Raw genomic sequence first — 57,671 nt, forward strand, 5'->3', positions numbered from 1 at the left:
CCTCTAAGAATTTGAACATATGCACTTGATATTAGTTTTAATATCTTAACTTTAGACATTTTCATTAGACAAATCAATAAACCAAGAATAAAACCTATGATCAATGAGACCATAGATACTAATATAGTATACTCTGCCCCTTTGACTATTAATCCATAGTATCCACTTAATTTACTAAAATCCATATAACCATCTCCTAATTACTGTCTATTATTTTGCTAATTCTAAAGCTTGTTGCATATATTTATCCGTTTTTCCTTCTTTATCTAATCTTGCTATTGTATCATTTACAGATTTTAAAAATGCACTATTATCAAGTTTATCATCTGACCTTTTAATAGCTGCTGCTGCAGTTTCTGCAACTTCATCACCTACAGTTGAATTTCCTATAGCTATATTCTTATAATTTTTAACATTTATTTCAGCTACTGCTTTACCTGTAACTATAACATCTATTTTTCCATTTTGAAGATCCATCATTAAATCTGGCATTTTCTTTAATTGTGTGGCATCTGTTATTCCTAAATCACCAGTAACATAGTCTGCTTGAGTTGTTCCTTTTTGAACTCCAACCTTTAATTTTTTTAAATCATTTGAATTTTTTATAGAGTCTTCTTTTCCTTTTGATACTATACATACATTGCTATTTGTATAATATATTTCTGAAAAATCAACACTTTTCTTTCTAGTTTCATCTGGAGTCATTCCTGCTAAGACTATATCAACTTTATCAGCTTGTAAAGCTCCTAATAATCCATCAAAATCCATATCTGTATATTCAACTTTTACTCCCATATCTTTCGCCATTTCTTGAACCATAAAATCATCGAATCCAACTATTTTATCTTCTCCATCGACAACTTTATGGAATTCATAAGGTGAGTATTCAGCACTTGTTCCTACTTTTAATACTCCTGCATCCTTAATTTGTTGAAGTTTATCCGCTACTTCAGTTTTATCTCCTTTATCTCCACCACTTGAACAGCCTACTAATGATATCGTCATCATCGCAGCTAACGTTAATCCTAATATTTTCTTTAATCCTTTCATTTCAATATTCTCCTTTATATTTTTATATAATTAATTTCAATTTTCCAAAATAAAAAATTCGCTTCGCTTAAGCCACTGCATGGGCGCTATACTTCATGTCGCCAACGAGATACCTTCGCTACCGCTGAGTCAACGACCTTGCTAAAGCTAATAGATTATAAATTATATGTTATCCACAGGTCAGATAACACATAATTTCCTTACAATAAAAAAAGTCCCTTAGTCATAATGACTAAGAGACGAATTAACCGCGTTACCACTCTTGTTGATAGGTAGTGCACTTACCTATCCACTCAAACCCTTAAGGCAGGCGCTACCTATTATCATACTTAAGTTCTGATAATCTTCTCCAAAGCTCTCTTCACTCTAAACTTTATTATTAGGCTCACACCATACCCTAACTCGCTATAACTCCATTTAGGCTACTCTCTTTTTCATAGAATTTTCTTTTTTCAAATTATTAATAAAATTATAGTCAGATAATTTACCTTTGTCAATAGTAAATTTCAGAATTTTTTAATTTTTGTTTATGTTTTTATTTATAGCTTTTTCATAATATTATTTCTCATACATAGTTTGTAATCTAAAGTTTTTTCTTCATTTTTAAATTTAACTTGTACCATATCCCCATCTTTACCCACAATTCTACCATTTCCAAAACTTTTGTGATAAAGTTTATCCCCAATTTTAACACTTTTCATATCTTCTTTTGTGGGGTTTTTTATATCATTCAAAAATCTTGACTCATATGCTTTTTTGCCATATTTATTTATGGGAGAACTTAAGGTTAAACTTTCTTCTGCACGAGTCATACCTACATACATAAGTCTTCTTTCTTCTTCTATTTGGTCAGCTTTTTTCTCATTATCATCAACATCGTAAGACTTTTCATGAGGAATTGCTCCTTCATTAATACCTATAATATAAACATATCTGAATTCCAATCCCTTAGCGCTATGCATGGTAGTAAATACTACTCCATCTAATTCCTTTTTATACTGATTTTGCTCCAATTCTGCCTTAACTTTTTCTATATGATCTAAATATTCTTCAATAGTTTCAAAGTTAGATGCAGAACTTTCTATCTCATTCAAAATTTCTATTAATCCATTTGTCTTTATTTTTCTATTCACACAATAATCTAAAATATATTTATCATAATCTAAAGTTGTTCTTATATATGATATGGCATCTTGTGGACATTGGTGTTTTAAATAACTTATATCGATATCCAAATCATTTATAGTTTTTACTTGCTTTGGATGAAGATTGCACTTTGTTATTAAAGCATTTACAAAGTCTTTGTCTTCCTTAATTTGATTTAAATTATCTCTAGATATATATCTAAAAGGTTTATTAATAATCCTTAACCAATCCTCATTACTATGTTTTTTTACAGCAATTTTTAAGTAAGACAATATATCTCTTGCTGCCCAGTGGTCGTATATTGTCACTATAGAGTCTTTTATGGTGAAAGGTATTCTCATATCCATGAATACATCTACAAGGGCTCTAGATTGAATATTCGTCCTGTAAATCACTGCAAAATCACTATATTCTACATAATCCTTTTTAATTTCTTCTAAAATTTCTTTTCCAATTTGAATTGCCTCATCTTCTGAATCCTTTGGTTTAATATAATTTACTATTGCACCTTCACCTTGATTACATTTTATAGTTTTATCGTATCTACTCACATTTTTTTCTATTAATTTATTAGATACGTCAATTATTTCTTTTTTAGATCTGTAATTAATATCTAATAAAATCTTTTCTGTTCCTTTGAAATACTCTTCAAACTGTAATAAAAAATCCGGTCTAGATCCTCTAAATCCATATATACTTTGGTCTTCATCTCCTACAACGAATATATTGTTATTTGGATTTACCATTAGTTTTAGTACTTCAAATTGTACTCTATTTATATCCTGAAACTCATCTACTAAAATATGTTTATAAACTTGTCTAACCATATCTAAAGCCTGTTTATTTTGGCTCAGCAAATAATATGTTCTCAGCAACATATCATCAAAATCTATTTTTTTAACTTGTTCCTTATATTCTTCGTACATATTGTAGGTATTTATAAATTCATCTTTTGTTAAAATCTCTGATTCAAAATCTTGCTTATCCATTAGCTCATTTTTAACATAAGAAATCTCATTTATAACTTGTCCAACTGTTTCATCATCTTCGCCATTTTCTACTTTTAAATTTTTAAGTATGCCTTTAATAGTATTTCTTTTTGTTTTTTCATCAAGAATACTATTCATCTCGTATTTTCCAAAATACCTTAAAATTTTATAAAAAACAGCATGAAATGTTCCAAAAGTAACTTTATTTATTCTACTATCCTTGCAAATTTGAATAGCTCTATTTCTCATTTCCATGGAAGAGTTCTTTGTGAAACTTATTGCCAATATTCTTGTTGGAGGAATATTATTATTCATTATCATATTTGCGATTCTATAAGTTATAACTCTTGTTTTACCTGACCCAGGCCCAGCTAACACCATGCATGGTCCATCAACATGCTCCACTGCTTTTCTTTGATTTTCGTTTAATTTATCTTTATCAATCATCTTTTCCCACCTTGAAGTATTTGTTTATTTATAAAATTACATTTACTATCATTTCTATTTAATATATGATTAAATTAATTTATTCAACGTCTATTATAGTACAAAATTGAAAAAAGGAGAAATACCATGAAAATTATAGAAAAAGTTCTTAACGAAAACTTAAACATAGGTAGTAACACCTTTATATTCGACATTGAAACTGGTGGACTAAGTCCAAAATTTTGCAAAGTTATTTTAATCGGTATTCTATATAATTGCCAAAATAAGACTGTTATTAAACAATTTTTTGCAGAAAATGAAGACGAAGAAAAAGAATTGCTTATGGCTTTTGTTGATAGTATTAAATGTTTCAAAAGGCATGTAACTTATAATGGCCTAAGTTTTGATATAGGATTTGTAAATTATAGATTAAAAAAACACCATATTGATTTCAGTTTAGATAAAGAAGATGACTTTGATATCTTTAGATTTATTAAATTATTTAAATCACCTCTAGGTTTGGAGGATTGTAGTTTAAGTTCAGTTGAAACATACTTTGATATTCATAGAAATGATGTTATAGATGGTTGCGAAAGCGTAAGATTATATAAAGAATTCGTTAAAAACAAAGATTATAAGCTAATGGATACTATTCTTTTACATAATTACGAAGATATTTATAATTTAAGTAAACTTGTAAATATTAAAGATTTAGTAGGAGAAAAGTTAGATTTAATAGAGCTAAGCGGTAGTAATTATAATCTTAAAATTTTTCCTTTAAACTACAAAATAAATGCAAGAAAGTTGTGTATGAATTATTTTATTTTTACTGGAGATCACAATAATATTTCAATTTACAACGACAATTATTCTATAATATGCCAAAATAATAATATTTCTCTGGAAATAAATATAAATAAAGGTATAGATAGGGATAAAAATACCATATTATTTTATAATTTATCGAAAATTATTCCTCTTAAGTTTAACGATAATATTCTGGACGCGAATATTTATTCTTTATGTAATTTTATAATGAAAAAAGAGCTTTGTAATATTTAAATTGTTTAACATAAAAAGCTATATAACTAGATTACTTTAAACTAGATATATAGCTTTTTTAATTTAACTAAGAAGGCTAATTTTTATACTTCTATAAAAATCTATAATACTGGTTGGGTATTCCCTTATCATATAATATATCCTGCTAGACAAGCTACTTGTCGAACATAGACCTTCATTATCCATTCCCAGAATACTAGCTATAAATCTTCCCCTAAACAAATGATAATCGCTAGTCACAATCAAAGCTTTATTCCCTAAGTTTAAATCTTTCATTATCTCTTTACTAAACATTATATTTTCTAAAGTTGTAGTTGCTTTATTTTCTAATATTATATTGTCTTCATCTACTCCATTTTTGACAAGATAATTTTTCATTGCTGATGCTTCAGTCATTACCTCATCTTCGCCTTTCCCACCAGATACAATTATATTTATATCTTTATTTTGATTGTAGTACTCAATTGCTTTGTCTAATCTTTGTTTTAGAGTCTTAGATACACCATCTTTATTTACTTTAGCGCCTAAAATTATCATAGTATCCATGTGATTTATAGAATTTGCATCATTAGTTTTGTACATATTTATAATAATTGCACCTTGCAATAAAATAAACGATGTTATAAATAGTATCATTACTGATTTATAAATTTTGTATATTAATTTTGTATGTTTATTTTTATAAGCAATATTTTTAGAACTTACTAGTAAATATATAAGCGCTATTGATACAATAATAAATACTGTAGAAAAACTTAATGCCCATTGAGATAATGCTAATATTATTGGAATACTTAGTACTATAAGTAATTTTATATTTTTATTCACAACTATTCTCCCTTGCAATTGACTATTATCCTTTATTCGCAATCAATTATAGCATACTCTATTACAACTTAAAAAGGAGTTCTCTAATGAAGATCAAATTATTCACTAAATAACTCCTTAAACTCTAATTTTTAATTATTTATTAAACTGTAGATGCCATTTCAGATATATCTTCTAACATGCATGAAGCACTATCTTCATTAGTCATTACTACTAATAAGTCGCCTGCATAAATTTTTGTATCTCCCCTAGGTAAAATTTCTTTTTCTCCTCTGTGTATTGATACAACTAAACAATTTTCAGGCCAATCTATATTTTTTATTTTCTTATTATCTAATTCGCTATATACTTGTACTACTATTTCTATTAATGTTTTCTTTCCTGCTCTACCTTCATATTTATTAGTACCTTTAGCTAAAATTCTACTTAATAAACTTTCATAAATTGGTGCAGAATTTAAAATATCCGAAGTTAACTGAGAAACTATTACAACTACTGCTAAAGCTAACAAATGGTTTAATGAACCTGTCATTTCAGAAATCAGTAATATAGCTGTGATAGGCGCTTTTACTATTGATGCAAAATGACCTGCCATTGCAAGAACAATAAAGTTAACTAAATAAACATCTGGTATTCCCAAATATTTAACATATACAAGCCCAACAAAATTACCCACTAAAGCTCCTAGAACTAATAATGGGAAAAATATTCCACCTGGAACTCCAGATCCAAAACTAATAAAGGTAAATAAGAATTTTATAATTATTAATGAAAATAAAAATATTAAAGTAAATTGACTTTCTTTTAAGGTCATTATTAAATCATGGCCTCCACCTAAAACTATAGGACATATCATTCCTATTATTCCTGTCATTACAAAAGGAATAATACATTTCATCTCTACAGATGTGTTTAATTTTTTATATAAATCCTGAGTTTTTAAAAGACCACTACTGAATATAACTCCACTAACACCTATAACTATACCAAGGATTATAAGACCCCAGTAATATTTTAAAGGTAAAGAATTTAATTTTGAAAAATGTAAAGACGGTGCCATACCAAAGAAATTTTTTGAAATAAAATCAGCAGTTAAAGATGCTATCATTGCTGATACTAGCACTAAGGGTGAAAAGTTTTTATGAGTTTCCTCCAAGGAAAACATTACACCTGATATAGGTGCATTGAATGCTGCAGAAAGACCTGCACTTGCTCCACTTGTGATTAAATACTTCTTTTCATTTTCTAACTTGTTGCTTTTCTCAGAAATTCCCTCACCAATACAAGCTCCCATTTGTACCGATGGGCCTTCCCTTCCAAGAGAAAGTCCTGCTCCTAAACAAATTAATCCGCCCATAAACTTATAAATTAGTACCTTAAACCAATTTTGTTTTAAGTTTCTAGTTAATATTCCCTCAACTTGAGGAATACCACTACCGCTTATCATAGGCTCTTTTTTTACCATTTTACCAACTATAAATCCTAGAAAAATTAAAAATAAAAATACAATAGGTATTAATATAATATTTTCTGTAGCTTTATTGTATAAATTTATAAACATGGGACTTACTTTCAATAATAGCATTCTGTGTATTACAATTACTAAGCCTACTACAATACCTATTAATAAAGAATCCATAATTAATCTGTATTTTAAATTTTCAAGTCGTTTTAACATATTATATACTCTGTCTTTCTTTGTATCCATAATATCTCCTTTCAAATCTAATTTTAAACATATTTTATTAAAATTACAACTAATTGATAAGAATCTTATATACGTTAATTTAATATAGCATAATAGAATATAAGTTTTTGCAAATAATAAATTTAACAAAATCATCTCAGAAAGGAAAATCATCATGACCGAGAATATTTCTGCAATTAGCTCTAATGAACTATTACTCGTTATGGCATCAATATCTGTATTAGGTATAATTGGTGCTTATATAGGAGAAAAATTAAAAATTCCCGATGTGGTTATATACTTATTATTTGGAGTTGCTTTTGGACCAACTTTTTTTAATTTGGTAAATATTAATTCATTCCCTGTAGCAAATGAGTTGATATTAACATTTGGCTCTGCTTTTATACTATATGAAGGTGGTAGCGAAATTAAACTTAAGATTTTAAATAAAGTAAAAATAACCGTTTTGTTATTATCTTCTCTCGGTGTATTTTTAACTGCTGCAATAATTGGAGTAAGTTCAAATGCAATCTTAAATCTGCCTATTCAAACTAGTATTTTGCTAGGCGCTATAGTAGCTTCAACAGACCCAGCTAGTTTGATACCAGTGTTTAAGCAAGTAAAAATCCAAAATACTCTAAAGCAAACTATTATTAGTGAATCTGCATTTAACGATGCATTTGGTGCTATACTTTTCACTTCAGTGTTAGCAAGTATAACACTATCTCAAAAATCTAGCTTGCTAGAAACTAGTATGCAACTAGTATTTATGATTTTAATTGGATTACTTGTAGGCACTGGCGTAGCTCTTATTGGGACAGCATTAGCATCTACAAAAATTTACGGTATTTTTGGTAAATATGAAGCCATAATGTCATTAGCCGTAGTAATTTTTTCCTATGAAATATCTGAAAGATTAGGTGGTAGTGGTTATATGTCTGTTTTTATAGCAGGTTTAGTAACAGGCAATAAAAAACTTTTCAATTTATGGATAGAAGATGATATATATATAGAAGGCGTCCACTTCAGAGAAACCATCGCAACAATTGCAAGAATGTCTATATTTATAGTGCTTGGTACTCATTTAGACTTGAATTCATTAGTTAAATACGGTTGGAAAGCTTTTTTAATAGCATTAATTTTAATTTTTATAGCTCGTCCTATTGTTGTTATAATTTGTACATCACTTGATATAAAAGCTAAATGGAGCAAAAATGAAAAGCTATTTATGATGTGGGTTAGAGAAACTGGTGTCATACCGGCTGCACTGTCAGGAATTGTAGTATCGAATAAAATTCCTGGTTATGAAATTATTTCATCTACAGTATTTATGTGTATAGTTATAACTTTATTAGTTCAAGCTAGCACAACAGGTATCGTTGCTAAAAAATTGAACGTGTTAGAAGATTAATTTTATACAAATATTATCGTTATTTTTCATAAACATACTTAATTTTAGTACCTTTTACATATTTTTAATATATTAATATAAGAGTATTAATTGATGTATATTTATGAAAAAAAATATCTAACTCAATAATTTTATTAAATAAAAAAGACTATGGAATAACTTCCATAGTCTTTTGATTGGCGGAGAAGGAGGGATTCGAACCCTCGCACCGGTTTAATCCAGCCTAATCCCTTAGCAGGGGATCCTCTTGAGCCACTTGAGTACTTCTCCAATACTATTTCATTATATTATATAAAAACCTTTTTGTCAACTATTAGTCTCTATTAAATATTATTTGTTTTTAATATTTAATTTTATTATTAACAAAAGCAAAGAAAATTTTCATATTCTTTGCTTTTTATCTTAAATAACTACATATTTTTTTTAGCTTCTAATAACATTTCATTAGCTTGTTGCATACATGCTATTGCTTTTTCTATACACTCAGCAGTTTCTTCTTTACCCATTTCTTTTGCTTTGTTTACCCATTCTCTGAAACCTTCTTCATGAGATTGGTTATGATTAACCCAGTGTACTAATAAAATGTTTAAAGTTTTTTCATCCTTGCTTACTTCTTCTTCTTCGTGATTATGGCAGTTTCCTCCACACCCACATTCAGTATGTACGTAATCGTGATCATGATGATGACCTTCATGATATAAAGCTACATTTTTATTAAACATTTTATACTCCCCCTTATTTTATATTAAATTCTCTTTTTATTATCTTGATTGTATCCTTAATTAATAATGATAATGGTTTACCTTCTATACCTATTACTTCAAAATTTTCTGGCATTATTGGTAATAATATTTTAAATGCTTCGCTATCACATACGGCCTCACTTATGATGCTTGTTACTTCTCCCATCATAGTATTTGGCATTACAATTGAAATAGGCGAAACAATTATATTGGCTTTTTTTGAAGATACTACTATGGCATTTTCTCCAGTTGCACCTTTGTTAGCATGAGCCTTCATCATAGCACTCGTAGCTATTGAATTGGTACCTAATGCATATATTTCCATATATGATGGTAATTCTTCTCTTAGTGCACTAACCACTTGAGCTCCTATACCGCCACCCATTCCGTCTATTACTGCAATTATCATATTTGACCTACCTCTAATTTAATTTTTATTTTTCTTCTAAAATTATTTTGTGGTCCATTAATCTTATCTCTTTAATAAAACCATCAACTATTTTTTGTTCTCCTAACAAGTCTGTTAAATAAACCTTTCCTTCAGTTGGGTCCACATTTACCACATTTTCCATTACTTTTTCCAATTTATTATCTTTTCCTAATACAAATGCAGATGATTCACACATATAAAAATCCCCCTTAATTCTATAAATCTAATCAAAAAAAAGATTTCTAAAGGCATTACAATACCATAAGAAACCTTCATGATTTCACTTACAAGTTTTTCTATTAATATAAGTATATACTCATATTATTTGCAAGTCAAACACTTAAGTACAATTTATTTCTTACAATGAAAAGTATTGCAAAAAAACCTTATTTTTGTATTGTATTTTCCTAAATTAGACATATATTTGATTATCCTTATGAGAATGTAATCCTGTAAATCCATCCTCATGTATATGGTTATCACCTACTCCATTTACATGTTCATGGGTATGCATAAAAGATACTTGTAGTTTTTGATTAATTGGGTTTCTACCTACATAAGCATTTACCCCAAATATTTCTTTTAAAGTTTCTGATGTTATTACTTCTTCAACGTTTCCAAATTTCTTTATTTGTCCATCTTTCATAACTATTAAATAATCACAATACATAGATGCTATATTCATATCATGTATTGCAGACAATGTTGTTATATTCATACTCTTTACCAAATCCATTAACTGTATTTGATACCCAATATCTAAATGATTTGTTGGCTCATCTAATATTAAAAAATCTGTATTTTGTACTAATGCTCTTGCAATTAAAGCTCTCTGTTTTTCTCCTCCTGATAAGTTGGAAAAACTTCTATGACTATAATCATCTAAACCTACTTTTTTTAACATTTCTGACACCATTTTTAAGTCGTCTTTAGAATAATCTTCGAAAACAGATTTATAAGGGTATCTTCCCATTTTTACTATTTGTTCCACAGTAAAGTCAAACTGAGAATTACTTTCTTGAGCCAATACAGCTATTTCTTTCGCACAGTCTTTATCTTTCATTTTGAATAAGTCTTTATTGTCCAAAGTTATCTTACCACTTGAAGGCTTATGTAGCCTGTATATATTTTTTAATAAAGTAGACTTTCCTGAACCATTTGGTCCTATAATACCTACAAAGCTTCCTTTAGGAACATCAAAAGATATATCTTTCAATATTTCCTTATTATCTATACTAAATTTTAAATTTTTAACCTGAATTTTGTGCATTATTCTTTTCCTCCAAAATCATAATTTCTATTGGAAATTAAATATAAGAAGAATGGACCACCAACTAGTGATGTTATTATTCCTATCGGTATTTCTATTGGAGGGAAAAGCCCTCTTGCAAATACATCTGATATTATTAAAAATATGGCCCCTACTAAGGAAGAAAGTACTATTAGCTTTTTATGATCATTACCTCCAATAGCTCTACATACATGAGGTACTACAAGACCGATAAATCCAATTGCGCCTGTTATTGCAACTAAAGAAGATGTTAATAATGTAGCTAAAATTAATATCATAGACTTTATAAATTTCACATTTATACCCAAAACTATGGCATTATCATCTCCTAGAAGCAGTATATCTAAAGATTTAGACATTATAAATACTATTATCATTACTATGACTAATACAATAAAAGGAAGTAGTAATATATCCCATTTTGCTCCACCTAAACTACCTACCGTCCAAAACAATGCATTTTTAGCCTGATTTGAATTTTCTGCTGAATATATAAGTAAATTAGTTAATGCTGAAAATATGGTTGATATGGCCATTCCTGTAAGCACAAGCCTTGTTGTAGATGTTGTCTTTCCCATTTTAGTTCCTATTGCAAATACTAATACTCCTGATATTATAGAACCGACAAATGCACCTGCGCTAATACTATTAATTCCGATTGCTGACATTCCTCCAAGAACAATTACTGCAACTGCTCCACAAGATGCCCCTGACGATATTCCTAATATATATGGCTCTGCTATTGGGTTTTTTGTCACACATTGCATCATAACCCCACAAAGCGCCAATCCAGCTCCACATATAGCTCCTAATAAAACTCTAGGAAATCTAATTTCCCATATTATATTTTGTGTCATTACAGTTCCCACATCGCCAAGTAAACTTCCTTTTGTTAACTTATTAAGTAGCACTTTATACACTTCTCCAGGTTCTATGTATGTGCTACCTACTGCAATAGCAATAACTACTGTTGCTGCTAATATGACTGTTAACAGTAGTATCCAAAACAAGAAACCTTTCTTATTAGAAAGGCTTCTCTTTTGTTTTATTGATATTTCCATTATTTATTTTCTCCATAAAAATATCCATACATTTCTTCTATTAGTTTAGGATTTCTAACACCTGGAGATAAATCTGCTAATCCTACAACATATATCTTATTATTTTTTATAGCTGATACATCTTTTAATGCTGGATGAGATTTTAAAAACTCAATTTTTTCTTTCACTGGCTGTCCAGCCATAAAGTCAGTTACTAATATTACTTCTGGGTTTTGTGCTACTATACTTTCAAAAGAAGCATTTACATATGGTTTTTCTGCATCTTTTCCAAATATGTTCTTCCCACCTGCTAACTCAATTAAATTATTTGCAAGACCTGAACCAACTACCATGGCATCCTTTTCTCCAGAATCATATACCATCATTTTTACTCTATCTTCATCTTTTATATTTCCTAATTTATCAGTTACTGATTTTATATCACTTTTCATTTTATTTATTACTTCTGTTGATTTATCTTGAACTCCAAATATTTTCCCAAGTAGTTCAAAGTCTTCATAAACAGTATCTATTGTAGCATCTGCTGAATAAGATTTAGCCATAAATGGTGCTATATCCTTTTCAATAAGTTCCTGTGGAGATCCTGTTGTTTGCTCACTTATTGATGAATCCCAACCACTAACAAAATCTGATCCTGTAGACATAAATCCTTCTTTTGATACAGAATGTCCCTCACCTATTTTAAGCTGTGGTATTTTCTCATAAGCTTCTTTAAACTCTGGAAGTATTGGGTTATCTAAAAGTGCTGTTCCTACCATTCTATCCCCTAAATCCAATGCTAATAACATCTCTGTCATAAATTGAGATAATGTCACAGCTTTTTGTCTTGGAGTTTCTACTTTCACATTGTAATCTTTTGCCCCATCAGAATATGTATACTCCACCTTTTCAAAATTACTTGATTCAACTTTAGTTTCTGGTGTTTCAGTCTTATTATTATTAGATGAACAACCAACTGTACCTAGTGTTAAACCTATTACTGATATTACTGCTAAAACTCTTTTTAAACTTTTACTTTTTACCATAAAACTTCCCCCTAAAATTACTATTTTTATATTTATTACTTTTAATGTTTATTAAATATAAAAGACCATGAGGTTATATATATCAATAAAGATATATAAAACCTTCATGGTCTTAATTATCATGTTTATGTTGTTATGATGTAACATTAAATCTTCTATTAACTTATTTACTTAATTATTCTTCTGATAAATATTTGCACTTCTTGTGCTTGATTACCTAAATAATATAACATCTATTACTATCTATGTAAATAAAGTTAAATATTTGCAGAATATTAAGTATTATACATAATACTACATATTTTTATTTTTATACAAAATACGACACATATAATTTATTTTCAACATAATAAAAAACTATGAATTATTCAGTTTTACCTGGCTTCATAGCTTTTTATTATTTGTTGTAAATTTTTATTTTTATTCTAAAATTTCTTTTACTGTTGGAAATTGATCTATATTAGTATGTGGTAAGAAGCATGCTGACACAAACTCATCCATATATGTAGGATATACACTTAACTCTACATATGTCATTTGAGATGCTATTTCTTCTAATTTATGTCTAGCATCTGAACTTATTAGGCTTAAGTATGATCCAACTAATGAACTATTTCCTATATACTTAAACTTACTTCTCTCTACATCTGGAAGTAAACCTATTAAGATTGAGTTCTCAATATCAAGATTATTTCCTATTCCTCCTGCTATATAAACATTATCAATCACTTCAAAGTCCATACCTAAGCTTTCTACAAGCACTGATGCACCTGAATATATAGCACCTTTTGTTCTAATGAAATTATCAATATCCACTTCATTTATAAACAAGTCATTTTCTAGACCTTCGTAGTCTTCTTTAAATGCCAAGATATATTCACCTATATCATGTTCATTAAATCTAACTCTTTTATTATTTAATTCTCTTTTTATTTTTCCTCTTCTATCTATTATACCTTTAAGTAGCATTTGGCATATTAGGTCTATTATACCAGAACCACAAATTCCTATAGGCGCAAATTCACCTATTATTGTTAATTCAGGTTCCAAAGTATTTTCATCTATACTAACTTTCTCTATTGCTCCATCTGATGCTCTCATACCACAACTAATTCCCCCGCCTTCAAAGGCTGGTCCTGCTGAGCATGCACAACACATCATAAAGTATTTATTTCCAAATACAATTTCTCCATTAGTCCCTAAGTCTATAAATAATGTATTTTCTTCACTAGCCCATATCCCTGCTGATAATACACCTGCAGTTATATCTCCACCTACATAACTTGCCACGTTTGGAGCTAGGTATATTAAAGCACTTTTATTAACATTTAGTCCTACATCTTCACCCATTAAATTTGGTGATTTTAAATATGGAGGAATATATGGTTCTAATCTTAAATAATCAGGATATATGCCTAGGAAAAGCGTAGACATTGTTGTATTAGCAGATAATACAACTCTTACTACGTTATTTTTATTTATATCTGTACTTGTATATAGAGATTCAATTAATGGATTTAGAGTGTCATCTATAATTGCTTTTCTCATAATTTCTAAATTATTTTTTCTAACAGCAAATACGATTCTATTAATTACATCCGCACCATATTTTATTTGTGCATTTCCTGAAGATGCCTTTTCTACAACTTCATTAGTAACTAAATTTACTAAACAAACCACTACAGATGTTGTGCCTATATCTACAGCTAATCCATATAGCTCTCCCTCTTTATTACCTGGTTCTACATTCAATATTGTAATTTTATTTTTCTTTTTAACATAAGTTAAAGTTATTTTAAAATTCTCTTCTCTTAATACTAATGGCAGTTTTTTTAATATATCTAATCTAAAATCTATTCCATCAATACCTAAATCTTGTCTTACTTGTCTATCTAATCTATCTACATCGCTTATATTATCATCTAATGATGGTTCATCTAATTCAATATATTTCTTCTCAACATTAGTGCTATAAGAGAATTCATGTTCCTCTATTATACATCTAGCTCTATCAAATAATTTTTTATCTACTTTCTTCCCCGTACCCTCTATTTTCATTCCATGCATTGAAGATGAAAGTTTAGATGGAACATCTATAACAATATCTCCTGTTACTTCAGTTGCACAAGCTAAAATATATCCTTTTTCATATTCCTCATCACTAATATGTACTGTCTTTTCTGCATCACATTTTCCCTCTAATAACTTTACTTTACATTTTCCGCATGATTTAGTTCCATTACAAGGTGCATCTATAAAAATATCTGCTTTTCTTGCTACATCTAGTAACTTTTCTCCACTTTCACATTCTACTTCCTTGTTATGTGATTTAAAAAAAACTTTAGCCATTCTATCTCACCCCAATAAATTAATTTTTATAATCACTCAACCTTATATATTACTAAAATATGTATAAAATACCCTTTGTTATTATTTTAATTCAATATACTAAAAAAAGCATAGTAAACTTAATTCTATTAAATTTACTATGCTTTCTTTTTAGTTCAAATTATCTTCCTACTTCTTATTCTAAACCTTTTTCGTATTCTTCTCCACTTAACAAAGTATCTAATTCAGATGTATCTGACATTTTTACTTTACATATCCAAGCATCGTAAGGAGCTTCGTTTACATACTCAGGTTCATCTTCTAATTTATCTTCGTTTATTTCAACTACTACTCCTGAAACTGGAGCTACTAAATCAGAAGCTACTTTAGATGATTCTATAACACCAAAAGACTCATCTTTTGTTAATTCATCATCTATTTCTGGCATTTCAACGAATAAAACTTCTCCTAATTGTTCTTGAGCAAAGTCACTTACTCCAACAAATGCAAATTCTCCTTCAACTTTTACCCAAGTATGTTTTGGAGAATATTTTAATCCTGCTACTGTACTCATATATTTTTTCTCCCCTAATATCTTTATTTAAATTACATTATTGGATCCATAGATAATGCTGGATGTCCTTTTTCCTCAAGGAATGCACAAACTCCTTCAGAATCATCAGCTATTGTTTCATCACAAATCATTTCGCTGAAGTTTTCTATTCCAGCCATTTCTTTAACTGTTTGATCTAATTTATCAGCTACGAATTCTTTTAATTCTTTTGGCATCCAAACTATTCTTTCTGGTCCACCTTCAGTATAAGCAAATTTCTTAGAAGATATGAAATGTCTACCATGACCCATGAATCCTGGAGTTTGAACTCCACCACCAGTCATAGAAGCAAGTTCACCGAAAGTCATACCAACAGGAGTTATTCCTGGGAACTCTCTATTTACTATAACTAATCCATTAGCCTCTGGCATAATACCACATATACATTCGAAGCATCCACAAGAAGTCATAGGATCTTCCATTATAGAGTAAAGAGTAACTTTTTCAACTGCACCTTGAGATATTTCATTTACAGTTTCATTAACTGATTCCCAAATACCTTTCTTATCATCTATACAATCACCTTTAGCTATTGGTTGACAAGGTCCTGTTGGGTTAAGCTCTTTAGTAGCTTTAGCATCTAACCAAGAAACTGCTCCACAAAGTCCTAATCTTTCAGGAGTAACTACACAAACGTGAGCTGGAGCGAATGATTGGCACATGTTACAAGAATAGAAATCTTCAACACTTTCATCAATAAGTGATGCTAATCTATCATCTCTAGATTCATATTTAGCTAAAGCTTCAGCTTTTCTTTCATTAACTATTGCTTCATCAGTTATTATAGTAACTTCACATTTATCAACAACAGCTTCGAATTCATCTTTCATCATAGCATACATAACTTCGCCTATATGCTCAAGAGTGAATCCTTTTTCAACAGCGTCTTTAGATATTCTCACCCAAGACATATCTCTTTGACCTACATGCATTAATCCTTCTATGTAGTTCATGAAGTAGTGGAATCTTCTTTCAAGAACTGGTTCGAAGTCTTCTTGCATTGCTTTACCAGCAACATTAACTACTATAGCAAGTGGCAATCTAGTAATACCCTCTGCTAATTTAGCTTGATCTATATTTTCACCTATAACTTCTATTTTGTGGTCTTCTATTTCTGCCATAGATTTAGCTATAACTAATTCCCAAGCAGGAGTTTTATTTCCACCGAATTCGTAAGCCATTTCAGCTTTTCTTATTCTTTCACCTTCGAAAGCTGCAGCGAATCCAACTGGTATAGGTATTTCAGTAACTTTTATTTTTATATTTCTAGCTTCTAATGAAGTAGCAACAAATTTATCATAATCTCTTTGAGTTAATAAGTTGCAAGGAACTTCAGTAACAACTTGGTCAGTTATAACTGGGAATCCTAGAGCTATAGCTCCTGCACCACAAGCAACTATTAATTCACTAAGTGGTCCAAATGCATTAACAAATGCAGGAACTCTCTTAGCTGTATATTCTAATAATTGGTTTAAATCACCTGGAGGAACAGCACCGAATATTAATGCAGCTCTTATAGCAACAGAAACAACGTGGATAACTGATGTTACATCATATCCTAGAGGTATAACACGAAGTTCTACACTCATTTTTACTCCAGCTTCTATAGCCTGATCTATAACTTTTCCAACTAGGAAAGTTAATAAACCTTTAGATTGGTAATCTTTAACTACTTTTGCTAATGTTTCAGCATCTGGGCATTCACCAAGAACAACTGCAACACCAGGTATATCTCCAGTAACTAGTGGTACACCTAGAGATCTTATTATAGGGTCAACTACGTGTCCTGCACATGGAGCTTCATATGGAGTTGGGCTTAAAGCATATTTAACTGCTTCAACTATCTCAGCAGCTAAAGCTGTAGCTAAACCAGCATTTAAAGCTGTTTCTAGTAATGGTTTTTCTACTATTAAAGATTTTACTATTGCTAAAGCACCTTCTAAATCTGCCAAAGTAGCCATTTTTTGGCCTGTTGCAGCATATATACATGGAAGAGAATATGCTGTATCTGGGAATGCCACCGGACATTCTTTACCTTTTTCTGCTATTGCAGCTGTAAGTGCTCCGTTTGCTGCATCATATGCTTGGTTTGCACCTGTGTAGATTATGTTATATAAATTCACTTTTTACTTCCCCCTTTTATGAATTATATGTTTATATTTAGGCTAAACATTAGTTTTTAATGCCTAGCCATTTAAACCTAATTCTAATTTAAAATTCTAATTTTTATTATCCTTTATAATCAAAAGCTAAATCTTTTACTTCTAAGAAAGAATCTGCATATAAGTTTGAGTTTCTGATTATATCACAAGATTTTATAGTTTGTATTAATATCTCATCTAATGGGTTAACTATTGCAGAAGAGAATCCATTAGCCATAGCCATTGCTAACCAGTTACTATCTAATATTGGTCTTATGTGTTTTGGACAACCATTAGAAACGTTTGATAATCCACCAGTAGTTTTTAATCCCATTTCAGTCATTTGTCTTATAGCTTCTAGTACATCCATTTGTTTATCTTGCATTCCTTTTATAACTAGGCAAAGTGGGTCGAAGTATACATCTGTTTCTGGATCTATTCCAGCCATAGCAGCTGCTTCTATTAGCTCAGTACAATATCCCATACGTTGCTCATTATCAGATGGTATACCTTCTTTAGCACATAATGCTATTATAGCTGCATCATATTCTCCAGCTACTTCCATTAAATGCATTCTATCTCCAGCATCTGCAGAGTTTATGATTGGTTTTCCATGAGTTCTATCATATACTTTTAATCCAGCTTCTAAAGCTGCAACATTAGCTGTATCTAAAGCTAATGGAACGTTATTTAATTCACTTTGAAGTAATTTAACTCCCCACTCCATTATTTCAGCTCCATCTCTTTCAGCTGGTCCTATGTTAAAATCTATAACGTGAGCTCCTGCATCTAATTGCTCTATAGCTCTTTTTATTATTGGCTCTGGATTTCTTTCAGCTATAGCTTTTCTTATTGGTGGTGCTATACAGTGAATTCTTTCACCTATAATCATAAATTTTTCCATATTAATTTATCCCCCTTAGATTTTATATGTTTATATGATTTTATTAATAAAATAAAACTTTATCTATTTTCCATATTTCTCTTTTAAAAATTTTGGAAGTTCCATAGCTTCTGGAGTACCAACTATAACATTCCAACCTGGTAAGTTATCTTGTACATCTGCTTGTATAACAGCAACTTTACCTGGTATGATTAAATCTCTACTCTTAGTCATATCAGCTATACCACATTCTTTAACAAAGTTACCTATTACACTACCGCCAAATTTACCAGCAGCCCAAGAAGTAAGAACTGAATATCCACCAGCATCTGGTATTACTAACCAACAAGGAACTTTAGATCTTTCAAGTTCACCAGTTACAACGAAGTAAGTTAAGGCAAAGTCAACAGTTACTAAAACTGGAGAGTTTTCATCTGGGTTATTTATTGGATAAACTTTAGTTTCAACTCTCATTGGTTTTTGAGGGTCAGTGAATAAGTTTTGTCTTAAAGCATATAGTGGTAATGCTTTTGCATAATTTATGTCATCTATTACTATTATAGAACCATATTTAACTGTAAATGCAGATGATAATGCAACTTCCATCATTTCATCTCCATTAGCTAATTTACTTACGAATACTATAGATGGGTATCCAAAAGTTCTATCTTGTTCTTTTAATGCTATTCTTCTTACTTGAACTGCATTAACATAAGTATCTTTTACAGTTTCACCTGTTACATCAAGTATTAATTCCTTATATCCAGCTTTTTGAACTAATTCAGTTGTTTCATATAGTTCTTCTAGGTTAGCAGCTTTTAAACCAAGTGCTAAATTTTCACCTTTGACTACATCTATCATAGATTGGTAGTTATCTTTAGTTGCCCCAACTACTACTGGTTTTAATCCAGCAAGTGCTGCAACAGCTTCTTTAGCTACTTCAGCATCATCTACATTTAAGATGAATGCTACACTAGTTTCTGATTTCAATTTATTTATTACATTTAAGAAGTTTTCTTTATTATCACTGTAAGTAACACATGCAAATTCAGCTTTCATTATTTCGCTGATTCTTTCATATTCTACAGCTTTTATATTAGCTATTTTAGCATCTACTTGTTCTTCAGTCATACAATCGCAGAATGCTATAGCATATCTATTTTTACTTACTAAAGTTTTTTCATGTCTAAATAATACAGTTTCTCCACCTAGAGTATATTCGCTTTCTCCAGCTCCAACTTTTAATGTTTTCATTGGAGGTGCAGTCGCCTCTGATAATTTTTGTATTGATTCATCAGACATGTGTGGACATTTCTCAACTTCCACTGCTCCTGAAGCAACCTTCATAGAGAAAGCCATACAAGTTGGAAATCCACATTCTTTACAGTTTTTCTTTGGTGTTAATTTAAATATATCTAAAGCTTTAAGTGCCATTATTTTATCCCCCTAACCTTACAAATATTATTAAGCTAACTCGCTTATAAGTGATTTTATAGTTTTTACTGATTCTGGATGACGAAGTATTACAGCATCAGATCCGCCTACTAAAACAGCTGTTGCAGTAGAAACTTCCATTGCTATACTTCTCTTTTCACTGCATCCCCATTCTGGTTGATCTGTTTCATCAGCTATAGCTTCTTTAACATGACCAACTTCAAAAGAAACTGGTGTAATTATTGGTATTTGCAATTGCTTATCGTTTTGATTGAAAGCAGCAAGTCTTATTCTATCCATTGTAGATGCAACATACTCATATCCATATCCAACAGCTGAGCATCCAATATTCATAACTATATTTTCAGGTTTAACACCTAATTGAGTTAGCAAAACATTCATTTGTTTAGCTAAGTTTATATCAACAGATGATTCTGCTCCAACTTTTTGATTATATGCTAATCCTGCAGCAGCTCCTACTTCTTTGTAGTTATCTTCAACTGCAGATAATATTAAAACATTTTTACCTTCTAAAGCTTCTGCAACTTTAGCAAATAATTTGCCATCTTTGTCAGCAACTCCACATCCTGCAACTACTAAAGGTAAGTCTATTGCATCAGCAACTTTTTTAGCTACTTCTGCACATTCTTCAGAAGACTTATCATCAGCGTTAGGATCTGCTCCAACAAATCTTAAGCATACAAAATCTGCTTCTGTATTATCTTGAACATATTTTGCCCAAGCAGCAGGGTCATTTGCTACATCTTTGTACATTTCTTTGTAACTATCTATCCAAGTATCTGGATATACATCATTTATTTCCATACCTACTTTTTGAACATTACCTGTATCACCATCAAAACCATAGAATGGTAATACATTCTCTCCACCTAGTTTTATAGCTTTTTCTCCTGTTCCTATTACTACTTCACTTACTTTTCCAGAACTCTTTTGAACAGACATTTTAAATGCCATATCTTTTTCCCCCTTAAGCCTATTTTAATTCTAATTTTGCCACTACTTCTTCCATGGCTAATCTAGATTTTGATTCTTTTGGTAATTTCACTAATGGAATTCCATCTGAATCATATTTATATATTAATTCATCTAAAGGTATAACACCTAGAAGGTTTAAATTATGCTTATTAATTTCTTCTTTTACACCATCATTTAATATGCCCTCTGGTGCTTTATTTACTATAAGATAAACCTTTCCAACACTTAAATTTAATTCAATAGCTAAGTCTCTAATTCTTGCAACAGCTTGGATACTTCTTCTTGAACAGTCACTAACTAATAATAAAGTGTCTATATGTTTAGTTGTTTTCCTACTTAGATGCTCCATACCTGCTTCATTATCAGTGATAACATAATTGTACTGTCCAGAAATCTGCTTAACTTGTTCTCTTAGTATTCCATTTACGAAGCAATAGCAACCTTCGCCTTCAGATCTACCCATTACTAACAAGTCATATCCGTTTCCTTCTACTAATATAGAATTCAACTTCCATTGTAAAAACTGAGCTTTTGTCATACCTCCAGGAAATGAATCTCCTTTTTTTTCTGTCATATTAGCTTCTTCTCTAATTTGACCTATAGTTTCTTCAACTTCAACGCCTAATACTTCATTAATATTAGCATTGGCATCAGCATCAACTACTAGAATTGGTTTTTTATTTTCTTTTAATAATATATCTATTAAAAGCCCTGTAAGACTTGTTTTACCAGTTCCACCTTTTCCTGCTACTGCTATGTTATAACTCATTTTAGGATTTCCCCCTTAATATGCCTAAACAGAGCTTTTTTCTTACTCTGTTACTTAACTTATAAAGATGATGGTACTGAGTGAACGCATTCTCCATGGACATCATGTAATGCTTCCATAATACCTTCTGATAAGCTTGGATGTGCATGTATTACTCTTCCTACATCCTTAGCTTTTAGCCCTAAACCTACTGCTAGAGATAATTCAGTTAATAAGTCTGTACAGTGAGGTCCTACTAAAGTTGCCCCTATTATTGCATCGTCTTTATCAACTAATATTTTGATAAATCCTTGTATTTTGCCTATAGCTTTAGCTTTACCTAAACCTCTAAAATCAAATTTACCAACATGATATTCTAAACCTTCAGCTTTTAATTCATCTTCAGTTTTTCCTACACCTGCTACTTCAGGCTCTGTATATACACAACTTGGGATAGATTTATAATTAACTGTTTCGCCATTTCCTTTTACTGCATTTTCTGCAGCTACCATACCTTCAGCAGATGCAACATGTGCAAGCATTGCCCCTGGTATAATATCACCTATAGCGTAAACACCTTCAAGATTTGTTTCCATATATTCATTTACTTCAATGAATCCTCTGTCAGTCATTTTAACGCCAGCTTCAGCTACACCAGAGTTAGCTAAGTTTGGTTTTCTTCCTGTACAAAGTAATACTACTTCTGCTTCTAAAGATTTGCCGTTATTTAAGTTAAGTTTAACTATGTCATCGCTAACTTCAAAGCTGTCAGTTGCAACGTTACACATAACTTTTATTTTGTCTTTCTTGAATTGTCTTGCAAGAGCTTTAGCACCATCAGAATCCATTCTTCCTAATATTTGTGGAAGAACTTCTACTATAGTAACTTTCGTTCCTAGTGAAGAATAGAATTGACCTATTTCAGATCCTATAACTCCACCGCCTATGATAACCATAGATTTTGGTAATTTTTCTAAACTTAATACTTCATCAGAAGTTATAACATTCTTACCATTGTATGGCATGAATGGGAATACTGTAGGTATAGATCCATTAGCTAATATTATTTTATCAGCTTTAACTTCTTCTACGCTTCCATCATCTTTAGTAACTTCTATAGTATTTTTATCAATTAGTTTTCCATATCCATCTATTTTTTTTACTCCTCTTTTATCGAAAAGGAATTGGATTCCTGCAACTAATTCATCTGTTATTTTTTGTTTTCTAGCTACTATAGCTTGAAAATCAGGTTTAACTTCACCTTCAATATTTATTCCAAAAGATTTTGCTTCTTGAACTGTTCTTAATACATCACTAGAAGCTAATAATGCTTTAGTAGGTATGCATCCTACATTTAAGCAAGTTCCGCCTAGTCTATTTTTCTCTATTACTGTTACTTCAGCTCCAAGCATAGCTGCTTTTAAAGCTGCTACATATCCTCCTGGGCCACCACCAATTACTGCAACTTTCATGTTCAATCCCCCATTTACCTAAAACAAAATTTTTATAACCCTGCTTCGTCTAATATTTTTGGAACATTTTCTTCTGCACCAATTGCCATTATATGTACACCATCACATAAGTTTTCTTCTTTAAGTTGTCTAATGAATTCACCAGCCATCTTAATACCTTCTTGTACATAATTACCTTTACCCGCTGCTTTTAGTCTTTCTATTTGATCATCTGGAACAAATATGCCAGGAACATTTGCTGTCATAAACTTAGCCATTCCAGGTGATTTTAATGGAACTATACCAGCTAGGATCTTACAATCCATATCCTTAGTAAGCTCTCTAAATTTTCTCATGTGTTCTATATCATAAACTGCTTGAGTTTGGAAAAATTTAGCTCCAGCATTTATTTTCTTCTGCATTTTTAATAATTGTACTTCTATTGGATCATATTCAGGTGTAACACAAGCCCCTAAATAGAAGTCTGTTTTTCCTTGTAATTCAAGTCCCACACTATCTGTCCCTTCATTTAAAGTAGAAGCTGTTTTTAATATACTTACAGAATCTAAGTCAAATACTGGTTTAGCCTGTGGATGGTCACCTACACTTGTATGGTCACCTGTTAAAGCTAATAAGTTATTTATACCGAATACACCAGCAGAAAGCATTTCACCTTCTATTGCGATTCTATTTCTATCTCTACCAGTCATTTGTATTACTGGCTCTAATCCTATATCTTTTAATAATTTACATGTAGCTAGAGAAGTTGCCCTCATTACAGCAGATTGGAAATCTGTTACGTTTGCAGCATGAACTCTTCCTACACATAATTTAGCACATTCTATTAAGTGAGAAAGGTCTGTACCTTTTGGTGGTGCCATTTCTGCAGTTACAGCGAATTCTCCTCTTTCAAATGCTTCTTGTAACTTACTCATGAAAATAATCCCCCTTTATTTACCTAACTTTTAAGCTTCAGCTTCAGCTTTTCTATTTGCGTTGTGTCTTCTTGGATTTAATTGTTTAGAATAATCTTTTGGAGCTCTTACTTCTAATAAGTTGTCTAGTTGATTTAAATCGTTAAGTCTTTCATAGATTTTTACCCATGCACAATCATTGTCTGGATCAACTTCACATTTACCATTTTTAGCTCCACCACATGCACCATTTATTAATCCTTTAGCACACATAGTAACTGGACAAATTCCTCCAGTCCAACCAAGTTCACATTCTCCACATGCCTTACATGCTTCTTCAAATTGACCAACTCTTTCAACTTCACCTATAAATAAAGTATTATTAGCTGGGTAAACAGGAATATTTTGTTTTTTAGTATTTTTTACAATAGTTTGAGTTCCATCTCCACATGCTAATGATAGTATTGCATCAGCATCTTTTAACTCATCTTTTAGTGATTTAAATTCTTTCTTACCTAATAACAAGTTACAAGCCGTATCTGGAAGAAGACATCCTAATACTTCTTTTCCTTCAGCTTCTAATAAAGCTTTCATTTCTTGTATTTCAGGTTCACCACCAGTTTTACTAGCAGCTGCACATTGGTTACATCCTACTAATATAACCTTTTTAGCGTCTTTTAAAAATCCTAGTATTTCAGCCATTGGTTTTCTATCAGATATTACCATAGATATTTTCCCCCCAAAGTTTTCTATTTCAAATACATTTATGTATAATTACTTGTTGTTTTGTTGCTTACATGCTTTTATTACATGTTTAGCAAGTATAGAAGTTGTTACTGAACCAACACCCGCTGGAACTGGAGTTACCATTGATGCTTTTCCTACAACATCATCAGTATCGACATCTCCACAAATTCCTCCACCTTCTGGTTTAGCATTTATACCAACATCTATTACAACTGCACCTTCTTTAACATAATCAGCTGTAACCATTCTTGCTCTACCAACACCTGCAACCAATACATCTGCATTAGCACAAACCTTTGGTAAATCTTGAGTTTTTGAATGGCAAATTGTAACTGTAGCATTTTCGCCTAGTAATAACATTGATACTGGTTTACCAACTACCATTGATCTACCTAATACAACCACATTAGCCCCTTTTAGTGGCACATTATAATGTTTTAATATTTCAACCACTGCTGTTGGAGTACATGGAGGGAATCCAGTCTTGTCTCCTTCCATAAGTTTTGCAGTATTCATTGGACTAAAGCAATCAACATCTTTTTCTGGTGCTATAACATTTTTTATTACTTCTTCATCTATACCTTCTGGTAATGGTCTAAAAGTTAATATCCCATGTACTGAAGAATCCTTATTTAACTTCTCTAATGTTTCTATATATTGTTCTTGAGTTGTTCCATCTGGTAACTCAGTAACTTCTGCTGTAATCCCTATTATTTCACATTTTTTAAGAGCACCCTTTTCATATGAAAGGTCATTAGGCTTAGCACCAACTCTTAAAATAGCTAATTTAGGTTGTATACAATCTTTAACTAAGGCTTCACATTCACCTTTTAACACTTCGCTAAGTGCATCTCCAACTGGTTTACCTTTAATTATTTCTCCCACTCTACTTTTCCTCCCACATTTCTAAAGATTATTTTCCGTATTGTCATTAATTAAATTATATACTTGTGTTATTATCCTCGCTTTCATATAAATATTTTTATATTATTAGTTTAACTTCAAAATTCTTATCCTAAAGCAACTAATACTTTTTGATATACTTCATCACAAGTTTTAACTCCATCTTGCACTAATTGATTACATTCTTTTTCTATTTTCTCTGCATATTCTCTGTCCTTCATTGAATTAACATTAATTATTACATTCAATTGGCCTGATAATATGGCAGCTCTTAAGCATTGAACTCCGCATCCAACATCGCTTATAGCAAGTTTAGAACCTTTATCAACAAGTTCCTCATGTAGTTTTATAGAGTCGAAGCATAGTCTTACTATATTCATAGGTACTTCACATGCAACTTTTAAGCATTTTTCCATTGTTTCAGCTTTATATTGCTTTTCTTCTTCAGTAGAAGTTGGAAGACCATAAGCTTTTGATAATGGGTAAAATCCTTCTGCATCTTTATCTATCATAGATAAAAGTTCTTCTTCTAATTTTGCTGCTTTAGCCAGTATTTCTTGAATAGTTTCTTCATACTGAGCATATTTTTTCTTTCCAGTAGTTAAATTACAAACCATACTTCCTAAAGCCATTCCTATTGCTCCAGCAAGTGCAGCAGCTCCTCCGCCTCCTGGCACAGCAGCTTTAGAAGCTAATACTTCAATAAAATCTACACAACTTTTTTGCGCTATTTTTTCCATAAAGATTTATGCCTCCTTAAATTATTCAAGGTTAATTTGAAGGTAGTGCACAAAATAGTATTGTGCACTACTTCTTTGTTTTTATATGTTCAAAGATTAATTTTTAATTTTCAAAGCCTAGAATAATCCTGAAATTACTCCATTTTCATCAACATCTATTCTTTCAGCAGCTGGACGTTTTGGAAGTCCTGGCATCTTCATTATTTCTCCAGTAAGAGCAACAACGAATCCTGCACCAGCAGAAACTGTCACTTGTCTAACTGTAATTTTAAATCCAGTAGGTCTACCTAATACATTAAGATCATCAGTTAAAGAATATTGAGTTTTAGCCATACATACTGGCATATTTCCAAATCCTAAACCTTCTAATCTAGTTAATTCTTTTTTAGCTTGAGGAGTAAAGTTAACTCCATCAGCTCCATATATCTTAGTAGCTATTGCTTCTATTTTTTCTACTAATGTTAAATCGTCTTCGTAGCAGAATTGGAAGTCATTTTCTTCTTCACAAAGTCTTAATACTTCCTCTGCAAGTTCAACTCCACCTTCTCCACCTTTAGCCCATACTTGAGATAGAGCAACGTTAACACCTAGTTCTTTACATTTAGTTCTAACTAATTCAACTTCAGCTTGAGTATCAGTTGGGAATTCATTTATAGCAACAACTGCTGGTAATTTATAAACTTGAGTTATATTTTCAACGTGTTTTAATAAGTTTGGAATACCAGCTTCTAGTGCTTCTAAGTTTTCATTATTTAATTGGTCTTTTGGAACTCCACCATTATATTTAAGTGCTCTAACTGTAGCAACTATTATAACAGCACTTGGTTTTAAGTTAGCCATTCTACATTTTATATCTAAGAATTTTTCAGCCCCAAGGTCAGCACCGAATCCACCCTCAGTAACAACGTAGTCCGCAAAGTGCATAGCCATTCTAGTAGCTATAACAGAGTTACATCCATGAGCTATATTAGCAAATGGCCCACCATGTACGAAAGCAGGTGTTCCTTCTAAAGTTTGCACTAAGTTTGGTTTTAAAGCATCTTTTAATAATGCAGCCATAGCTCCATTAGCTTTTAATTGTTCAGCAGTTACTGGTTGACCTTCAAAGTTATAACCAACAACTATTCTTCCTAATCTAGCTTTTAAGTCCATAATATCGCTTGCTAAACAAAAAGCAGCCATTACTTCTGAAGCAACTGTTATATCAAATCCATCTTCTCTTGCAACACCATCAGCTCTAGATCCTAATCCATCAACTACGTTTCTTAATTGTCTATCGTTCATGTCTACGCATCTTCTCCAAGTAATGCTTCTACTATCAATTCCTAATTCATTTCCTTGATGAATATGGTTATCTAAAATTGCAGCTAATAAGTTGTTAGCAGCACCTATAGCATGGAAATCACCAGTAAAGTGTAAGTTTATGTCTTCCATTGGAACAACTTGAGCATATCCACCACCTGCTGCCCCACCTTTAATACCAAATACTGGTCCTAAAGAAGGTTCTCTTAATGCAACAAGTACATTTTTGCCTAATTTGTTTAATCCATCAGCAACACCTATAGTAGTTGTTGTTTTTCCTTCTCCTGCTGGAGTAGGGTTTATAGCTGTAGTTAATATTAACTTAGCTTTTTTACCACCATTGTCTTTTTTTAATAGATTGTAATCTACTTTAGCTTTATACTTACCATATAACTCTAAGTCATCCTCTGTTAGCCCTAATTTTTTACCTATTTCTCTAATATCTAGAGGTTTTGCCTCTTGAGCAATTTCAATATCTGATTTGAATCCCATAACTATTCCTCCCACAGTTTTTATAATAAGCAGTAAAAGTATTTTTTATGTACTATTACTGTTTTAATCTCACTTTATTAATTTTTAACTGTTCTGATTTTTTATCTCAACTAGTCTATTTTTAATAGCTTTTATCTCATTTCTAGTTGCTTCACTTATATCGTAAGGAGATTGGTTTGCTCTATCTGAATCAATTACTTGTTGGTTATAATGAATAAATCCTAAAGCTTCCCCATCTTCAAGATTGCCCTTTATAAACTCAATATCTTGATTATCTCTCATTTTATTTCCAACTACATATACTTTTTTAACACCTATATCATTACCAAGTTTTTTAACTTTTCTATAGGTTTGTAAGCTTCTTTCACCAGGTTCAACTACTACTATAAATGCATCAACACCTTGAGCAGTACCTCTTCCTAAATGCTCAATTCCTGCCTCCATATCCATTACGACAACATCATTGTTTTGTAATATTAGATGTGAGCATAATCTTTTTAATAGGACATGCTCTGGACATACACATCCAGATCCTCCTGTATCAACAGTACCTAATGTTAAGAGTCCTACTCCATTATGTTCTTTACAATACTTTTCTGGAATATCATCTACTTTTGGATTTAGTTTGAACATTTTATTAAAGGTACCTTCACTAGTAGCAGTTCTTTCTGATACTAAGTTTTTCATTTCAGATATTGGTACAATTGATTCATAAACATCCTTTGGAAAACCTAATGCTAAAGCTAGATTGGCATCTGGATCTGCATCAACAGCTACAACTCTAAAACCTTCATCTGCAAATATTCTTGCTATCATTGAGGAAAAAGTTGTTTTACCTACTCCACCTTTTCCTGTTATTGCTATTTTCATATTCTCCCTCATCTCCCGTCCTTAGTGTATTGTCTTAAATTTAATAAAAAGCTAATTTTTATTTAAATATATATACAGTTAGTTTATTGTTAATTAAATATTAACAATAAACTAACTTTTATTAACTTAATTTTCTAGATTATTTATTATTCAGCAGCTACTTCAGCTAGTCTTTTATTTAAAACTTTTTCTTGATATAATTCTTCGAAGTGTGGACGTTTAGCTTCTATATCATCCATTATCATCTTAGCTAATTCAATTGCATCCTCATTTACATGGAAGCAAGCTCCTACTTTATCTTTTAATTCACCACATAATATTTCAACTGCTCTTGAAGAACCTGTAACAGGAGGCATAACCCCTAAATAAGTATCTATACCATTTGCTACAACATAAGTACCTATAGCTATAGCTTTTTCTGACATCCACTCTGGAGCAGAACCTGCAACTGGAAGATCTGGCACTTCCATTCCTAATGATTGAGCAACTAATGTACATATATTGATTATACGAGAGTTATCAACACAAGAACCTAAGTGAAGTACAGGTGGTATATCAACTAATTCACAAACTGTTGCCAAACCTTTTCCTGCATATTTCTTAGCATTTTCTTTTAACATTAATCCATTTTTAGCTGCTACAGAAGCACCACATCCTGTAGTAACTACTAAGAAGTCATTTTTAATTAATTCTTTTATTAGAGTTAAATGGTTATAGTTAGATGGTGTTTTAGCATTGTTACATCCAACAACTCCAACAACCCCTCTTATTACCCCTGAAGCTAATACATCTATTAATGGTTTTAAAGTATCCATATCATCTATTTGAGTATTAACAACATTGTTTAATTTTCCTACTATAGCATTTTCAGAGAATCCAACAACACCTTCGGATTTTAAGTCTGGAACTAAAACTTTAGAAGCATCTCTGTTTTTAAAGTTCATTATAGCTTCTCTTACTATTGTTTTCGCATCTTCCATAGCTGTATCTTCATGGAATTCCATATATTGAGAACCAGTTATTCTAGCTTTTGGAGATGTTGTTATAAATTTAGTATGATAATGAGTAGATAATTCAGCAAGTGATGGGAATATACATTGAACGTCAACTATCATAGCTTCTACAGAACCAGTTATTATAGCTAATTCTTGTTGATGGAAGTCACCAGCTATTTTTATACCATGTCTCATAGTTAATTCATTACCAGTACAGCATATACCAGATAAAGTTATTCCATCAGCTCCAACTTCTTTAGCTAGTTCTTGCATTTCTGGCAATTCAGAAGCTGCAACTATCATTTCTGATAATGTTGGCTCATGTCCATGAAGGATTATATTAACATTATTACCTGCTAAAACATTTAAGTTTGCTTCAGTATGTACTGGTTTTGGAGTACCAAACATAATATCTGATAATATAGTACCTATAGAAGATCCAACCCAGTCACCTAAAGAACATCTCATACCTGTTAATACTAGAGATTCTATATCGGCACAACATCCTATATGAGTAGCATGCATTACTGTGGCTATTTCTCTATCTATAGCTCTTACTTCTATACCTAATTCTTTCCATAGATCTTGTCTAGCTTGTGTAGCTCTTTTCATCATCTTAGAAGTCCCAAATGGTCTTCCAAATTCCATTAAACATTCTTCAGCTACTTCATGAGCTAAATCATATATATCTTTATCTCCTACTTCAATTCCTAAAAATTGAGCAAAATCTTTTAGTTTTTCAGGTTCTTTAATTTGATAATCTCCTCCAGGAGTAGTTAATGCCAATGTATGAGTTATATCTCTAGCATGGTCTGAATGGGCAGCAGCTCCACCAGCACACATTCTTGCATAGTTTCTACCAACTATAGTATGTTCATCGGCCCCACAAAGCCCTCTTGGAGTCTTTGCACTTATTCTACATGGTCCCATACCACAGTTTCTACAACATATACCTTGAAGACCAAAACCACATTGAACTTTGTATCCTAACTTTCTTTTATACATAGTTTCAACGCCATCTTTTTCTGCCTTCTCTAACATTACCTTACTGTTTAAGTCTATTGTCATGTTTTGCATTTGCTCAAGAACGTTAATATCTTTTTTTTCCATATTCTTTTTCCCCTCTTTGTAATTTTTTAACCCTATTTTTGAAACAACAAAAAGATGCCTTAGTTATATATTTCAATATATTTAAAAAAATATATGATAAACAAAATTATTAGGAGATTGTCCTATTAATTTAAAAAAATTAATTTTTTCACAAGCATAGATATAATTTGTTATATTCACATAACATTAAACGCATAACTATCTACCGCTCTTATACAATTTTAAAAAGATCGTTCATTCTAGATTAATTATTTGAAATTATTTTGTCGATGGAAATTTAGATTAGAATATATAAGATTAGATTTGTCATAATTTATTTTCCATTTTTTTCATTTAGTCACTTTAATTAGATTATATATTAGTTTACTTGAATTGTATACCGATTTGCATTTTAAAAATAGCATTTATAATCATTCTTTTTTTAATTTCCTTTATAGAATAATGATTTTTTTCTTTCATAAATATTCTTTGTTTACAAAAAAAGCCATCGTAAGAGATGATTTACCTCTAGCTATGGCTTTTTTGATATATAAAATTTTTAAAATATAGCTTTAAATTAGTTAACTCTATAATTATCTAACTCTCTCATGCATGAAATTGTTATTTCATCTTCTGGATTTAATTCATAAGCTCTTTCTATATAGTAAATAGCATCGTCAATATCTCCTGTGTTTAAATATGCCATTCCTAAATTACAAAGAATTTCAGGGTCTTCTTTTATTTTTGCTGCTTGTTCTAATAGTTCCACAGCTCTATCCATATTAAATGATGAAGCTTCACACAAAGCAAGCTCCACTAAAGTATCTACTTGTCTAGGTCTTATCATTAGTATTTTTTCAAAATAAAGCATAGCTTTATCTATTTCTCCCATATTTTTATAAGCTATACCTATAATAAATAATAAGTTCCACCAGTCATTGTATTCTTCTTCCAACGGTAATAATTTTTCAAGACCTTCTTCAAATTTTCCTTGGAATACTAATGAATATCCTTCTTCATATTGAACTTTATAATCCATCTTTCCTAGGTTTTCTTGTATTTCTGCTATTGTATCTTCATCTAAGCCTAGCTTCATTGCTTCTTCCCAAATTGCCTTAGCTTTAATATATTGACTTTGATTATAATAATGATATCCTAAATGATAATATGCTAAAGCAAAGTTTTCATCCATATTAATTATTTCTTCAAGTTTTTCTCCCGCTTCTAATAAAAATGCATTCATTGCATTTGCATCACCGTCTTTTTGATAAGTTGTTGCAACTTCTTGACAAACAATGGAGTAATTATAAAGTCCTTCAATATCATCAGGATATAATGTAATTAACCCTTTGATATAAATTAATGCATCTGTATATTCTCCAAGCTCAAAGTATTTTCTAGACATATATCCAGCATAAGATCTTACATTAAAGTTCACTTTTTTCTCAAGGGCACTTAAGAATTTTTTATATTCAGGGTTATATTTAAACTCAGCATCAATACCTATTATATATATCATTGCATCTGCTATAGACATTGAGTTTAGTCCCTCTTGTGCTGTCTTTTCTTTTATTCCTTTAACAAGAACCTCATTTTTTATAGGTACATTTAAGCCTTCTTTTGGTATTTCATATCCATCTAAATGAAAATCTCCATCTTTTTTTACAGTTATAAATGCAAGTTCTTCAGTTTTTCTAAGTAAATATTTATCTATTTTAAACTTCATCTTCTTCTCCTACCTTTACAGTATAAGTTTTTGACTTATCAAATACTTTATTAGTATTATAGTCAAATAATATTACAGTTTGTTCATTTTCTAATTTTGTACTAATATCTTCTTTTAATCTTAAAATATCATATTTAAATGGTTCAAAATGAATATATTTTAAAATATATTTTGTTGGTGTATCTACAAATTGTGGTAAGTATTCTTTAAGATTGTCCACATTATGTAGGAAATCATGACACTTACTTTTAAAACTATTTATTTCTATTTTATTGAAAATAGGTGGAACTGTTGATATTTTGCCTAATGATAAATAGTCATATTTTAATATCTCACTAAATAGATCATTATATTTATTTATTTTATCATTATAAAAATCTAACAATATTTTATATAACTGATTTTTTCCTTGAGCCATGTGGAAATATCCCATTTCTTCAAAATATGTTGAAAGCTCTTCAAAGAATTCAAATGGACTTTCATTATAATAATTTCGAATTATATATTCTAAAGAAAGTGGGAAGTTATTAGAGTTATAATAAGTTTCTAATATTTCTTCTATATCTTTTATTTTTAATATTTCGTCATAACTTATAAAATCATTATATAAAACTTCGTATGGAGCATAATCTTTAAATCTATATCCATATTTTTCTGAACTATATCTCATACCTGTTCCTTTAATCATCTTTAAGAAACCAAGTTGTAATTGTTCTATCCCTAAATTAAATACATCATTGAAAGACTCTTTAAATCTTTCATACCCTTCATAAGGAAGACCTGCTATTAAATCTAAATGTTGATGTATATTTCTAAATGATTTTATAGTTTTTACAACATGAGATAATTTTTCAAAATCATCTCTTCTCCCTACTGCATCTAAAGTTTTTTGATTAGTACTTTGTACACCTATTTCAAATTGGAATAAACCTTCTTTACAATTTTTTAGGAAGTTAAGAATATCATCATCTAGTAAATGAGCTGTGACCTCAAAATGATATGTTGTATATCCATTATCATTTTCCATTAGGAAATTCATTATTTCCTTAGCAAATTTTTTATTTGCATTAAAAGTTCTATCTATAAATTTAATTTGAGATACTTTTGCATCTATAAGATTTTTTAAATCTCTTTTTACTCTATCAATACTAAAGTATCTAAGTCCTTTTATAGCTGATGATAAACAGTACTGGCAGTTAAATGGGCATCCTCTAGATGTCTCGTAATAAACTATTCTGTTTTCATATTCTTTTATATCTAAGTTATCATAAGGACTTGGTATTTCATCTAAATTTTGTAGCAATGCCATTTCTTCATTTACTACAATGTTGCCGTCTTTTCTATATACAATACCTTTTACATCTTCTATATTTTTCTTACCTAAAAAATGTTTAACTAAATCTCTAAATACTAGCTCACCTTCACCACATAGTATATAATCTAAAAACTTATATTTTTCCATAGCATTTTCGCTATCATAAGTAACTTCTGGTCCACCTAGACCTATTTTAATCTCTGGTTTAACTTTCTTCAAGTTATCACATAATTTTACTATGTCATAAATATTCCATATGTATGTTGAAAAGAATACTACATCGTAATTATTCTTGTATATATCTTTTAAAATATAGTCTAGTTGATTGTTAATTGTGTATTCTCTAATATCCACATCAACTAAATCTTTTACGCTTTCTTTTAAATATCTTATTGCCAAATTCGTATGAATAAACTTAGAATTTAGCGTAGTTAATAATATTTTCAAATATTTCACTCCTTTTTAAATTTATACTATGTTTTTATATGGTTTTTAAGTTAAAATAATATAGTAAGGTAAATTTTACAAAAATATACTAAAATCAACAATTTAGAAAGGATGTATTTATTATGGAATCTATTGATCAAGTATCTATAAATGATTTATCAAAAAGGGATTTATTATTATTGATCAAAGCTCTTGAGTTTACTGGGGAGAACACTAAACTTGATGAATTCATAAATCTCAAAAACAATATTGTTAAAGAATTATGTTTTTTAACTGAAACTACTGAACAAGAATTTATTAGCTATTTAGAAAAAAATAGTTAACTCTTATGTTTTTTTAAATTTAAAATTATATTCACCTGATTTTGATTTAACTTTTACATGAAGAACATTGTCTCTCAATTCTTTTGATGCAATATTTATATTATTTAATATGGCATCTGAGACAATCTCTCCTTCATTGTACTTAATTAAATTCCTCGGGTCTGAATTTAAATCATAAGTTTTTTTGTTAATTACATACTTCCTTAATTTTATTATGTAATGAGACATTTGCTCAATAAAATCTATGTTATCCATATTTAAATTTGATTCTTCGCCCAATATTGATAATATAGATTTTTTTATGCTTAAAATTCCTATATTGTTTACATTTCTTTCTTCTATATAAATATCATATATAACATTTAATAAATTTTTTATTATTTTTCCGTCCTCATAATCGCCTACTTTTAAATCTATATAATTATCAATTAATTGTATAGCATTAATTCTAGCCATTTGAAATTTTACCATATTTAGTTTTTCTAACTCAATGGAAAATCCTATAATTCTTTCCTTTAATAATTGCAATAATGCACCATACTCTATATTTTTGTTATCCAGAATACAATGTATTGATGCATTGTACATAAGGGACCCTATAATATACTCAAATAAATTATCATCTTTTTTAAAGTATTTAACATACTTTTGAATTAAACTTATCACTTCGTCTTCTGACTTTTGAATATTAGTATTTGCAAGTATTAATGGTAGTAGAATGTTTAGTATATCATCATAAGATGGTTTTTTACCATAAAAATTATAATATCTTAATTCATCCTTTAATCTATTATTATCTATATGTACATATCGTTGAATTTTATCGTCAATTAAACACTTAGTATTAATGATAATTAAATCAGTTAATCCTTTTTCCTCATCATTAATGTTAAAAGAGTTTAGATAAGAATTTCTTATTAAATTTTCCTTCATAAATTAACTCCCTTATAAGTCTTTTACCTAGTATTTTTATCAATTTCATTACCTTGTATTCATATACCCATAATCAGTATTCTCTAAGAATTAAAAATAGCAGCTAAAAGCTGCCATTCTTAATTCTAACTTCTTCATACTGAGCAACTGATATATCTGCAGCGAAGCAGAGATATATCGTTTGTACACAAGCAAAGCGAGTTTTTACATTCTTTCTGGTGCATGCATTCCTAATATTGCTAGCCCATTTTCTAATGTTTGTCTTGTTGCAGCAACTAAAGCAAGTCTTGCTTTTCTGATTTCTGCATCTTCAACTATTATTGGATTATCATGATAGAATTTATTGAAAGCTTGAGCTAAATCTAGTACAAATCTTGTTACTATATGTGGCTCATTTCTTCTCATTGCAGAAACTATTGATTTATTAAACGATCCAATTACCTTTAATACTTCTGCAGCATCTCCATCTGATAATAGTTCATAATTTACATCTGAAGTTACTTCTTCGTTGGCTTTTCTTAAAACTGCACAACATCTAGCATGAGTATATTGAACATAAGGTCCTGTTTCTCCTTCGAAGCTTAAAGTTCTTTCCCATGAGAATGTATAGTCTTTTATTCTACTGTTTGATAATTCTTGGAATACAACAGCTCCAACACCAACTTGTTTAGCTATTTCATCTGCATTCTTAGCATTTGGATTTTTAGCAAGAACAGTTTCCTTTGTTTTTTCTATAGCTTGTTTTAAAACGTCCTCTAAGAATACTACTCTACCTTTTCTTGTAGACATAGTTCCTTCTTCTAAAGCAACCATACCAAATGGCACGTGAATTAAGTCTTTTGACCATTCAAATCCCATAAGTTCTAATACTTTAAATAATTGTTGGAAATGTAGAGATTGTTGAGAACCAACTACATATATACATTTTTCAAAATCATAAGTGTTTTTTCTGTATATTGCTGCTGCTAAATCTCTTGTCATATATAAAGTTGAACCATCATTCTTAGTTATAAGAGCTGGTGGCATATTGTGTTCTTCTAAATCAACAATATTTGTACCTTGAGATTCTTTTAATAATCCTTTTTCTTTTATTTGGCCTATAACAGCATCCATTTTATCTGAATAGAAAGATTCACCTGCATAAGAGTCAAATTCTATATCTAATAAGTCGTAAACTCTAGCAAATTCTTTTAAACTTTCGTCTCTAAACCACTGCCATAATGCTTTAGCTTCTTCGTCGCCATTTTCTAACTTAGTAAACCAAGCTCTAGCTTCGTCTTCCATTTCTGGTTTCTTTTCAGCTTCATCATGGAATTTTACATACAATTTTAATAACTCTGGTATTGGACTAGCTTCTACAGCTTCTTTATTCCCCCAAAGTTTGAAAGCAACTATAAGTTTCCCGAATTGAGTTCCGTAATCTCCTAAGTGATTTACTCTTACTACATTATATCCTTGAGAGTCATATATTTTATATAGAGCATTACCTATAACAGTAGTTCTTATATGTCCTATATGGAAAGGCTTAGCTATATTAGGAGATGAAAAATCTATTACTACAGCTTTTTCTCCACCTAAATCACTATGACCATAATTTTCTTTTTTAGTTAAAACATCTTTTATAACACTCTCAGCTAATTGAGATTTATTTACAAAAAAGTTTACATATCCACCAAGTGGCATTACTTTTGATATTTCACCCTTAGCTTCTATATTTTCTGCTAACTCTGCAGCAATCATGTTAGGAGCTTTTCTAAATACTTTAGCTAATTTAAAGCATGGAAATGCATAATCCCCCATTTCTTTATTTGGTGGAACCTCAATTAGCGCTATTATTTCTTCTAATGTTAAATCTTCTATTTTTTCCTTAAGGCAATTAGCTATTGCTATTTTAAAATCTTGCATTATTTTCTCCTCTCTACATCATTATTCTTCTATGTTAAATTAATTTCTACATTTTTTCAAGTTATTCCTATTGTTATATTTTCAAATATATATTATAATTCTTTTTCGCTAAAAACTTCTATATTATTTTCTTTAAATAAGGCTGCTGTAACACCCATACCAGAGATTTTATTACCTGTAAAAGTTCCATCATAAATTAAGTTACATCCACACGATGGGCTACCTTCTTTAAGAAGAGCCTGTTTGCAATTGAACATTTTAGCAATTTTTAAACTTTCCTTTGCTCCCTTAATAAAATTTTCTGTTACATCCTTATATTCACAGCTTATTACCTTACTATTTTCACTTAAAACTTCTTTTCCATCTATCTTATCTATCTCCGATGGTTTTCTTGGTGTAGTTAATCCTCCTAGTTGTTCTGGGCAAATAATAACGTATGGTTTATCTTTTAAAAATTCTTTTACTTTAGCATTATCATTATTTCCACCATTATATTTACAATTTACTCCAACCAAGCATGCTGACACTATCATCAATTCTACCATCTCCTCAATTTCTTATTATCTTATCTCAACAATAGTTACTCCCATTCCACCTTCACCATATTGTCCAGGTCTTTGAGATTTAACATGTTTGTTTTTCTTAAGTACATCTTGAAGTCCTTTTTTAAGTACTCCTGTACCAACTCCGTGTATTATTGTAACAATTTCAAGGCCTGCAACACAAGCATCGTCTAAGTATTTATCCACTTCAACAATAGCTTCTTCCAAATTCATTCCTCTTAAATCAACTTCACTCTTAACGCTACCTGACTTAGAGCTTATAATTTTTCTTGTTGATTTAGTTACTATTGATTTTTTTTCCTTCTGAGCCATTTGTAATGCTTTAAACGGAAGAGTCATTTTCATTATACCCATCTGTACTACAGCTTCTTTTTTCTTCTTGTCAACTGATACTACTGTACCATCTTGATTTAAAGTAATAACTTTTACTTCATCTCCTGCTTTTAAGTCTTTTATTTCTTTATTTGATACTTTTGGAACTATCATACTTTTTACAGAAGGCTGTAAATTACCCATGGAATCAGCCAACTCTTTTCTTAAAGCTTCTATTTTCTTGTTTTTTTCCTTAGAAGCCATTTCCATTTCCATATTTCTAAGTTCTTTTAGAATATTATCCGCTTCTTCTTTAGCTTGTCTTGTTATACTAAAAGCCTCTGCCCTAGCTTTTTCCATCATTTTTTCTTTAGAAATAGATAACTTTTCAAGCTTTCTATCATATTCTGCTTTAACTTCTTCTATTTCTTTTTTAAGTCTTTCAGCTTCTTCTTTTTCTTGCTCAGCTTTTATTCTGTTTTTCTCAACATTTTGAAGTACGTCTTCCAACTCTATATTGTCTGTATTTATAAATTCCTTTGCTCTATCAATTATATCGTCTCTAAGACCTAATTTCCTTGATATTTCAAAGGCATTTGATTTACCTGGTACTCCAATCAATAATTTATAAGTAGGACTTAGTGTATTAACATCAAATTCAACAGCTGCATTTTCTACTCTATCCTTTGTAAGAGCATAGTTTTTAAGTTCACTGTAGTGAGTAGTAGCTATACATTTTGCACCTTCCATATTTACATCTTCCAGTATAGCTATTGCCAGAGCTGCACCTTCTACAGGATCTGTTCCTGCTCCAAGTTCATCAAATATTACTAGAGAATCGGATGTTACTTCATTTAATATTCCTACTATTTTTGTCATATGAGATGAGAATGTAGATAAACTTTGTTCTATACTTTGTTCATCTCCAATGTCAGCAAAAACATTATCATATACACACATAATACTTCCATAATCTGCAGGTATGTGTAGACCACTTTGAGCCATTAATGCAAATAGTCCAATAGTTTTTATTGTAACTGTTTTACCACCTGTATTTGGGCCTGTTATTACTAATGTATCAAAGTCTTCTCCTAAATAAATATTATTAGGTACAACCTTATCTGCATCTAACAATGGGTGGCGTCCATTTTTTATATTTATATTTTTTTCTTCATTTAATATAGGTTCTATTGCCTTCATTGATAAAGATAATTTTCCCTTTGCAAAAGCAAAGTCTAACTTACCAAGTATAACTTGATTAGATAAAATATCTCCTGCAACTTCACCTACTAATTTTGTCAGCTCTGCTAAAATTCTTTCTATTTCTTCTTGTTCATCTAATTTTAATTTTCTAAGTTCATTGTTCATTTCAACAATGCTCATTGGCTCAATAAATAATGTAGCTCCAGATGAACTTTGATCGTGTATTATACCTGAAACCTGCGATCTATATTCAGCCTTTACAGGTACAACAAATCTGTCTCCTCTAACAGAAATGATCGCATCTTGTAAATATTTTTGATATGTAGTTGATGAAATTATTGAATTTAATTTAGATCTAATAGATTGATTTTTTTGTAATATTCCTCTTCTTATACTTCTTAAAGTAGGAGAAGCATTATCTGATATTTCAATTTCACTAATTATTGCATTATTAATTTCTTCTTCTATATCTCTATATACATATAAAGCATTTGATAAAGACTGTATTATTGGATAATTAAAGTCTTCCTCTTCCCCTGGAGTTAAACTTCTTTTTAAATTTCTGGCTGCCCTTAAATTATCGCTTATCTTTAATAAACTTCCTGGGTCTAGTACTGCACCTATATCGGCTCTTTTAACACTGTCTGATATATCTTGTATACCACCTAAGTTTACATGACCTCTTTTTATAAGAATTCCCTGGGCTTCACTAGTTTCTTCTAGCATATCTTTTACTTCTTTATAATTAGGTTTTGGTATTAATTCTTCAATATATTTTAAACCTAAAGAAGATGAGGCTTTTGTTGCTAATAAATCAATAATTTTATTGTATTCTAATACTTTCAATGATTTTTGATCCATACTTCCTCCTCTTTTTTATTTTTTTATGTGAATTTATCATATAATTTCTTTTTATGTAGTTTTTTTTTTTCGAAAATGTATTATACTACTAATAGGCTAAATAATATTATACATTAATATTTTATATTTTAACATATTATACATTTTTTATTTAGTATATCTAAGTTATTTAAATTATTAACTTAAAAATTAATTTTAATCTATTTAACGAGAAAGGAATTTTATTATGTCAAATGTATTAAAAGATTTAAATCCAACATTAGTGTTTAAATACTTCGAGGAAATATCTCAAGTACCTAGAGGTTCTGGAGATGAAGAAAGAATAAGTGAATTTTTAGTAAACTTTGCAAAAGAACTAAATTTAGAGGTAGTTCAAGATGAACATCTTAATGTAATTATTAGAAAACCAGCTACTGCAGGATATGAAAATTGTCCAGGAGTAATATTACAAGGACATATGGACATGGTTTGTGAAAAAAATAAAGATGTTAATCATGATTTTGAAAAGGATCCAATAGATCTTAGAATAGTGGATGACATGATTTATGCAAACGGTACTACTCTTGGAGCAGATAATGGCATAGCTGTTGCTATGAGTATGGCTGTTCTTGCATCTAGTGACTTAGCTCACCCTGCTTTAGAAGTATTAGTTACTTCAAACGAAGAAGCTGGTATGACTGGAGCTAACGGACTAGACGGTAGTTTATTAAAAGGTAAATATATAATAAACTTAGATTCAGAAGAAGAAGGATTCTTATTAGTAAGTTGTGCTGGTGGAAACAGATCTTATGTTACATTACCACTTACATATAAAAACATAGAAGATAATAAGCAAGCATTTATGATCGAAGTAAAAGGTTTACTTGGTGGACATTCTGGTATGGATATAGTTAAACAAAGAGCTAACTCAAATGTAACTATGGGTAGAATATTAAATCTACTTGATGTTGATTTTGATTTAGTTGAAGTTAACGGTGGTTCTAAAAATAACGCTATCCCTCGTGAATGCGAAGCTATAGTTGCTGTAAACAAAGATCAAGCTGAAACTCTAAAAGCTAATGTTGCTAAAATAGAAGAAATATTAAAAAATGAATTTAAAACTACAGATCCAGGTTTAGAAGTTGTAGTAAAAGAAGCTACTGCTGACAAAGCTATAACTGATGAGTGTAAAGCAAAAGTTATGTTATTACTTAACTTTATTCCAAACGGAATACAAACAGTTAGTAAAGATATAGAAGGATTAGTAGAAAGTTCTTCAAATTTAGGTGTTGTAAAAACTGAAAATGATGTTATGTCATTTGAAAGTGCTGTAAGAAGTTCAGTTGCAACATTAAGAGAAAACTTAAATAAGAAAACTAAAATGCTTTGTGATACTGTAAATGCTAATTTTGAAAATACTGATGGATACCCTGCTTGGGAATATGCAAAAGATTCTAAATTAGAAGAGTTATGTGTAGACGTTTATGAAAAATTAGCTGGTAAAAAACCTGTTATAACTGCTATTCACGCAGGTCTTGAATGCGGTTTATTACTTGATAAAATGCCTGGTTGTGAAGCAATTTCTATGGGACCAGATATGTTTGAAGTTCATACTCCAAACGAGCATTTAAGTATACCTTCTGTTAAAAATGTTTATGAATTCTTACTTGCAGTTTTAAAATCAATGAATCAATACTAAGATTTTCTTTATTGAAATAGAAAAAGTACTAAAGGATTAATAATCCCTTAGTACTTTTTGTTTATAAATTATTCTACTCCTTTGTAGAAATGTGATGTTGTTATTCCTTCTTGGTCTAATTTTTTATATAATCTATTAGATTTATCTCCTAATCTGAAATTATTATTAATAACTTCAATATAAGCCTCTAATACTTCTCTTATTTCACTTGTACTTTCTCTCGTAAAATCTAGCCTAAATATGTTTACACCAATATTGTTTAATTCTTCTAAATTGTCTAGCACACAAGTTGGTTTAGAATTATATATTGTAGTTCTACAGAATATGTCTTGTGATAATCTATATTCTTCGCCTTTAAAATCTTTAAGTGCATATCTACCTTCACTGCATTCTTTACACCTTTTATCTTTTTTGCAATTTCTAACTATAACGCCCATAGGACAGTACTCGCTTATCATCATTGGTGCAAATCCATAAACCACACTTTCCACATCTAAATCAGTATAAATCAATGTTTCTTCAATCTCATTCATATTGAGTTCTTGTGAGATACAAACAGTTGTAGCTCCCTCTTCTTTAAAATGGTTTATTGTTTCACTATTAAAGGTATTTAAATAATAATCTATACAGAAATTTTTATTTTTAAAGAAATCTATTGAACCTAGAGTTCCTATTTGAATACTTTCTTCATTTAACTCTTTAATTTTATTTAATCTATTATATTCTTTATTTCTGATAATTCTAGGTGCTGAGTAAATTACTTTTTTATTGTTTTCTTTTCCTATTGTTATAGCATCTTCAATAGTTGATGCATCTTCATAATAAATAGCATCTATTTCAAAGTTTACAACTTCTCTTAATTGTTCTAAGTTTTTAACTTTCACTCTTAAATTTTTATCTTTTAATCTAATAGCTCTTTGTGGACTGTAACTTACTTTTTCGTCTTTGTATTTTCTATCTTTTATCTCTATTCTTTCTTCACTTAACTTATCAATGCACTCTCTTCTAATTTGATTAATTACACTAATTGGTAAGCTTATGTTATCATCTAAATCTATTTTTAAATCTCTTAACTGATAAGGAGTATTACCTAGTTTTCTTAATTGAGTTTCTATTTTTTCTTCACTCATTGGTACTTTTAAAGCTTTTTCTATAATAAAATCACCAATGATTTCAGCTTTATTGCCTTTTAAATCTTTAAATTTAATTATAGGATTTCGTCCTAATTTTAAACTTATTTCTCCATCAATATAACTTTTTACAAGCTCTTTATCTTGTTTAAAAGTGCTTTGAACCTTGTCCATTAATTGAGTATCAGAAGTTTTAAATATCATTTGGTTTCTTCTAGCTTCTCCTATAAAGTCTATCTCTATAGTTTCACCCTTATATCCAATATCAGTAATTTCATTACCTTTTATGATCCTTCCAATAACTCCTCCACCTAAATTAATTCCATCACCTTTTTTTAGGTTCTCTTCTAAAGCTATTTTTAGTCTCTTTGCTTTTTTGTTATAATCCACTACTTTTCCTATATACAAACCTTGGTTATTAGGTACCTGCGAATTCATAACATCTTTTCCCACATCTCCAAGTAAAAGACCTTTTGTGAACTTTCTATTAAATATAGTGTATAAGTCAGCAATTATATCATGAGATACATTTACTTTTTTACTTCTTAAATAATCATCAACTGCATCTCTGTAGCTTCCTATAACAGTTGCCACATACTCTGGCTTTTTCATTCTTCCTTCAATCTTAAGAGAATGTACTCCTGCATCAATAATTTGATTTATTTCTTCTATAGCATTTAAATCTCTTGTACTAAGTAAATAATCGCCCTCTGAGGATACCTCTTCTCCTGTATTAATATCAATCATTGTATATCTTTGTCTACAAGGCTGAGCACATCTTCCTCTGTTCCCTGATCTATTTCCTATCATACTACTCATTAAACACTGACCAGAATAACAAACACATAACGCTCCATGAACAAATACTTCTATATCAACATTAGTATTGTCACAAATATGTTTAATTTCTTCCACATTTAATTCTCTTGCAAGTACTACTCTGTCAAAACCTATACTCTCTAAATATTTTACATCTTCTAAAGAGTGAGCAACCATCTGCGTACTAGCATGAAGTTCAAAATCTGGAAGAATCTTTTTAATTGTCATTGCTGCACCTATATCTTGTAATATTAATGCATCTATATTTATGTCATATAAAAATTTTACATATTCAATAAAATCTTTAAGCTCATTTTGTTTTATAAGAGTATTTGTTGTAACAAAAACTCTTACACCTCTAATATGTGCATATTTTATAGCTTCTCTTAACTCTTCTCTATCAAAGTTATTGGCAGATGCTCTGGCACTAAAATCCTTACCTCCAAGATAAACTGCATTAGCTCCATTTTGTACAGCTGCCTTCAATGATTCAAAGGAGCCAACAGGAGCTAATAATTCAACTTCTTTCATATTATACCTCCGCTCTTATGTCAAAGGGGTGTTTCAAAAGTTAATAATCCTTTGAAACACCCCCCTTTATTTTCTTTATAGAGCACCTTCTCTATTTTTCAACTGATTTTCTAGCTCTGCATATTTTAGCTGATAATCATAAGTTTTATTTTGCCACTGAGATGCTATACTTTCTGCTGCTTCGGCTCTTTGTTTAGCTTCCTCATTTTCTTCTTTTAAACTTTTAATTTCAGCCATATATTTTTCTAATTCTAACTTCATTTCTTCAGTAGTTTTGCTTAGATTTTCTATTTTTTCATTTTTTTCTTTTATTTGTTCATCGAGCTCCTCTATTCGATAATCTTTTTCCATTATCTCTAGCTCTTTTTGGTCTAATTCGCCGGTAATTTTGTTAACTTCACTTTGAACTTCTTCATTTGGTTTACTCATTCCTTTTTTTAATGATTCCATCTCTTGGTGTAGTCCTTCATTTTCATGACAACAATCAAATAACTCATCAGCAATATTTAAACATGCAACTATAGTTGTAGTAAGTGAACTTAGTTTTGGGTTACCCTCTTTAACTTTATTCATTTCTCCGTCTACATACCTTGCTACGTTTTTCATCTGTTCTGGATTTTTACCAACAATGTTGTATTCAGAACCTAAAATCCTCACAACTACCTTATTCATCTCACTAATCCCCCTATCAAAGATGAGTTAGTTTGATCTTAATTTCGCATCTAGCTTTTCTTCTAACTCTCTTATTATATTCTGGTGTACTTTGTTTACATCCCCATCTGTTAGAGTCTTATCTTTACTTCTATATATGATAGAGTATGCTATTGATTTATATCCGTCAGCTATTTGTGAACCTTTATATACATCGAATAATTTATAACTTTCTAATAAATCTTCTCCATTAGCTTTTATTATATCTTCTATTTGTTTTACTATAACATCATCTTTAACTAAAAGAGCTATATCTCTAGAAGTTGATGGATATTTTGGTAATGGATTGTATATTATAGTTCTATCTGAGTTTTCAAATATTAAATCTAAATCTAACTCAGCAAGATAAACTCTTTGCCCTAGGTTATAGTTATCTATAACCTCCGGATGAACTTCTCCGAAAGTACCTATATATATATTATTATACATTATTGTAGCACATCTTCCTGGGTGGAATGTAGTATTATTAGTTTCTGGTATTATCTCATAGTTTTCAAATCCTACTGCATCTAGTATTGTTTCTAATGCACCTTTTAATACAAAGAAGTCTACATCTTTACCGTACATACCTACACATAAGTGATTAGCTTCTATTGGTAATCCTTCTTGTGGAGTAAATGTATGACCACATTCAAAGGCTAATCCACTTTCAACTTTACGAGATACGTTTGTATATAATACATTTAACATACTTGGCATCATTGTCGTTCTCATAACTGATGTATCTTCTCCAAGTGGGTTAATTAATGTAATGTAATCTCTTTTCTTATCATCTTCAGGTAATTTTATTTTATCTAATGATTTTGGACTTACAAATGAATAAGTTAATATTTCATATAATCCTATACTTGTAGCTGTGTTTTTTATTTTGTCCATGAATTTTTGCTGTGGAGTTTTAACACCAGCAGTTGCATTTCCTTCTAATTGTTCAGATGGTATATTTTCAAACCCGTATATTCTAGCTATTTCTTCATATATATCAGCTTCTTGTTCTATGTCTAATCTGAACGCTGGAACTTCTATAACTACTTCGTCATCAGATTTTAAATCACATTTGAATTCTAAGTCTTCTAATATTTTTACAAATCCATCTAATGACAAATCTATTCCTATATTTTTTATTATTCTTGATGGATTTACAGTTAAAGTTTGAACTTCTTGTTTAACTGGATAATCTTCAACAGTTCCTCTTAGAACTCTACCAGCACCAAGCATTTCTACTAATTGACAAGCTCTTTCCACACCTGTTATTGAAAGTTCTGTACAAACACCTTTTTCATATCTTCCAGATGCTTCAGTTCTAAGACCTAGTTTCTTAGAAGTTAATCTTATACTATCAGCATTGAATGCTGCACCTTCAAATAATACTGCTGTAGTATTATCAGTTATACCTGAGTTTAGTCCACCCATTACACCTGCTATAGCAACTGGCTTTTCACCATCAGTTATAACAAGCATATCTTTATCTAAAGTTCTTTCAACTTCATCTAATGTAGTAAATTTTTCGCCTTCTACTGCATTTCTTACAACTATTTTTCCAGTTGGAAGTTCATTTAAGTCAAATGCATGTAATGGTTGACCTTGTTCTAACATTACGAAGTTTGTTATATCAACTATATTGTTTATTGGTCTAACACCAGCTTCTATAAGTCTTCTCTGCATCCAGTATGGAGATGGCTCTATTTTAACATCTTTAATTATTCTAGCTCCGTATCTCATGCAAAGGTCAGGACTTTCAACTTTTACTTCAAAGTCTATATCTTCATCACAAGCTTTTACTTCTATTTCAGGATATTTTATTTTTCCTACTATAGTAACAGCAGCTTCTCTAGCTATACCTATCATAGATCTACAGTCTGATCTATTTGCTGTTAATTCGAAGTCTATTATTGCATCATTTAATCCTAAGAATTCTTTTATATCTTGCCCTATTACTAGGTTTTCCATATCATTTAAGATATATATTCCATCTTTACTTCTTTCGTTAACAAAGCTCTCATCTATTCCTAATTCTTCAGCAGAACATAACATTCCGTGAGATGCTTCTCCTCTTAACTTACCTTTTTTTATCTTTATTCCTCCAGGTAATGTAGAGTTAACTTTAGCTACTGGTATATAGTCTCCTTCAGAAATATTTTTAGCTCCTGTACATATTTGTACAAGTTCTTCTTCCCCCACATTAATTTGACAAACTACAAGTTTATCAGCATTTGGATGTGGCTTTATTTCTTCTATTTTTCCAACTACAACATTACTTATTTCTTTTCCTAAAAATTCTATTGTTTCAACCTTCGTTCCAGTCATAGTCATTTTATCAGCAAATTCAACTGTATCCATATCTATATTAACGTAATCTCTTATCCATTTTACAGGTACTAACATTTTATTTTCCTCCTTTTATTAGAATTGATCTAAAAATCTCATATCATTTTCAACTAATAACCTTATATCATCAATTTCGTATTTAAGCATTGCAAGTCTTTCAACACCCATACCGATAGCAAATCCACTATAAATTTCTGGATCTATTCCACAGTTTCTAAGTACATTTGGATGAACCATACCTGCTCCTAGTATTTCTATCCAACCTTCACCTTTACACATTTGACATCCCTTACCACCACATTTAAAGCAAGTAACATCTATTTCTGCACTTGGTTCTGTGAATGGGAAGTTATGTGGTCTGAATTTTATTCTTGTGTTATCTCCGAATAACTTCTTAACAAATAATTCTAAAGTTCCTTTAAATTGAGCCATAGTTATATCTTTCCCAACTGCTAATCCCTCTATTTGGTGGAACATTGGTGAATGTGTTGCATCTAATGAGTCATTTCTGAAACATCTACCTGGAGATATTATTTTTATTGGTAATTCTTCACTTCTCATTGTTCTAACTTGAACTGGAGATGTTTGTGTTCTAAGTAGTAATTCATCATTGAAGTAGAATGTATCTGTCATATCTCTTGACGGATGGTTCTTAGGTGCATTTAATGCATCGAAGTTATTTCCTACTGTTTCAACCTCTGGACCTTCTGCCACAGAGAATCCTATTCCCATAAATATTTCAGTTACTTCATCTATTATTTGAGTTATTGGATGTCTTTTACCAAATTTAAAAATTTTTCCAGGCATAGTAACGTCTATTACTTCCTCAGCTAACTTTTTGTTTAACTCAATTTTCTTAATTTCTTCCTTTTTTGTGTTTATTTGATTTTCTATCGCTTCTCTTACTTCGTTAGCTATTTTCCCTATTTCCGGTCTTTCCTCAGCAGATAACTTGCCCATACCTTTTAATATAGCCGTAAGTTCACCTTTTTTACCAGAGTACTTTACTCTAAGACTATCTAACTCTTCCATAGAAGAAGATGCTTTAATTTCACTTAAAGCTCTTTCTTTTAAGCTTATTAATTGTTCTTTCACTTTTTTCACCCTTTCATATATTTTCATGATATTTTACTTTCTTTGCAATAAAAAAAGCCCTTCATCCCTATCTAGGGACGAAAGACTGTTATTCGCGGTACCACCCTAGTAGTTTAATAATATAAAAATATTAATAAACCACTCAACAAAACTTAACGCGTTCAACGTTAAAACCTACTGATTTCTGTTCAGCTTTAATGCTCCAGAGTGAACTTCTTATAAATACTTAGTAAATACTCACAGCAAATGTATTTTTCTCTTGCCTAAGTTAAATTATAATACTTTTCTCTATCATAGCTTTTTTATATATAGTTTTTGTACAATTATAACATACTTAATATTGTATTTTCAACATATTAAACTAAATTTTTTTTAATTTCATACATCAATATAGCTGACGAAATAGCAGCATTTAATGATTCTGCATTTCCATAAATAGGTATTTTAACTAATATATCTGATTGATTTATTAATTCATCATTAACTCCATTAGCCTCGTTGCCTATTACTAAAGCTGTTCTATCATAATATTTTGTCTCGTGATAGTAATTTTCAGTATGAAGGTAGCTAGAAACTATTTTAAAATCCTTTGACCTTAATTCTTGTAAACATTCTCTTTGGGTACAGTGTATGATTTTCATGTCAAAAATGGAACCCATTGTTGATCTGATTACTTTTGGATTGTATATATCTACACAACCTTTTAATGCAATTATTGCATCTACACCTGATGCATCCGCTGTTCTTATTATTGTTCCCATATTACCTGGATCTTGTATTCTATCTAATATTAATACAAATTTATCTTTATGATTAATATTATGTTCAATTTTTTTCTCTTTAAACCTAATTACACCTAAAATACCTTGCGTATTTTCTGTGTCTACCAACTCTTTAAATATTTTATTTGTAGTTTTAAATATTTTAATATCTTTTTCTTCTAATATATTTAAAAAGTCTTTATACTCTTCTCTTTCTTCAAAAGTTTCATTTATAAATACATAATCTAAGTCTGCATTGCATTCTATTGCTAAAGTTAAAATTCTATATCCTTCTATTATATACTTTGATTCTTTTTGTCTATTTTTGCTTTTTAATAATGATTTAGTATACTTGACTTTTTCATTATCTTTACTACTTATGTTTATAGGCATTTTATATTCTCCTATTTTGAATTTTTGTCTTTAGCAACAATAGCACTTATATTACTGTTTTTTCCTATTACTACTAAAATGCTATTTTCTTGTAGTCGCTCTTGTGGTGAAGGAATAACATTTATGTCGTCCCCATCTTTAATAGCTAAAATAGTAATTTCATATTTTGCTCTTAAATCAAGTTCTATTAATGTTTTACCTATCCATTTATTCGGTGTCACAATCTCCATTATAGAGTATTCTGGATCCAATTCTATATGATCCAGTATATTGTCTGAGACTAAGTTATGAGCAACTCTTATACCCATGTCTCTTTCTGGAAATACAACTCTGTCTGCTCCTATTTTATATAAAACTTTTGCTTGTAATTCATCCTTAGCCTTACATACTACTTGCTCTACACCCATTTCCTTAGCTATAAGAGTAGCCATTATAGATGCTCTTATATCAGATCCTATTGCTATTATAGCCACATCAAAATTGCCTAATCCTAAAGATCTTAAAGCATATTCATCTGTAACATCTACTGCTGCCACATGAGTAACTTTATCTGATAAATTTTGAATTATTTCTTCACTTTTATCTATAGCCATAACTTGGTGGCCTAATAAATTCATAGTTGTGGCAAGAGATGAACCAAATCTTCCACACCCTATAACTATATACTGTTTCATAAATTTCATCCTTTCAAGCTTATAATTCTTATCCTACTATTATCTTTCCTTCTGCATATCTAACTTTTGATTTCATTTTATTACTTCTAGAAAGTAATGCTATGAAAATAGTAAGAGATCCGACTCTTCCTAAGAACATTAATATCATTATTATTATTTTTCCAAAGGCTGTTAATGTAGGTGTTCCTCCTAGACTTAATCCTACAGTAGCAAATGCCGATACTACTTCAAATGCAGATTCAAGTAGGGAAAATCCTGGACTTACTATAGTAAGCACTAATGTACCAAATAGTGCTACAAATACACCTATAAAGAAAATCCCTAGTGATTTTCTAACTGTTGTACTACTTATTCTTCTTTGATAGACTTCTATATCTTCTTTGCCCAAAATAAATGATTTTACTGTTAAAAATAAAGTAGCAACAGTAGTTGTCTTAAGACCTCCACCTGTTGATGCTGGAGATGCCCCTATAAGCATTAAAATTATCATTAAGAATAGTGTACTTTCTTTTAATAAAGTTAAATCTATAGTAGTATATCCAGCTGTCCTAAGTGTTACTGATTGGAATAACGAAGATAATAATTTTTCCTTCATATTAAGCCCACCTAGGGAGCCTTTATTATTGAACTCTACAATAAATATAAATAAAAATCCTATGGCAATAAGTATTGCAGTAGTGTTTATAACTATTTTAGAATGTACATTTAGTTTAGAGTATTTTTTATTATTTATTACATCTAATAAAACAGGGAACCCTATCCCTCCAAGTATAATTAACCCACAAATCACAAGATTTATTAATGAATTATTAACAAAATACGTTAATGATGAATATTCACCCGATATTGGACTCATTAAGTCAAACCCCGCATTACAAAATGCTGATATGGAATGAAATATACTGTACCATATACCTTTTATTAATCCTAACTTAGGTATGAATACCATAGATAATAATACAGCTCCTATACCTTCAATAGCAAAGGTCATCATAATTATGTATCTCGTAAGTTTTACAAGACCTGACAAGTCTTTTTGATTTAGCGATTCTTGTATTAGTAATCTTTCCCTTAAATTTATTTTCTTTCCTGTTAATAGAGAAAACATGGTTGCCATGGTCATAAATCCTAATCCACCAATTTGAATTAAGCTTATAATAACCAGTTGACCAAATTCATTCCAGTAAGTGCTTGTATCTACTACAATCAATCCTGTAACACATACGGCAGAAGTGGATGTAAATAATGCATTTAAAAGTCCAACACTTTTCCCACTCTTTGCAGCTATGGGTAAATTTAATATAAGTCCACCAAATAATATCACTACCCCAAATCCTATAACCATTACTTGTGCTGGTTTCATAGTATTTGCTTTTTTAAGTAGCTTTTTTAACATGGTTTTCAATTCTGTCTACCCCTCCTTTATTTATAAGAATTTTAACTATCCCAATATTATAAAACAATTACTAGCTAATAACAACATTATACTATATTAATTATTTTTAACCTTCTATCTTATTATTCTAGCAATTTAAGATATCTATGCAAAAAAGCATCTATAACGACTATTGTCTCTTATAGATGCTTAGTATTCATTATAATATGAAGCTATTAAGCTAATTTAGCTTTAGCAACTTCTACTAATTTAGCAAATCCTTGTGGATCGTTTATTGCCATTTCAGATAACATTTTTCTGTTAACTTCAACACCTGCTAATTTTAATCCATTCATTAATCTTGAATAAGATATTCCATTCATTCTAGCAGCTGCATTTATTCTTTGTATCCAAAGTTTTCTGAAGTCTCTCTTCTTTAACTTTCTACCTATATAAGCATTTTTTAATGCTTTCATTACGAAATTGTTAGCTGGTCTATATAATTTGCTTCTAGATCCTCTGAATCCTTTTGCAAGTTTTAACACTTTTTTATGCTTCTTACGAGCGTTCATTGCTTTTTTTACTCTTGCCATGTTCATGACCTCCTTTATTCTTATGTGTGTTGTCTTTCATTTTCGATTCTATTACTTAAGTTTAATTAATTGCTTCTTAGTATGGTAATAATTGTGCTATTCTTTCAGCATCACCTTTGCTAACTATAGCAGATTGTCTTAAGTTCATTTTAGTTTTAGCTGATTTCTTAGTTAATATATGACTTTTGAAAGCCTTAGCTCTCTTTAATTTTCCGCTTCCAGTTTTCTTGAATCTTTTAGCTGCTCCTCTATGAGTTTTCATTTTTGGCATGATAAATTCCTCCTCTCAGTTAATCATCTATTTTTTTGGATCTATAATTACAACCATGTTATTCCCTTCAAATGCAGGGGCTTTTGTTGGTTCTCCAAACTCTTTAACTATATCAATAAATTTAAGCATAACTTCTTTACCGATATCTTTATGTCCAAGTTCTCTTCCTCTAAATCGAAGTTCAACTTTTACTTTATCTCCTTTTTTAAGGAATTTTATAGCATTATTAGCTTTTGTATTTAAATCATTAGCCTCAATACCTGGTCTAAGTCTTATTTCTTTAACTGTTATAGTTTTTTGATTTTTTCTAGCTTCTTTTTCTTTTCTAGATTGTTCGTACTTATGCTTACCATAGTCCATTATTTTACAAACAGGTGGCTTAGCATTTGGTGATATTTTCACTAAATCTAAGTTTTTACTATTTGCCATAGCTTGAGCTTCTCTAGAAGACATAATCCCTAACTGCTCTCCAGTTTCTGAAAGAACTCTTAATTCCTTATCTTTTATTTGATCATTGATTGATAATTCTTTGCTAATTGTAGGACACCTCCAAATTGTTTTATATAAAATAAAAAGCGAATGATTGAATATCATCCGCTATATAAGTCAAAATTACACTTAGTTTGTGAAATACACATAAACTAAACTTATATTAACCTTACTAACCTGTGGCGTAAGGCGAGAACGGACTTCTTCTTATTTTACTAATCATTTTTTGTAGTTTTAATCACTACTCCATATAATATACGCTCATTTGAGCTATTTGTCAACTATTTTTTTTATTTTTTTTCTATATATTAAATTTATAGTTTTTCTGTTTCTAAGCTTTCTTTTATGACAATACTCTTAATGTAAAAGTTTATTTTTTAAAATTTCTATAATAAATTTTTACATCTTTGGAAAATATAAAGTAAGTAATAATTATATCCCTCAAAGGTGGTTTAATATGAACATTATAAATAATTTTTTGAAAAAAATCAATAATCCAGTTCCTGTATTTGCTCAGACAAAACTGGAAAAAGAAAACTGCTCTGAAGATCATAATAGCAGTAAACCCAAAACCACATTTAGAGATGTGGCAGGACTTGATGAAGTAAAAGAAGAACTATTCGAAGTTGTAGACTTTATGAAGTCTCCTGACAAATATATAAAAATGGGTGCGAAAATACCAAAAGGAATATTATTTTATGGTCCTCCTGGTACAGGAAAAACACTTCTAGCATCTGCTGTTGCCGGAGAAACAGATTCATCCTTCTTTAATGTAACAGGTTCTGAATTTGTTGAAAAATACGTTGGTGTAGGCGCTAAAAGAGTAAGAACTCTTTTCGAAAAAGCTAGAAAAGAAGCTCCAAGCATTATATTTATTGATGAAATTGATGCCATAGGAGCTAGAAGACATTCTGAAAGTAACAACGAAAAAGATCAAACACTAAATCAACTACTTGTAGAAATGGATGGCTTTAATAAAGATGACAATATTATAATAGTCGGTGCAACAAATAGACTAGATTTATTAGACGAAGCTTTATTAAGACCTGGACGATTTGATAGACATATACGTATCAATTCGCCTAACTATAATAGTAGATATGAAATTTTAAAAGTTCATACAAAGAATAAACCATTACATAAAGATGTTGATTTAAAATTATTAGCTCGTAAAACTCATGGTTTTAATGGTGCACATTTAGCAAATATAGCTAACGAAGCCGCTATATTTGCAGTAAGGGACAACAGTAGTGAAATCACAAATTATCATTTCGATAAGGCTATAGAAAGAGTAATTGCTGGCATAGAGCAAAAAAACTCTGTATTAATTGAAAAAGAAAAGAAAATTGTTTCTTATCATGAAGCTGGCCATGCCTTAGTTAGCAATATTGTAAATATTTGCCCTATACAGAAAATATCTATCGTTCCTCGTGGCGAGGCCCTAGGATATGTACTTCAGCTCCCAGATGAAGATAGATATATTTATACAAAAGAAGAGTTAATAGGTAAAATCAAAATATTACTAGCTGGAAAAGCCGCAGAAGAAATTATCTTTAACCATTTATCTACAGGAGCCAAAGATGACTTAAAGAAAGTTACCGACATTGCAGATCAAATGGTTTGCGAATATGGTATGAGTAAATTAGGCTTTATGACAATAGAAGGCAACTCAAAATCTTTTATGTCACAACAGGTTCAAAAAGAAGCCAATCAAATTGTTGAACATTGCTATAAAGAAACTTTAAAATTATTAAAAGAAAATATAAATGATTTAAACATTGTTGCTAATCATTTATACGATAAGGAGACTATGACTTTAGAAGAATTGCAATCATTAATTCAAAAAGAGCCTTGCTAGAAATAGAAATAACCTAGGATTAAAATCCTAGGTTATTTCTATTTTATTAATTATTGTTGAACTATATTAACTCTTTCTTCATCTTCTTTTACTACCATAGATACGAAATCATTTAAGTTCATGCTTCCCATTTCGCCTTTATCTCTTGATCTAACAGCTACTTGATTTTCTGCAGATTCCTTTTCTCCTACAACTAGCATATAAGGTACTTTTTGAAGTTGTGCTTCTCTTATTTTGAATCCTATTTTTTCTGCTCTATCATCCATTTCAACTCTTACACCTGCATCAAATAAAGCTTTTTTAACTTCATTTGCATAGTCCATATATTTGTCTGATATAGGTAATATTTTAACTTGAGTTGGAGCTAACCATACTGGGAATTTACCAGCATATTGCTCTATTAATATTCCTATAAATCTTTCTATACTTCCAAGAGCAACTCTGTGTATCATAACAGGTCTATGTTTTTCACCATCTTGTCCAATATATGATATATCAAATCTTTGAGGTAATTGCATATCTAATTGAATAGTACCACATTGCCATGTTCTTCCTAAACAGTCTTTTAAGTGGAAGTCGATTTTTGGTCCATAGAATGCTCCGTCACCTTCATTTAGTACATAAGGTAAGTTTAATTCTTCTAAAGCTTCTCTTAAACCATTTTCTGCTGCTTCCCAATCTTCATCAGATCCCATAGATTTTTCTGGTCTAGTAGATAATTCTAAATGATATTCAAATCCAAAAGTCTTATAAACTTTGTCTATTAAGTCTACAACACCTTTTATTTGCTCTTTTATTTGCTCTGGTAACATGAATATATGAGCATCATCTTGAGTGAATGCTCTAACTCTCATAAGCCCATGTAAAGCCCCTGATAATTCATGTCTATGGACTCTACCAAGTTCTGCAACCTTCATTGGAAACTCTTTATATGAATGCGGTTTAGCATTATAGTATATTAAAGAACCAGGGCAGTTCATTGGTTTTATAGCAAATAGTTCTTCATCTATATTTACAGTGTACATATTTTCTTTGTAGTTATACCAGTGGCCTGAAGTTTCCCATAATTTTTGATTTAATATAATAGGAGTTTCTATTTCTACATATCCATCTTGTCTATGTATTTCTCTCCAATATTTTAATAAAGCATTTTTTAATTCCATACCTTTTGGCAAGAATAGAGGGAATCCTGGACCTTCTTCTGGTATAAAGAATAAGTCTAATTCTTTACCTAATTTTCTGTGGTCTCTTTTCTTAGCTTCTTCTAATAAATGTAGGTATTCTTCTAAATCTTTATTCTTTTCAAAAGATATACCATAGATTCTTTGAAGCATTTTGTTCTTTTCGTCTCCACGCCAGTAAGCACCTGCTACACTAAGTAATTTAACAGCTTTTACTTTTTTAGTAGATGATAAGTGTGGTCCTCTACATAAATCAGTGAAATCACCTTGTTTGTAGAATGATATTATTTCACCTTCTGGTAAATCATTTATTAACTCTTCTTTGTATATTTCACCATTTTCTTTAGCCCAAGATAGAGCTTCTTCTTTTGGTAATTCAAATCTTTCAAGTTTTTGATCTTCTT

At 30.2% G+C, this 57,671-nt stretch carries 48 protein-coding genes, 1 tRNA gene and 2 other annotated features (2 of these 51 running past the window's edge); of the genes, 5 read left to right on the forward strand and 44 right to left on the reverse strand.

Annotated elements, in window-relative coordinates:
- The 3 genes from K0039_RS14470 to K0039_RS14480 form a co-directional block, all read right to left on the reverse strand.
- Positions 1-185: the beginning of an amino acid ABC transporter permease gene (locus K0039_RS14470; protein ID WP_228105783.1), read on the reverse strand. The gene continues 487 nt to the left of window position 1, outside the view; the window shows 185 of its 672 coding nt (coding positions 1-185); it begins with the start codon at positions 183-185; its stop codon lies beyond the left edge, outside the window.
- A gap of 25 nt (positions 186-210) precedes the next feature.
- Positions 211-1,050, reverse strand: a complete 840-nt coding sequence (locus K0039_RS14475; RefSeq protein ID WP_228105784.1) for a transporter substrate-binding domain-containing protein — start codon at positions 1,048-1,050, stop codon at positions 211-213.
- Between the two features lie 232 nt (positions 1,051-1,282).
- Positions 1,283-1,497: a binding site (T-box leader), on the reverse strand.
- 92 nt (positions 1,498-1,589) lie between these two features.
- The gene (locus tag K0039_RS14480) at positions 1,590-3,632 is read right to left on the reverse strand and encodes an ATP-dependent helicase (RefSeq protein ID WP_228105785.1); all 2,043 of its coding nucleotides are present in this window, start codon (positions 3,630-3,632) and stop codon (positions 1,590-1,592) included.
- A gap of 126 nt (positions 3,633-3,758) precedes the next feature.
- Here K0039_RS14480 and K0039_RS14485 point away from each other — a divergent pair, with 126 nt between their 5' ends.
- Positions 3,759-4,673 carry a ribonuclease H-like domain-containing protein gene (locus K0039_RS14485; protein WP_228105786.1) on the forward strand — a complete coding sequence of 305 codons (915 nt, stop codon included), beginning with the start codon at positions 3,759-3,761 and terminating at the stop codon, positions 4,671-4,673.
- 63 nt (positions 4,674-4,736) lie between these two features.
- On the opposite strand, the gene K0039_RS22030 is transcribed toward K0039_RS14485, so the two are convergent.
- Positions 4,737-5,501: a YdcF family protein gene (locus K0039_RS22030; protein WP_228105787.1), complete on the reverse strand. Its 765-nt coding sequence runs from the start codon at positions 5,499-5,501 to the stop codon at positions 4,737-4,739.
- 142 nt (positions 5,502-5,643) lie between these two features.
- Entirely contained in the window at positions 5,644-7,209 is a 1,566-nt protein-coding gene (locus K0039_RS14495) for a ClC family H(+)/Cl(-) exchange transporter (RefSeq protein WP_228105788.1), read from the reverse strand.
- A 154-nt stretch (positions 7,210-7,363) separates the two neighbouring features.
- On the opposite strand from K0039_RS14495, the gene K0039_RS14500 reads away from it, so the two are divergent.
- Positions 7,364-8,599 (forward strand): cation:proton antiporter, encoded by a 1,236-nt coding sequence (locus tag K0039_RS14500; protein WP_228105789.1) that lies wholly within the window; start codon positions 7,364-7,366, stop codon positions 8,597-8,599.
- A 177-nt stretch (positions 8,600-8,776) separates the two neighbouring features.
- Here K0039_RS14500 and K0039_RS14505 read toward each other — a convergent pair.
- The 24 genes from K0039_RS14505 to K0039_RS14620 form a co-directional block, all read right to left on the reverse strand.
- Positions 8,777-8,869 (reverse strand) — tRNA-Ser (locus tag K0039_RS14505).
- 140 nt (positions 8,870-9,009) lie between these two features.
- Positions 9,010-9,321: a DUF8180 domain-containing protein gene (locus tag K0039_RS14510; RefSeq protein WP_228105790.1), complete on the reverse strand. Its 312-nt coding sequence runs from the start codon at positions 9,319-9,321 to the stop codon at positions 9,010-9,012.
- 13 nt (positions 9,322-9,334) lie between these two features.
- Positions 9,335-9,751 carry a DUF3842 family protein gene (locus tag K0039_RS14515; protein ID WP_228105791.1) on the reverse strand — a complete coding sequence of 139 codons (417 nt, stop codon included), beginning with the start codon at positions 9,749-9,751 and terminating at the stop codon, positions 9,335-9,337.
- A 25-nt stretch (positions 9,752-9,776) separates the two neighbouring features.
- Complete coding sequence (locus K0039_RS14520; protein ID WP_228105792.1) at positions 9,777-9,968, reverse strand: CooT family nickel-binding protein; 192 nt, start codon at positions 9,966-9,968, stop codon at positions 9,777-9,779.
- Between the two features lie 216 nt (positions 9,969-10,184).
- The gene (locus tag K0039_RS14525) at positions 10,185-11,042 is read right to left on the reverse strand and encodes an ABC transporter ATP-binding protein (RefSeq protein WP_228105793.1); all 858 of its coding nucleotides are present in this window, start codon (positions 11,040-11,042) and stop codon (positions 10,185-10,187) included.
- Complete coding sequence (locus tag K0039_RS14530; protein ID WP_228105794.1) at positions 11,042-12,124, reverse strand: FecCD family ABC transporter permease; 1,083 nt, start codon at positions 12,122-12,124, stop codon at positions 11,042-11,044. Before K0039_RS14530 ends, K0039_RS14525 begins: the two co-directional genes overlap by 1 nt.
- Positions 12,124-13,149 (reverse strand): ABC transporter substrate-binding protein, encoded by a 1,026-nt coding sequence (locus K0039_RS14535; RefSeq protein WP_228105795.1) that lies wholly within the window; start codon positions 13,147-13,149, stop codon positions 12,124-12,126. Before K0039_RS14535 ends, K0039_RS14530 begins: the two co-directional genes overlap by 1 nt.
- A 420-nt stretch (positions 13,150-13,569) precedes the next feature.
- Positions 13,570-15,498, reverse strand: coding sequence for a corrinoid activation/regeneration protein AcsV (acsV, locus tag K0039_RS14540; protein WP_228105796.1), 1,929 nt, complete (start codon positions 15,496-15,498; stop codon positions 13,570-13,572).
- Positions 15,499-15,673: 175 nt separating this feature from the next.
- On the reverse strand, positions 15,674-16,051 hold the full coding sequence (gene gcvH, locus K0039_RS14545; protein WP_228105797.1) for a glycine cleavage system protein GcvH: 378 nt from the start codon (positions 16,049-16,051) through the stop codon (positions 15,674-15,676).
- A gap of 32 nt (positions 16,052-16,083) precedes the next feature.
- Positions 16,084-18,213 carry an acetyl-CoA decarbonylase/synthase complex subunit alpha/beta gene (acsB, locus tag K0039_RS14550; protein ID WP_228105798.1) on the reverse strand — a complete coding sequence of 710 codons (2,130 nt, stop codon included), beginning with the start codon at positions 18,211-18,213 and terminating at the stop codon, positions 16,084-16,086.
- 106 nt (positions 18,214-18,319) lie between these two features.
- Entirely contained in the window at positions 18,320-19,135 is an 816-nt protein-coding gene (acsE, locus tag K0039_RS14555; RefSeq protein WP_228105799.1) for a carbon monoxide dehydrogenase/acetyl-CoA synthase methytransferase subunit, read from the reverse strand.
- 63 nt (positions 19,136-19,198) lie between these two features.
- Positions 19,199-20,548, reverse strand: coding sequence for an acetyl-CoA decarbonylase/synthase complex subunit gamma (acsC, locus tag K0039_RS14560; protein WP_228105800.1), 1,350 nt, complete (start codon positions 20,546-20,548; stop codon positions 19,199-19,201).
- Between the two features lie 30 nt (positions 20,549-20,578).
- On the reverse strand, positions 20,579-21,523 hold the full coding sequence (gene acsD / locus K0039_RS14565; protein WP_228105801.1) for an acetyl-CoA decarbonylase/synthase complex subunit delta: 945 nt from the start codon (positions 21,521-21,523) through the stop codon (positions 20,579-20,581).
- Positions 21,524-21,542: 19 nt separating this feature from the next.
- Positions 21,543-22,313 (reverse strand): carbon monoxide dehydrogenase accessory protein CooC, encoded by a 771-nt coding sequence (locus K0039_RS14570; protein ID WP_228105802.1) that lies wholly within the window; start codon positions 22,311-22,313, stop codon positions 21,543-21,545.
- Between the two features lie 59 nt (positions 22,314-22,372).
- Complete coding sequence (gene lpdA, locus K0039_RS14575) at positions 22,373-23,764, reverse strand: dihydrolipoyl dehydrogenase (protein ID WP_228105803.1); 1,392 nt, start codon at positions 23,762-23,764, stop codon at positions 22,373-22,375.
- Between the two features lie 32 nt (positions 23,765-23,796).
- Positions 23,797-24,678, reverse strand: a complete 882-nt coding sequence (locus K0039_RS14580; protein WP_228105804.1) for a methylenetetrahydrofolate reductase — start codon at positions 24,676-24,678, stop codon at positions 23,797-23,799.
- A gap of 30 nt (positions 24,679-24,708) precedes the next feature.
- Complete coding sequence (locus K0039_RS14585; RefSeq protein WP_228105805.1) at positions 24,709-25,383, reverse strand: methylenetetrahydrofolate reductase C-terminal domain-containing protein; 675 nt, start codon at positions 25,381-25,383, stop codon at positions 24,709-24,711.
- Between the two features lie 48 nt (positions 25,384-25,431).
- Positions 25,432-26,289 (reverse strand): bifunctional 5,10-methylenetetrahydrofolate dehydrogenase/5,10-methenyltetrahydrofolate cyclohydrolase, encoded by an 858-nt coding sequence (locus K0039_RS14590; protein ID WP_228105806.1) that lies wholly within the window; start codon positions 26,287-26,289, stop codon positions 25,432-25,434.
- A 125-nt stretch (positions 26,290-26,414) separates the two neighbouring features.
- Positions 26,415-27,047, reverse strand: coding sequence for a cyclodeaminase/cyclohydrolase family protein (locus K0039_RS14595; protein ID WP_228105807.1), 633 nt, complete (start codon positions 27,045-27,047; stop codon positions 26,415-26,417).
- A gap of 117 nt (positions 27,048-27,164) precedes the next feature.
- Positions 27,165-28,841 (reverse strand): formate--tetrahydrofolate ligase, encoded by a 1,677-nt coding sequence (locus K0039_RS14600; RefSeq protein WP_228105808.1) that lies wholly within the window; start codon positions 28,839-28,841, stop codon positions 27,165-27,167.
- An 84-nt stretch (positions 28,842-28,925) separates the two neighbouring features.
- Positions 28,926-29,711 carry an ATP-binding protein gene (locus tag K0039_RS14605; RefSeq protein WP_228105809.1) on the reverse strand — a complete coding sequence of 262 codons (786 nt, stop codon included), beginning with the start codon at positions 29,709-29,711 and terminating at the stop codon, positions 28,926-28,928.
- Positions 29,712-29,857: 146 nt separating this feature from the next.
- A complete protein-coding gene (gene cooS, locus K0039_RS14610; RefSeq protein WP_228105810.1) occupies positions 29,858-31,816 on the reverse strand; it encodes an anaerobic carbon-monoxide dehydrogenase catalytic subunit in 1,959 nt (652 codons plus the stop codon).
- Between the two features lie 556 nt (positions 31,817-32,372).
- The gene (locus K0039_RS14615) at positions 32,373-33,521 is read right to left on the reverse strand and encodes a tetratricopeptide repeat protein (protein WP_228105811.1); all 1,149 of its coding nucleotides are present in this window, start codon (positions 33,519-33,521) and stop codon (positions 32,373-32,375) included.
- Positions 33,511-35,283, reverse strand: a complete 1,773-nt coding sequence (locus K0039_RS14620) for a B12-binding domain-containing radical SAM protein (protein ID WP_228105812.1) — start codon at positions 35,281-35,283, stop codon at positions 33,511-33,513. The genes K0039_RS14615 and K0039_RS14620 overlap by 11 nt, the downstream gene beginning before the upstream one ends.
- Positions 35,284-35,405: 122 nt before the next feature.
- Here K0039_RS14620 and K0039_RS14625 point away from each other — a divergent pair, with 122 nt between their 5' ends.
- Complete coding sequence (locus tag K0039_RS14625) at positions 35,406-35,606, forward strand: hypothetical protein (RefSeq protein WP_018592055.1); 201 nt, start codon at positions 35,406-35,408, stop codon at positions 35,604-35,606.
- 3 nt (positions 35,607-35,609) lie between these two features.
- Here K0039_RS14625 and K0039_RS14630 read toward each other — a convergent pair whose 3' ends face one another.
- The 4 genes from K0039_RS14630 to K0039_RS14645 all read right to left on the reverse strand — a co-directional run bounded on the left by K0039_RS14630 (position 35,610) and on the right by K0039_RS14645 (position 41,383).
- Positions 35,610-36,539, reverse strand: a complete 930-nt coding sequence (locus K0039_RS14630) for a hypothetical protein (RefSeq protein WP_228105813.1) — start codon at positions 36,537-36,539, stop codon at positions 35,610-35,612.
- A gap of 204 nt (positions 36,540-36,743) precedes the next feature.
- Positions 36,744-38,444 (reverse strand): arginine--tRNA ligase, encoded by a 1,701-nt coding sequence (gene argS / locus K0039_RS14635; RefSeq protein WP_228105814.1) that lies wholly within the window; start codon positions 38,442-38,444, stop codon positions 36,744-36,746.
- A 92-nt stretch (positions 38,445-38,536) separates the two neighbouring features.
- Complete coding sequence (locus K0039_RS14640) at positions 38,537-38,980, reverse strand: 2-thiouracil desulfurase family protein (RefSeq protein ID WP_228105815.1); 444 nt, start codon at positions 38,978-38,980, stop codon at positions 38,537-38,539.
- A gap of 24 nt (positions 38,981-39,004) precedes the next feature.
- Positions 39,005-41,383: an endonuclease MutS2 gene (locus tag K0039_RS14645; protein ID WP_228105816.1), complete on the reverse strand. Its 2,379-nt coding sequence runs from the start codon at positions 41,381-41,383 to the stop codon at positions 39,005-39,007.
- A 226-nt stretch (positions 41,384-41,609) separates the two neighbouring features.
- Between K0039_RS14645 and K0039_RS14650 the strand changes: the two genes are divergently transcribed.
- On the forward strand, positions 41,610-43,061 hold the full coding sequence (locus tag K0039_RS14650; RefSeq protein ID WP_228105817.1) for an aminoacyl-histidine dipeptidase: 1,452 nt from the start codon (positions 41,610-41,612) through the stop codon (positions 43,059-43,061).
- A gap of 68 nt (positions 43,062-43,129) precedes the next feature.
- Here the strand turns inward: K0039_RS14650 and K0039_RS14655 are convergent, their stop codons facing one another.
- The 10 genes from K0039_RS14655 to infC all read right to left on the reverse strand — a co-directional run bounded on the left by K0039_RS14655 (position 43,130) and on the right by infC (position 54,333).
- Complete coding sequence (locus tag K0039_RS14655) at positions 43,130-45,541, reverse strand: U32 family peptidase (protein WP_228105818.1); 2,412 nt, start codon at positions 45,539-45,541, stop codon at positions 43,130-43,132.
- A 75-nt stretch (positions 45,542-45,616) separates the two neighbouring features.
- On the reverse strand, positions 45,617-46,213 hold the full coding sequence (locus tag K0039_RS14660) for a cell division protein ZapA (RefSeq protein WP_228105819.1): 597 nt from the start codon (positions 46,211-46,213) through the stop codon (positions 45,617-45,619).
- Positions 46,214-46,240: 27 nt separating this feature from the next.
- Positions 46,241-48,634 carry a phenylalanine--tRNA ligase subunit beta gene (gene pheT / locus K0039_RS14665; protein WP_228105820.1) on the reverse strand — a complete coding sequence of 798 codons (2,394 nt, stop codon included), beginning with the start codon at positions 48,632-48,634 and terminating at the stop codon, positions 46,241-46,243.
- 18 nt (positions 48,635-48,652) lie between these two features.
- Complete coding sequence (pheS, locus tag K0039_RS14670; protein ID WP_228105821.1) at positions 48,653-49,672, reverse strand: phenylalanine--tRNA ligase subunit alpha; 1,020 nt, start codon at positions 49,670-49,672, stop codon at positions 48,653-48,655.
- Positions 49,673-49,742: 70 nt separating this feature from the next.
- Positions 49,743-49,976 (reverse strand) — a binding site (T-box leader).
- 52 nt (positions 49,977-50,028) lie between these two features.
- Positions 50,029-50,826: a TrmH family RNA methyltransferase gene (locus K0039_RS14675; protein WP_228105822.1), complete on the reverse strand. Its 798-nt coding sequence runs from the start codon at positions 50,824-50,826 to the stop codon at positions 50,029-50,031.
- 11 nt (positions 50,827-50,837) lie between these two features.
- Positions 50,838-51,500: a potassium channel family protein gene (locus K0039_RS14680; RefSeq protein WP_228105823.1), complete on the reverse strand. Its 663-nt coding sequence runs from the start codon at positions 51,498-51,500 to the stop codon at positions 50,838-50,840.
- A gap of 28 nt (positions 51,501-51,528) precedes the next feature.
- The gene (locus K0039_RS14685) at positions 51,529-52,896 is read right to left on the reverse strand and encodes a TrkH family potassium uptake protein (RefSeq protein ID WP_228105873.1); all 1,368 of its coding nucleotides are present in this window, start codon (positions 52,894-52,896) and stop codon (positions 51,529-51,531) included.
- Between the two features lie 215 nt (positions 52,897-53,111).
- Positions 53,112-53,468: a 50S ribosomal protein L20 gene (gene rplT, locus K0039_RS14690; protein ID WP_018592042.1), complete on the reverse strand. Its 357-nt coding sequence runs from the start codon at positions 53,466-53,468 to the stop codon at positions 53,112-53,114.
- 76 nt (positions 53,469-53,544) lie between these two features.
- On the reverse strand, positions 53,545-53,739 hold the full coding sequence (gene rpmI / locus K0039_RS14695; protein ID WP_228105824.1) for a 50S ribosomal protein L35: 195 nt from the start codon (positions 53,737-53,739) through the stop codon (positions 53,545-53,547).
- A gap of 27 nt (positions 53,740-53,766) precedes the next feature.
- On the reverse strand, positions 53,767-54,333 hold the full coding sequence (gene infC, locus K0039_RS14700) for a translation initiation factor IF-3 (RefSeq protein ID WP_228105825.1): 567 nt from the start codon (positions 54,331-54,333) through the stop codon (positions 53,767-53,769).
- A 352-nt stretch (positions 54,334-54,685) separates the two neighbouring features.
- Here infC and ftsH point away from each other — a divergent pair, with 352 nt between their 5' ends.
- Positions 54,686-56,086 carry an ATP-dependent zinc metalloprotease FtsH gene (gene ftsH, locus K0039_RS14705; protein WP_228105826.1) on the forward strand — a complete coding sequence of 467 codons (1,401 nt, stop codon included), beginning with the start codon at positions 54,686-54,688 and terminating at the stop codon, positions 56,084-56,086.
- A 50-nt stretch (positions 56,087-56,136) separates the two neighbouring features.
- On the opposite strand, the gene thrS is transcribed toward ftsH, so the two are convergent.
- Positions 56,137-57,671, reverse strand: partial view of a threonine--tRNA ligase gene (gene thrS, locus K0039_RS14710; RefSeq protein ID WP_228105827.1) — the 3' portion only. The gene runs 385 nt beyond the window's last position; the window shows 1,535 of its 1,920 coding nt (coding positions 386-1,920); its start codon lies off the right edge, out of view — the gene reads right to left on this strand; the stop codon is at positions 56,137-56,139.

Source organism: Terrisporobacter mayombei (genome assembly GCF_020748465.1).
GTDB lineage: Bacteria > Bacillota > Clostridia > Peptostreptococcales > Peptostreptococcaceae > Terrisporobacter > Terrisporobacter mayombei.

Coding starts and splice junctions, on each gene's coding strand:
- ftsH (WP_228105826.1), top strand. CDS start 54,686: ATGAACATTATAAATAATTTTTTGAAAAAAATCAATAATCCAGTTCCT.
- K0039_RS14515 (WP_228105791.1), bottom strand. CDS start 9,751: ATGATAATTGCAGTAATAGACGGAATGGGTGGCGGTATAGGAGCTCAA.
- K0039_RS14485 (WP_228105786.1), top strand. CDS start 3,759: ATGAAAATTATAGAAAAAGTTCTTAACGAAAACTTAAACATAGGTAGT.
- acsD (WP_228105801.1), bottom strand. CDS start 21,523: ATGGCATTTAAAATGTCTGTTCAAAAGAGTTCTGGAAAAGTAAGTGAA.
- cooS (WP_228105810.1), bottom strand. CDS start 31,816: ATGGAAAAAAAAGATATTAACGTTCTTGAGCAAATGCAAAACATGACA.
- K0039_RS14600 (WP_228105808.1), bottom strand. CDS start 28,841: ATGGGATTCAAATCAGATATTGAAATTGCTCAAGAGGCAAAACCTCTA.
- K0039_RS14500 (WP_228105789.1), top strand. CDS start 7,364: ATGACCGAGAATATTTCTGCAATTAGCTCTAATGAACTATTACTCGTT.
- acsC (WP_228105800.1), bottom strand. CDS start 20,548: ATGGCACTTAAAGCTTTAGATATATTTAAATTAACACCAAAGAAAAAC.
- K0039_RS14535 (WP_228105795.1), bottom strand. CDS start 13,149: ATGGTAAAAAGTAAAAGTTTAAAAAGAGTTTTAGCAGTAATATCAGTA.
- K0039_RS14570 (WP_228105802.1), bottom strand. CDS start 22,313: ATGAGTTATAACATAGCAGTAGCAGGAAAAGGTGGAACTGGTAAAACA.
- rplT (WP_018592042.1), bottom strand. CDS start 53,468: ATGGCAAGAGTAAAAAAAGCAATGAACGCTCGTAAGAAGCATAAAAAA.
- K0039_RS14675 (WP_228105822.1), bottom strand. CDS start 50,826: ATGCCTATAAACATAAGTAGTAAAGATAATGAAAAAGTCAAGTATACT.
- K0039_RS14495 (WP_228105788.1), bottom strand. CDS start 7,209: ATGGATACAAAGAAAGACAGAGTATATAATATGTTAAAACGACTTGAA.
- K0039_RS14645 (WP_228105816.1), bottom strand. CDS start 41,383: ATGGATCAAAAATCATTGAAAGTATTAGAATACAATAAAATTATTGAT.
- K0039_RS14595 (WP_228105807.1), bottom strand. CDS start 27,047: ATGGAAAAAATAGCGCAAAAAAGTTGTGTAGATTTTATTGAAGTATTA.
- K0039_RS14520 (WP_228105792.1), bottom strand. CDS start 9,968: ATGTGTGAATCATCTGCATTTGTATTAGGAAAAGATAATAAATTGGAA.
- K0039_RS14585 (WP_228105805.1), bottom strand. CDS start 25,383: ATGGTAATATCTGATAGAAAACCAATGGCTGAAATACTAGGATTTTTA.
- gcvH (WP_228105797.1), bottom strand. CDS start 16,051: ATGAGTACAGTAGCAGGATTAAAATATTCTCCAAAACATACTTGGGTA.
- K0039_RS14530 (WP_228105794.1), bottom strand. CDS start 12,124: ATGGAAATATCAATAAAACAAAAGAGAAGCCTTTCTAATAAGAAAGGT.
- K0039_RS14605 (WP_228105809.1), bottom strand. CDS start 29,711: ATGAAAATAGCAATAACAGGAAAAGGTGGAGTAGGTAAAACAACTTTT.
- pheT (WP_228105820.1), bottom strand. CDS start 48,634: ATGTTAGTACCTGTAAAATGGATAAGAGATTACGTTAATATAGATATG.
- K0039_RS14650 (WP_228105817.1), top strand. CDS start 41,610: ATGTCAAATGTATTAAAAGATTTAAATCCAACATTAGTGTTTAAATAC.
- argS (WP_228105814.1), bottom strand. CDS start 38,444: ATGCAAGATTTTAAAATAGCAATAGCTAATTGCCTTAAGGAAAAAATA.
- K0039_RS14475 (WP_228105784.1), bottom strand. CDS start 1,050: ATGAAAGGATTAAAGAAAATATTAGGATTAACGTTAGCTGCGATGATG.
- infC (WP_228105825.1), bottom strand. CDS start 54,333: ATGATATTCAATCATTCGCTTTTTATTTTATATAAAACAATTTGGAGG.
- lpdA (WP_228105803.1), bottom strand. CDS start 23,764: ATGAAAGTTGCAGTAATTGGTGGTGGCCCAGGAGGATATGTAGCAGCT.
- rpmI (WP_228105824.1), bottom strand. CDS start 53,739: ATGCCAAAAATGAAAACTCATAGAGGAGCAGCTAAAAGATTCAAGAAA.
- acsE (WP_228105799.1), bottom strand. CDS start 19,135: ATGGAAAAATTTATGATTATAGGTGAAAGAATTCACTGTATAGCACCA.
- K0039_RS14630 (WP_228105813.1), bottom strand. CDS start 36,539: ATGAAGGAAAATTTAATAAGAAATTCTTATCTAAACTCTTTTAACATT.
- K0039_RS14680 (WP_228105823.1), bottom strand. CDS start 51,500: ATGAAACAGTATATAGTTATAGGGTGTGGAAGATTTGGTTCATCTCTT.
- K0039_RS14510 (WP_228105790.1), bottom strand. CDS start 9,321: ATGTTTAATAAAAATGTAGCTTTATATCATGAAGGTCATCATCATGAT.
- acsV (WP_228105796.1), bottom strand. CDS start 15,498: ATGGCTAAAGTTTTTTTTAAATCACATAACAAGGAAGTAGAATGTGAA.
- K0039_RS14655 (WP_228105818.1), bottom strand. CDS start 45,541: ATGAAAGAAGTTGAATTATTAGCTCCTGTTGGCTCCTTTGAATCATTG.
- K0039_RS14480 (WP_228105785.1), bottom strand. CDS start 3,632: ATGATTGATAAAGATAAATTAAACGAAAATCAAAGAAAAGCAGTGGAG.
- K0039_RS14625 (WP_018592055.1), top strand. CDS start 35,406: ATGGAATCTATTGATCAAGTATCTATAAATGATTTATCAAAAAGGGAT.
- K0039_RS14580 (WP_228105804.1), bottom strand. CDS start 24,678: ATGAGTAAGTTACAAGAAGCATTTGAAAGAGGAGAATTCGCTGTAACT.
- K0039_RS14525 (WP_228105793.1), bottom strand. CDS start 11,042: ATGCACAAAATTCAGGTTAAAAATTTAAAATTTAGTATAGATAATAAG.
- K0039_RS14660 (WP_228105819.1), bottom strand. CDS start 46,213: ATGAATAAGGTAGTTGTGAGGATTTTAGGTTCTGAATACAACATTGTT.
- K0039_RS14615 (WP_228105811.1), bottom strand. CDS start 33,521: ATGAAGTTTAAAATAGATAAATATTTACTTAGAAAAACTGAAGAACTT.
- K0039_RS14685 (WP_228105873.1), bottom strand. CDS start 52,896: ATGTTAAAAAAGCTACTTAAAAAAGCAAATACTATGAAACCAGCACAA.